The organism is Erythrobacter sp., from assembly GCF_035194505.1.
Classification (GTDB): domain Bacteria; phylum Pseudomonadota; class Alphaproteobacteria; order Sphingomonadales; family Sphingomonadaceae; genus Erythrobacter.
In genome coordinates this window covers 2,428,493-2,483,201 of record NZ_CP136573.1, presented here as the reverse complement: position 1 = coordinate 2,483,201, position 54,709 = coordinate 2,428,493, and the positions used below count along the sequence as shown (strand labels likewise).

The following is a 54,709-nucleotide window of genomic DNA, read 5'->3' as shown; positions in this document are numbered from 1 at the left end:
CCGGTCGCAGATGCGATGGCTCCTGCTGTGGAAGCTGCTGCTCCCGCCGCGACTGAGGCCGCACCGGCAGAATAAGGCGAAACAGGCCCTTCGTGGGCCTGACGCTTGCACAATCCATCCGGCCTGCAAGGGCCGTGGATCAGCCAACAGGGAAGACCCGGCCGCAAGTGCCGGGTCTTTCTTTATGTGCCGCAGACACGGGTTCAGACGGAAGCCGAAGCTGACCAGAAACGCGCAACCGGCGCGCCCGCAGGCGCATTGGCGGAATTGCTCAGACGCGCGGCAGCAGCCCGGCCTGTTCCTGCGGGCGGTGCAGCAGCGGCACCATGATGATCAGCGCCGCAGCCAGCAGGACCAGTTCCAGCACATAGACCAGAACATAGCCGGAGATCGCCGGGGGCCATCCTTCCATGATCACAAGGCCGCGGGCGAGGTCGCGCACCACCCCGCCAATCGCCGCGCCTGCTCCGGCCGCGGTTGCCTGAACCGCGCCCCATGCCCCCAGCGCCATGCCGACCTGCCCCTTTGGCGCATCGCGCATCGTGGCGGTCAGCGTGCCGTGGCCGAACAGGCCGGCGCCGCACCCGATCATCAGGACGCCGACCGAAAACAGCGAGACCGATTGGATCGGCGCTGCGACAATGATCATCGCAAAGCCGGGCAGGCCCAACAGTGCGCCCGCCCCCGCCAGCCTGACCGGATCGCTGCCGCGGCTGAGGATCTGCGATGCGATCGTGAAGCCCACCAGGCTGCCTCCCGCCAGAATCGCGGTCAGCCGCGTTGTCATGCCCACCCCGAGGCCGAGCGCCTGACCGCCATAGGGCTCGAGCAGCACATCCGACATGGTGAAGGCCAGCGTCCCGATTCCGATCACGATCAGGCGGCGCAGCGCCTGACGCTGGACGATGAAGCTGTCCCAACTTTGGCGGAACGTCCCGGCCATGGCCGCCGGATCGGTTGGCGGCGGGCTCGAATTGAGTGCCTCCTGCTTCCATGTGGCGACAATGTTCAGGAACACGGTGACCACGGCGCAACCCTGGATCACCTGGATCAGCCGCCCGGGGGTGAATTCGGTGAGTAAGGCGCCGAACGCCAGCGCGGAGACAATCGATCCCAGCAGCAGGCTGACATACATCAGACCGACAACATTGGCCTGCTGGTCCTCGCGCGCCAGATCGGTGGCAAGGGCAAGGCCGACCGTCTGCGTGATATGCACGCCCGCGCCGACCAGCAGGATTGCCACCGCCGCGCTGATATGGCCGATCCATGGAGTCCAGGCCGCCGATTGCAGCGCACCGCCGAGCACCAGCAGTGCAAAGGGCATCAGCGCCAAGCCGCCGAACTGGATCATGGTGCCGCGATAGATGAAGGGCACCCGGCGCCAGCCCAGCGCCGAACGATGCGTGTCGGAACGAAAGCCGATGAGCGCACGAAACGGGGCGACCAACAGCGGCAGGGCGAGCATTACGCCAACAATCGTCGAGGCCACGTCAAGCTCGACGATCATCACGCGGTTGAGCGTGCCGACCAGAAGGGTCAGCGATATTCCGACCGAAAACTGGATGAGCGAAAGCCTGAGCAGGCGAGACAGCGGCAGATCGTCACTGGCGGCATCGGCAAACGGCAGCAGCCGCTTGCCCCAGCCCATCCAGAGCGACATCAGCTTTTTGTCGAACTGATTCACTACCGGGCTTTCGACCTTGAAAAATTTGCACCTAGCGTCGCCCAACGGCATAAATGCCGCAACTCAGGTCCGCAATGGGCTCGTTTGCGAAAGGTCTGCTTTCGGCACAAGCTGAGGCGTTAGCTGCCCGGCTGGTTTCAGGATCGCGCGCGTTCGCGGCGGATAACCGCCAGTGGGTGGCAAGCAGACGGACTGCACCGAGAAAATGCCATCCGTCCATGTCCTCCAACTGGCTCAGCGCTGTTTGAATGAGCGGAATTGCACTGCCGGGAGGGCTGTCTAGAGTTTGTACCGATCCCTGAAATCTCACCAGGCGCATCGGCGCAGGACGATGAAGAGCCGGGTTGCGGGAGCAAGTTTTCATTGTGGGTGAAACGCTTGCAGGCCTTCCCGAAGCTTTCGGGCGTCTTCTGCTCGCCAAAGCCATAAACATCGAGGCCTTGCTCACGAATGCGGGCTGCCGATGATTTTCCTAGGTAAAGCACCTTAAGGAAGGTGGTGCCGCTTACGTGACTCGAACACGTGACCCCATCATTACGAATGATGTGCTCTACCGACTGAGCTAAAGCGGCATTCCGATCCCCGCGATACCAGCACGGCGGCTGCCATCGCGCAATCGCAAAAGGTGGAGGCCCGAGCCGGAATCGAACCGGCGTGCAAGGATTTGCAGTCCTCTGCGTAACCACTCCGCCATCGGGCCGAGCCTTCCGGGACAATGCCCCGGACGGAAGCGGCGCACTAGCGATTCGGTAGCGGCTTGGCAATCTGTGTTTCGGGAGGCGCCCTTCCGCAACGTCAGTCTGGACGACCTGCGCGCCGCACGGCAAAGCGGGGGGCATGACCATTGCGAGCCTGCTTGAACCCGTCACCGGCCAGTCCGGCCCTGTCCGTCTCACCCACGCGGCCGACTGGCTGCAGGGGCGCACGCTCTATGGCGGGGCCTCGGCGCTGATCGCCTATGTCATGGCGACCCGCGCCTTCCCCGGCCTACCGCCCTTGCGCGCGGGGCAAATCGCCTTTGTCGCCCCGGTGGGGGAGGACATATCGCTCTCGGCCGAAATGATCCGGCAGGGCCGCAACGTCACGCAGGTGCGCAGCGAGATCCGGGTGGACGACAAGCTCGCGCTGAGCGCATTCTGGCTGTTCGCCGAGGGGCGCGAGGCCAATGCCCTCCACCCTGCCGCCATGCCCGAAAACTGGCCCGGCCCGCCCGAGGACAGCCCCGGCGTGACCCACAGCTTCGCGCCGAGCTTCGTCGCCAAGAACTTCGAGCTGCGCCACGGGCAGAACAAGAGTGAGGATCGCGGCGCCACCATCCGCCGCTGGGCGCGGCTGACCGAGGCGCATGATCTCGATCCCGTGGCCAAGCTGGTGCTGATGGGCGACGTCATGCCGCCGGGCGCGATGCGGGCGATGCAGCGGCAGGGGCCGATCAGCTCGATCAACTGGTCGTTCAACGTGCTCGATCCGGACAGCCAGTCGCGCGACGGCTGGTATCTCGCTGAGAACGCCAGCCAGCATGCAGATAGCGGCTATTCCTCCGAGCGCCTCAGGATGTGGGACGCTGACGGCAGGCAGGTGCTCGACGGGATGCAGTCGGTCGCGGTGTTTGGCTAGGCTTTGCGGACGGACTGCGCGGTGCCACGCTGCATGAATTGGGACTTGAAGTCATGAAGCACGCCTTGCTTATCCTCGCCGCGTTGCTGGCTTGGCAACCGGCAATCGCCGAGACCCCGACAGGCTCTTCGCAGACCTGGTCCGCCGACGCCCTGTTTTCGGCCATCACGCCTCAGACACCAGGCTTGGTGATCGTCGTTGCCAAGGGCGACAGGATCATCTTTCAGCGGGCCGCCGGAGCCGCCGATCTGGAACAGGACAGGCCGCTTGATCCGGGCACGAAGTTTCATATCGCTTCGGTCTCCAAACAGTTCACGGCCGCCGCGATCCTGCTGCTCGCCAAGGACGGGAAGCTGCGGCTTGACGACAAGGTCAGGCTGCACCTTCCGGAGCTGCCGGAAGCCTATGGAGACATCACCCTCGCGCAGCTGCTCAACCATACCAGCGGTCTCAGGGACCAGTGGGATCTTGTCACCGCTTCGGGCGCTTCGATGTCCGATCTGCTCGAACAGCAGCGGCTATTTGCACTCGTAAAGGCGCAGTCGGGCCTCAACTTCACGCCGGGCAGCGCATTCCGTTACAGTAACGCAGGCTACCTTCTGGCCGCCATGACGGTCGAGCGGGTGAGCGGCCAGTCCTTCGCCCGCTTCGTCGAACAGCGGCTGTTCAAGCCGCTCGGTATGAACGACAGCCTGATCTATGTCGATGCGGGCGCGATCCTGCCCGGCCGGGCGCAATCTTACACGGCCACCGCGCCATTCCGGAACAGCCGCCTGAACTACAGCAATTATGGCGCGACCAGCATGTTCAGCACCGCCGGGGATCTGCTGATCTGGGCCCGCGAACTGCTGCACCCGAGCCTGCTCGATCCAGCGATGGTGGCCGCGATGGCGCAGCCGACCACATTGAGTGACGGGACGATCTCGAATTACGGGTTCGGGCTCTGGCGTCAGGATGTGCGCGGGCGGGATACGATCCTGCATCGCGGTTCCGATGCCGGCTTCCGCACGTTGCTGGCGGTCCACCCCGCAGACGATGCCCGCATCGTTATCCTGTCAAACGGCTCGGCCGATGTCAGCATGCTGCATGAAGCGCTCGTCGACGCATTCCTTTCGCGCGAGCCCGCGACGGCTGAAACCGCGCCGCCGCCCGAAGCCGCCTTGCGAGCGCTGGCAGGCTATTACGTTTCGGATTGGGGCCCCGGTTTCACCCTGGCCTTCAACGGCCTGACACTGGAGCGGCGAATTGCCGACAGCCCGGCAAAGCCTGCGCGCACCTTCGCCGATGGCAGCATCCGCTTCACTGATCCTGAAATGCGCCTGCAACCCGGCGCGGACGGGACGCTGCGGCTCGAGGCTGCTTACGGCCCGCCCGTTATCTTCCGGCGCACGGAGACCTCGGTCATTCCGGCCAATACCCTCGGCGAATTCGCCGGACGATATCGCAGCGAGGAACTGGACCAGACGTTCGCGATCTCGGCGGAGAGCGGGCAGCTGCAGATAAGCTCGACGCGCCAGCCAGCCCCCGTCGCAGTAACTGGCGCTGACAAGGACAGCTTCGATTTCGCGATTGGGCGAATTCGGTTCGAGCGCGGTCGGGACGGCCGGATCGAGGGCCTGACGATGCAGCTTGGGCGCTCGCGCGGCATCCGTCTGCGCAAGCTCGCGGACGGGAACTAGCTCGGCGCGAACTGTCTGCCCCCGCCTAGAGATCCTCGAAATTGGGCTTGCGGCGCTCCATCTCGGCCATCACCGCTTCCACCTGATTGCGGCTGCGCATGATCGCGTGCTGCTCGATGCTTTCCTCCAGCAGGATGGCATCGGTCTCGTGCTCGAACATCCCGGCCTGAAGGCGCTTGGCGGCGCGGATGGCGTGGGGGTTCTTGTTGGCGATGGTGCGGGCGATTTCGAGCGCCCGGTCACGCGGGTTCTCGTCGACATAGGTCGCAAGGCCGAGCGTCTGGGCTTCGGCGCCGGAGAATTCGCGGTTGGTGTAGATCAGCTCGCGCAGGACATCGTCACGCACTACGCCCCGCCACAGGGCATAGCCGCCCATGTCGGGGACGAGGCCCCACTTCATCTCCATGATCGCCATGCGGGTCTCGGGGTGGACGATGCGGATATCCGCGCCGCTCGCGATCTGAAGGCCCCCGCCGAAGCACACGCCGTGCACCGCCGCGATCACCGGAACCGGAAGCTTGCGCCACTGCATCGCCACCTGCTGCGGGCGGTTGGCATTGCCATAGGTGCGCTCGGTCAGCGGGGGTTCGTCCTCGGCCGGCTTGCGCGCAAAGTTCGACAGATCGAGCCCCGCGCAGAACGCCCGGCCCTCGCCCGAGAGCACCACGACGCGCAGGCCCTTCATCCGCTGGAGCGCGTGCCCGGCCTCGATGATGCTCTCGAACATTGCGTGGTCGAGCGCGTTCATCTTGTCCGCGCGGGTGAAGCGGACTTCGGCAACGCCGTCCTCGCCGAGCGTGATCGCGATCCGATCATTGGTGGTCATGGTGGTGGCGGACATGGGCCAGACGCTCCCTCGTAAAGCTGTGTCGTTGCGTGTCAGCCTTGCCGATTCCGGCACCCAAGTCCAGCCTATACGCCGACGGGCCTGACCAGCCGGAAATGGCCCGGCCCCGGCGGCGTGTCGAGAAAGTAGCCGCCATCGGGATGGGTCGCGAGCATCCGCGCAAGGCCGAAGGGCTCAAGCTTCGCCCGCACCCGCGCCACATGCACCGCGAGGCTGTTGGTTTCCGGCTCGAAGGTGATGCGCCACACATCGGCCAGCAGCTGGCGGCGGGTCAGGCGCTCGCCCGGCTGTTCGGCGAGCCGCCACAGCAGCTCGAATTCGCGCGGGTGCAGGCCCAGCCAGCGGTCCTCCACCCGGCCATCGCGGTGGAACAGATCGAGCGTCACATCGCCCGCCTCGCGAAAACGCGGGATCAGGGTGTCGCTATCGGGAAACAGGCCGTTGAAGGACATGGAGTTCACAGCAATCCCCCAGCACGCATGGAATAGACCGACCGCTCGGTGAAGATCAGGTGATCGATAAGCTCGATGTCGAGCGCCCGCGCCATCTCCGACAGGCGGCGGGTGGCGACAATGTCGCAGCCGCTCGGGCGGCAATGGCCGGACGGGTGGTTATGCGCGAGGATGAGGCCGCGCGCGTCGAGCCGCAGCGCCTCGCCGAAGATCTCGCGCATCCTGAGCGACAGCGTGCTGAAGCTGCCCGTGCCCACACCGCAATCGCCGAGGTAGCAGCGCCGCTCGTCGACGAACAGCGCATGGCAGCGCTCGGCATGGGAGCCGGACGCCAGCACGAAGCCGCGCAGGCCGGAGACCAGCGTGCCGAGGCGCGCCTCGGGCCGTTCGGCCTGGGGTGCGCGCGACTGAAGCGCGGCGATCACCATCGGGCCGCTCCGGCCGCACGGGAGACAGTGGTGTCAGACATAAAGGATCCCCCGCGCTGCGGTCAGGTCTGGAACAGGGCTGCCCGCGGCCGTGCGACGCGCCAGTCACGATAGGTGCCGAAGCGCTTCTCGCGCCGGACGTGGCGGACAAAGCCTGCGATCAGCACCAGCAGCTGGCAATAGGACGGGCCAACGATCAGGATCACCAGCGCGAAGAGCGAAACCCCTTCGACCATGCCCTTGATCATATGCGCGCCGACCGCGACCAGCTGGAACCCGGCTACCCACAGCGGGTAGTTGCGGTTCGCATTGAGCGCCACCAGCCCGAAGCCCGCCATCGCGACAAGATCGATTCCAAAATAGAGCCAGGCATCCGGGCCGGCTGTGGGAAGGCCCAGGCCTGCCCCTCTCAGCAGGTAGACGGGCACCACCATGGTCGCCACGAAAATGCCCGTCAGCCAGCGTTCCGGCCCTCCGCCCCAGCGCCATACCGCCAGTGCCAGAAAGACACTGGTGATATGCTGCGCATCGACCCGGTAGGCGTTGAGGAATTCGATCATTGTCGCTGGCGTGCTCAGGCTTCGACCCGCTCGGCTGCGGCGCGGCTCTGCACCATGGCATCGGGCGGAATGACGGTCGGCGAACCAATGTCGCCGCCGGCGTGGACGCGGGCAACCTTGCTCAATTCGTCATGCACGCGCAGCAGGCTGGTGGACATCGAGAGCGCCTGGCTCTCGGCTTCGGTCAGACGCATCAGCGCGCGCTGGCCAGTAGCGATTTCGACTTCGGGGTTCTGGCGGGCGGCCAGCATCGCCTGCTTCAGGCGGGCCATGGCGATGATCGTTTCGTCAGCCAGCGCCTCGGCTTCGCGGACCAGTTTCTTGAGGTTGCGGGCATCGTTCTGCATGCGGTTGTTCATCGTGGGTCTCCCCAGCGCACCGATGCTCACCCGGTGGCCAAGCTGCGATCCGCGGAGATGACAGCCCTTCCATCCGTCGCCTCGCTCAGGGTCACGGCGGCAGTGATGGTGAGCACCACGGCAGCCAGAATTCCCGATGCGATCCCGACGATCGCCCCGAGGCGGAACAGGACGGCGTGTTCGCCATCGAGCACTCCGGGGACCACCCGCGGTTCGCCCGGCCTCAGCCAGGGTGCCTGGTCAAGCAGTGGTATGACGTCGCTCATCACCAGTTGTCCGGGGTCATCCCGGGTCAACTGGTCAGCAAATTGGTGCGCCGCGACTATCTGCTTTTTCGTGTATGCAGCTTCACTGAAGGGGCTGGAGATATCCGTTCCCCCCGCCTCTTCAGCCGCCCCTGCAAGCGCCTCTCCGGCAAGGGTCGCGGCCGGCGGCAGCGTCGCCCGGTAATTCTCCACCAGTTCGCCCAGGCTCCCGGCATCGTAGAAGGCCTTGAGCGCGCGGATATGCTGGTTGATCCGGGTTTCGGATACGCCGAGTTCGAGCGCGATGACCTTGATCGGCACGCGCCGGTCGATGCGCTCCATCACGGCTCGCTGTCTGTCGGTCAGCCGCTTGGCGGCTCCGGACAACATCGGTTTCTCCATCAGCTTTGGCCCCGGGTTAGCCGGCAGGATAACCCAATCGGGCAAGGAATGCACCGGATTTGAAGCAGTTTGCAGCTCAAGCCGCCGAACTGTTGACTCCGACCGACTGAAGGTAACGCTTGATGTTGCGCGCTGCCTGCCGAAGCCGCTGCTCGTTCTCGACCATGGCGATCCGGACATAGCCCTCGCCGTTTTCGCCATAGCCCACGCCCGGTGCCACTGCGACCTGCGCCTGGGTGAGCAATTGCTTGGAGAATTCAAGGCTTCCCATCGACTTCAATGCCGGGGGCAGCGGGGCCCAGGCGAACATCGAGGCAGGCGGCGGGGGAATGTCCCATCCCGCACGGCCGAAGGCTTCGACCATCACGTCTCGGCGCTTGTGGTAGAGCTGGCGGTTGCTCTCGATAATGTCCTGCGGCCCGTTGAGCGCCGCGCAGGCGGCGGCCTGGATCGGGGTGAAGGCCCCGTAATCGAGATAGGACTTCACCCGGGTCAGCGCCGCGATCAGCTGCTTGTTGCCCACCGCAAAGCCCATGCGCCAACCGGCCATCGAATAGGTCTTGGACATCGAGGTGAACTCGATCGCGACATCCTTCGCGCCCGGCACTTCCATGATCGAGCGCGTCGGACGCCCATCAAAATAGAGCTCGGAATAGGCCAGATCGCTGACGATCCAGACCTGGTTCTCCTTGGCCCATGCCACCAGCCGCTCGTAGAACGGCAGGTCCACAGTTTCGGCGGTGGGGTTCGACGGATAGCTCACCACCAGCACCGAGGGGCGCGGGACGGTGTAGTTCATCGCCCGCTCGAGCGATTCCCAGTAATGCTCGTCCGGCGTGGTCGGCACCGAGCGGATCGTGGCGCCGGCGATGATGAAGCCGAAGGTGTGGATCGGGTAGGACGGGTTGGGCGCGAGCACCACGTCGCCCGGCGCGATGATCGCAGTCGCAAGGCTGGAGAGGCCCTCCTTCGAGCCCATGGTCACCACCACTTCGCTCTCGGGATCAAGATCGACGCCGAAGCGGCGCGCATAATATCCCGCCTGCGCACGCCGCAGGCCCGGGATGCCCTTGGATTGCGAATAGCCATGGGCATCGGGCTTGGCCGCCACTTCGCACAGCTTGTCGATCACGTGCTGCGGCGGGGGCTGATCGGGATTGCCCATGCCCAGATCGATGATGTCCTGCCCCTCCAGACGGGCCGCGTGCCGCATCGCATTGACCTCTGCGATCACATACGGGGGCATCCGCTTCATCCGGTAGAACTGGTCATTCATCGCGTGTCATCATCCTGTTGGGCTTGCACACTATGCAAGCCGGGGCGATATGCTTCCCTAGTCCAAGAGCGGTCGCAGAGGAAAGGCGTTTTCGCTCAATGGCGGATGGCGCGGCGAGCCGCGGGCGGTTCTCATGGCTCGATTGCGCCGGATACGGGATAGTTACGGCAATGGCTGACACAAACGATACGGGTTTTGGTGCGGGCGCAGAGAGCCTCAAGGGCTTCTTCGACATGCAGGGCGAGGCCATGCGCGAGCTCTTCGCCAATGCGCTCGGCGGGCAGTTCGCGCCGGACCAGCTCAAGGGGATGATGCCGCAGGGCCTCGATGTGGGCGAGCTTGGCGAATGGGCCAGCGCGAGCGCACAGCTCCAGCAGCTGTGGCTCGATTTCGCCGCCTATCAGGCAACACAGGCTGCCGAAAAGGCGACCAAGGGTGCAACCGCGCTCGATCCGGCGCAGTGGCTGACGATCTCGCAAGGCATGCTCGGCCAGATGCCCAAGGGCCTGTTCGAGGCGCAGGCGAAGCTGACGCAGGATTCGCTGCAATTGTGGCAGGGCGTGGCCCAGTCCTTTCTCTCCGGCGCGGCCACGGGCGCAGCGAGCGAGGCGCCCGATCCCGCGTCCCTGCCGAAGAACGACCGCCGCTTTGCCGATCCCGTCTGGCGCGAACATCCCGCCTTCCTGCTGCTGCACCAGACCTATCTGATGCTCGCCGAGTACTTCCGATCGAGCGTCAATGGCATGAAGGGGCTTGATCCGGCTGCGCGCCAGAGCCTCGAATTTGCGGTCGGCGCGCTGGCGGAAGCGATGAGCCCGGACAATTTCCTGCTCACCAATCCGGTGGTGATGAAGCGCACGGTGGAAACCCGCGGGGGCAATCTGGTGCGCGGGATGCAGCACCTCATCAACGATCTGAAGCGCGGGCAGCTGACCCATACCGACCCTGACGCCTTCAGGCTGGGCGAAAACCTCGCCGCCACGCCCGGCAAGGTGGTGCACGAGACCCCGCTCTACCAGCTGATCCAGTATGCGCCCGCAACCGAGACGGTACTCGAAGTGCCGCTGGTGATCTTCCCGCCGTGGATCAACCGCTTCTACATCCTCGATCTGACGCCCAAGAAGAGCTTCATCAAATGGGCGGTGGATCAGGGCATTTCGGTGTTCGTGGTGAGCTGGAAGTCGGCAGACGAGAGCATGGCCGATGTGGTTTGGGACGATTACATCCGCGCCCAGGTCGAAGCGATCGATCATGTCCGCGCGCGGCTCGATGTGCCGGCCGTCCACACCATCGGCTATTGCGTGGCCGGCACCACGCTTGCCGCCACCCTCGCGATCCTTGCGCGGCGGGGCGAGGAGGATAAGGTGAAGAGCGCCACCTTCTTCACCGCGCAGGTCGATTTCGAGAAGAGCGGCGACCTCAAGCATTTCATCGACGAAGGCCAGCTGCAGATGATCGGGCAGCTGTCGCCGCAAGGCTATCTCGACGGGCGCTATCTCGCGGCGACCTTCAATGCGCTGCGGGGCAAGGACCTGATCTGGAACTACGTCGTCAACAATTACCTCCTGGGCGAGGACTATCCGGCCTTCGACCTGCTGCACTGGAACGGCGACGTCACCAACCTGCCGTCCAAGTGGCACAATGATTACCTGCGCGATCTCTACCGCGACAACAAGCTGGTGGCGCCCGATGCGCTGGAGGCGGATGGCACGCCGATCGATCTGACGCGGGTTTCGACCCCGACCTTCGTGCAGGCGGGGCGCGAGGATCATATTGCGCCGGCCGAAAGCGTGTGGCGCATCACCCGCCACTTCACAGGGCCGATGGAGTTCCTGCTGGCCGGATCAGGACATATCGCTGGCGTGGTCAATCCGCCGTCCGCGAACAAGTACCAGTACTGGCTGGGCGACAGCAAAGCGCCGTCGCTTGCCGCCTTTGTCGAAGGCGCCGAGGAGCACCCGGGCAGCTGGTGGCCGCACTGGCTCGAATGGCTCCACACCCAGTCCGATGTGCGGGCGCCGGTGACGGGCAAGCGCGCGCCGGGCGGCAAGGGCGACGCGGTGATCGAGGACGCGCCGGGACGCTACGTGAAGACGCGTTAAGAAAGCAAGATACTCTTTTTCAGCGCTTTTCATCATTTTTGTGCAGTGCACAAAAACACTTGACTTCGCAGTTGCAATCACTATTTTGTGCAGTGCAACATGAAGCGAGGTCATCATGTCCGAAGTTGAAACCACTGCCGCTGAACCCAAGGCTGTCGCCAAGATCGATGCCGCTGCCGAGAAGGCCTATGCTGAAGCTTCGGCCAAGGTCGTGGAAGCGCCCAAGGTCGGCAAGGCTCCGGTCGTGAAGAAGCTTGCCGCCGCCAAGAAGCCGGTGGCCAAGAAGCCTGCTGCGAAGAAGGTCGCGGCCAAGAAGCCTGCGGCGAAGAAGGTTGCCGCCAAGATTGTCGCCGCGCCGAAGAAGCCGGCACCGGTGAAGAAGGCCGCCGCCAAGGCGAAGACGCCTGCTGCCGCCGCGAAGACCAACCCCGTCATCAAGCTCAAGGACACCATCATGGCCACCGCCAAGAACACCGACATCACCGCCACCGCCAAGGAAGTCATCGCTGACGTCCAGACCCGCGCCAAGACCGCCTACGCCAAGAGCACCGTGCTGGCCAACGAAGCCACCGAGTTCGGCAAGGCCAACGTCGACGCCGTTGTCGAAAGCGGCAAGATCTTCTTCGCTGGCGCTCAGGACATCGTGAAGAGCGACATCGAAACCGGCAAGACCGTGATCGAAACCGTCACCGCCGACGCCAAGAAGGTCGCCGCGATCAAGTCGCCCACCGAACTGTTCCAGCTTCAGGGCGAACTCGCCCGTCGCAACTTCGACGCGCTGGTCTCGTTCGGCTCGAAGCGCACCGAAGCATGGGTGAAGCTCTACAACGACGCCTTCGCCCCGATTTCGAACCGCGTGAGCGTTGCCGCCGAGAAGATCTCGAAGGCTGCGTAAGCAACACGTTCCTGGACCGGGCCTCTCTCCTCTCTCTCCCAACCCGGTCCACGAGAGCGCGCCGAAAGGCGCCGGCCGGCCAGACCAACGTCTGGCCGGCCTTTTCTTTGCCTGCTGCCACACCGCATCGGCTCAAACAAATCGCACCAATCGCTTGCACCTGCGCAAGCGAATCCCATAATAGAGGCTCATGCCGATCCCGACCCTCCCCACGCTGGCGGAAAACGCCGCGCTGCCTGTGCAGGCCAGCGTGCCGCTGCGCGCGTCTGACGAGGACGGCGGGAAGGACACGGACGGCGCAGGGCAAGTCGGCGTCGCCACCAAGACCCGCGCCAAGCCCAAGAAGCCGAGCCAGTACAAGGTGCTGATGCTCAACGACGACTACACCCCGATGGAATTCGTGGTGCTGGTGCTGAAGCGCTTCTTCTCGATGGATCTGGAGCAGGCCACCCGGGTCATGCTGCACGTCCACCAGCGCGGCGTCGGCGTGTGCGGGATCTTCCCCTATGAAATCGCCGAGACCAAGGTCAATCAGGTGATGGATTTCGCCCGCCAGAACCAGCACCCGCTTCAATGCACGCTGGAAAAGGCGTGAAGGCGCGGCCCCGGCGCATCCCCAATTGAGGGCATGACGCGAGGGATGAGACGCGCTAGGGCCAAGGCGTAATCGACGGAAAGCCCGACTTGTCCAACCTCGTCCCCAGCATCGATCGCTATATCCTGCGGCTGACCGTGGTGCCGATGCTGGGCGTGTTCGCGCTCGCTGCCAGCCTGCTGATGCTCGACAAGATGTTGCGCCTGTTCGATTTCGTCGCGGTCGAAGGCGGGCCGGTGGCGGTGGTGTTCAAGATGCTGGGCGCGCTGATCCCCGAATATGCGAGCCTCGCGATCCCGCTGGGTCTCTTGCTGGGCGTGCTGCTGGCCTTCCGCAAACTTGCCACCACCAGCGAACTCGACACGATGCGCGCGGTCGGCCTGTCCTATAACCGCCTGCTGCGCATGCCCTATCTCATCACCCTGCTGCTGCTGGCGGTGAACGTGGCGCTGGTGTTCTACATCCAGCCGATCAGCCGCTACTACTACGAGCAGATGGAATACGAGCTGCGCTCCGGCGCGCTCGGGGCCTCGATCAAGGTCGGCGAATTCACCACCCTGGCAGACCGCATGGCGCTGCGGATCGAGGCGAGCGAGGACGAGGGCCGCAGGCTGGTCGGCATTTTCGCCCGCGTCGCCAATGCCAAGGGGCAGGTGCTCTCGATCTCCGCGCGCGAGGGAGCCTTCCTTGCCACGCGCGACAATCCCGACACCATCATCCTGCGCCTCACCGAAGGCACGATTGTGCAGGATACGGGCAGCAAGACCCCGCGCGTGCTCAGCTTCAGCCGCCACGATCTGCCGATCGATCTGCCCGCCATCGAGAAGTTCCGCGCCCGCGGCGATGCCACCCGCGAATACATCCTGCCCGAACTTCTGCGCATCGGATGGAGCGAGAAGAGCGCCCCCAAGCAGCGCGATGCCAGCCTTGCGAGCTTCAATTTCCGGCTGGTCGAGATCGTGATGATGATGCTCATGCCGCTGCTGGCGGTGGCGCTGGCGATCCCGCCCAAGCGTTCGACAAGCGCATTGGGCGTGTTCGTCTCGATCGTGATGGTGGTGGCCTATCACAAGGTCAACCAATACGGCGAGGATGTCGCAGCGCTGGGCCGGCTCGATCCGATCCTCGCGCTGTGGGTGCCCTTCGTGCTGTTCGCAGCGCTGATTGTGTGGATGTATTACCGCGTCGCCTATGTGCCGGGCGGTCAGGCCATTGGCGCGCTGGAAACAGCCTTTGCCAAGCTGTCGAAGCAGGTGGTGAAGCTGTTCACCCGCCGCCGGCCGCGCGGCACGCTCGCCCAGCCGGAACTGGTGGCGGCGGAGTAGGCGCAAGGTGCAACTCGATTTCTTCCCCTCGCGCACGCTGACGCTTTATCTTGCGAAGCTGTTCGTGGTGCGCATCCTGGCGGTGCTGATCATGCTGGTGCTGGTGCTGCTGGCGCTCGATCTGCTGGCGGCAACAGGCGACATTCTCGCTGTACCGGGCAACGGGCAGGCGGAAATCCTGCACTATGCGAGCCTGCGCGCGCCGCAGCTGGCGAGCCGCTTCCTGCCCTATTCGGTGCTGCTGGCGACCCTGATCACGCTCGTGACATTGAACCAGAACAGCGAAGTGGTGGCGATGAAGGCCGCGGGTCTCTCGGCGCATCAGGTGCTCGCCCCGCTGCTGCTCACCGCGGCGCTGGTGTCGGGGGTGAGCTTCGGCTTCAACGAGCGGATCGTGACCCGCGCCAATGCCACCCTCAAGGCATGGGAAGCAGCCGAATATGGCGCGATCCCGCCCAAGGGCGCGGGGCCGGATGGGGTGCGCTCCAACGTCTATCTCACCGATGGTCGCAACATCCTCTCGGCCGCGACCCTGACGGGGGCGGGCGAGAACATCATGCTGACCGGGGTGACATGGTACGAACGCGCGGCATCGGGGATCATCCGCGAACAGATAAGAGCCCCGCGTGCGACTTTTGCTGCGCCCGGATGGAAGCTCGAAAATCCGGAGCGGTTCGATGTCGCGGCGGCCACAACGGCGCTGGGCAGCACGCTGGTGGTGGGCAAGACGCTCACGCCCGAACAGATCGATCTGCAGGCAGTCGATCCGGATTCGCAGAGCTTCTGGCAGCTGTCGGAAACGATCAACGCCTTTGAGGCAGCGGGCCGCCGGACCGAGGAAATGCGCGCCAAGTGGTGGCACCGCCTGTCCGGCCCGCTCTCCGCGCTGCTGATGCCGCTGCTGGGTTCGGTCGCAGCCTTCGGCCTTGCGCGTTCGGGCCAGCTGTTCGTGCGTGCAATCATCGGCATGGCGCTGGGCTTTGCCTATTTCGTGGTCGACAATGCCGCGCTCGCGATGGGCAGCTTCGGCGGCTATCCGCCCTTCCTTGCGGCCTGGGCGCCGTTCTTCCTGTTCCTGCTGCTGGGCGAGACGGTGCTGATCCGCACCGAGGAATGAGCGGCTGGTCGCTCCGGCTGGCGCGGCCATCCGATGCCGAGGCGATGCCGGCGATCGAGCGCGCCGCAGCCGAGGTCGCCTTCGCAACCGAAGCCAGCATCGATCCCGCCCGCACCCGCACGAGCGAAGACTATGCCCGCCTGATCCGCCGGGGTCACAGCCTCGTCGCCCATGTCGGCGAGGTGATGGCCGGGTTTCTGGTGGCCCAGCCCTTCAGCCGCGAATTGCACATCTGGGAGATGGACGTCGCGCCCGACTTCCAGCGGCGCGGGATCGGAGCGGGGCTGGTGCGCGCTGCACAAATCGACGCGCGCAACACCGGCTATCGCGCGCTGACGCTCACCACCTTTCGCGATCTGGCGTGGAACGGGCCGTTCTATGCACGCCTCGGCTTCGAGGAAGTCACTGCCCTTGACGCGCATCCACGGCTGGCGGGCGAACTCGCCAACGAAGTCGACGACGGCCTGCCCGCCGAACGCCGCTGCGCGATGATCTGTTTTCTGGATTAAGCCCGCTTGCCCATCGTGCTTTTAGCGATGCGGCCCACCAGCACCAGCATCCCGGGGTGGTTCGCGCCTTCATAGGTCGAACCCGTTCCCAGCTCGCGCGCAAGACGGCGGTGCGCTTCGGGAAGGTCATGATAGGGCATCGAGGGCATCAGGTGGTGCAGCGCGTGATAGCGCAGGCCGACCGGCGCCCAGATCTCGGCAGCGAGGCCCGGCGGCGGCACGTTGACGCTATCGAGGAACTGCGCCGTCACCGTCATCGCCTCGCCCTCGTTCTCCCACAGATGCGCGACCAGCGTGCGCAGCTGGTTCAGGACTGCGGCGAGCGAGAGGATCGCCAGCGCGGTCGCCAGCGGCTGCCAGCCATAGAGCGCCGCCGTCACCATCAGCGTGATCGCCCACAGGCTTGCACCGGCTTCCTGCCAGCGCACGCGGCCCACGAAGTCGCCCTCGGCCGGGCGGCGGCGGAATTCGGGGTTGATCGAGAGCGAGGAAAACCGCTCCCACGTGAACTTGCGCAGCGGCGGCACGATCAGCCCGATCGGGTACAGCAGCCCGAAGCGCACCAGCAGTGCGATCGGCAGCATCATCGCCACCAGCACGAACAGCGGCAGGCTCCACGGCTTCATCAGCGCGAGCGGGAGATATTCGGGATCCTCCACCGTGCCATATTGTGTGCGCTTGTGGTGGATGGTGTGCACGCCTTCATACATGAAGCTGGGCGTCAGCATCGGGATGCCGACCAGAAGATTCCACGCGGTGCGGAAGCCCGGCAGGGCATCGCGGTGGATATGGGTCAGCTCGTGGATGAACATCAGCGCGCGGTAGAGCGCGAGCGCCGCCACCAAGCCCGCGGCCAGCTTCACGCCAAGGCTGGCGGACAGGATCGCGGTCGCAATCCCGGCATAGCCCACGCCGGCCGAGACCAGCATGTCGGGCCAGTAGATGTCACCACGCGCCTCGCCCAGACCCTTGGTCAGATCGCGCGCGGCGCGCAGCATGTCCTTGTCATCCTCGGCCATGAACTGGACGCGGGTCGCCTTCATCGGCGCAGGTTCGCGGGAGAGGGCAGGATCGAGAGGCTGGTGCATGGTCATGTCTGGCAAAATCCGGTTGGCAGCCCTACTCGAAAACGCGGGCCAAGCCAAACTTGTCCTGTCGGTGAGTGTGATCGATTGGCTTGCGTCAATGGCGCGGGCGCGACACACACACCTTGATCTTGAGCAACTACGGGAACCACCGCGTGTCAGATGCAATCACCACCGGATCGCACATCAGCATCGAGCCGGTGTCCGGCAAGGCGGGCCGTGCGGCCTTTGTCGATCTGGGCCGCGCCTTTTCTGACCGTCTGGAGAACTTCGTCCCGCAGATCCGTTCCGAACAGCTGGAACTGGTCGATCCGGACAAGAACCCCTTCTTCGCCCACGCGCGCGTGCAGCTGTTCATCGCCAAGAGCGGCGGGCGCGCCGTCGGGCGGATTTCGGCCCATATCGACGAGCTCGCCCTCACCATGCCACCCGAACAGGGCTTTGGCCCGGGCACCGGCTTCTTCGGCTATTTCGATGCCGAGGACGAGACCGTCGCCCACGCGCTGCTGGCGGCGGCGGAAGGCTGGCTGGCCGGGCAAGGCATGACCCGCGCGCTGGGGCCGATTTCGCTATCGATCTGGGAGGAGCCCGGCCTGCTGATCAGCGGGCAGGATCACCCGCCGATGATGATGATGGGCCATCATCCGGCGCATTATGCAGGCTGGATCGAGGCCGCAGGTTATGCCCGCGCAAAGACGCTCTACACCTATGATCTGGATATCACGAACGGGTTCGGCCCGCTGGTGCAGCGCCTTGTCCAGTCGGGGCAGCGCAATGACCGGATTCATGTGCGCCGGGTGGACAAGAGCCGTTGGGACGAGGAGGTCGCGATCATCCTCGCGATCCTCAATGATGCATGGTCGGACAATTGGGGGTTTGTCCCCTTTACGCCCGCCGAAGTGGCCTATGCCGGCAAGAAGCTGCGGGCGATCATCCATGAAGAATTGAACATGATTGCCGAAGTGGACGGCCGCCCGGTGGCCTTCATGCTGACGTGGCCCGATGCCAACAGCGCCCTCGCCAAAATCAAAGGCAAGCTGTTTCCGTTCGGCTGGATCACCATGCTGCGCTGGTTGCGCCACCCCAAGGGGGCAGGGATGCGGGTGCCGCTGATGGGGGTGCTGAAGGAGCTCCACCAAACCCGGATGGCCGGAACGCTCGCCTTCATGATGATCGAGGCGATCCGGGTGCAGGCGACCACCAAGTTCGAATCGAACCGCGGCGAGCTGGGCTGGGTGCTCGAAGACAACCAGGGCATGGTCGCGATTGCCGACACGATCCAGAGCAAGGTCAACCGCGAATACGCGATCTACGAACGGACACTGGGATAGAGAGCCCAAGAAAAAAGGCCTCTACTCGCGAACGAGCAGAGGCCTTTCGGGATCGTGTCACAGCCGCTTGGACGGGAGGGGGGTCTCGGCGGTGACAAGCTCTTAATGATCAGCCAGCCGCGCGGTTCCCGGCTTTGAAAAAATATTTTCAACACGCGTTGCTTGAGGCGAAACCGACGCTTTTTTGCGGGCTCCGCGAAGGAGGCGGGCGCGGGCCGCAGGAACCGCTAGGGTTGCTGGTCCTTTATAGTGTAGCAGCCCGCCCTGCCAACCTCTCGCCGGAGCCGACCAATGTCCCTCGGAAACCAGATCGCCGCCAACCTGCCGTTCCTGCGGCGCTATGCCCGCGCGCTGACCGGCTCGCAGGCGTCGGGCGATGCGCTGGTTCGCGCGATGCTCGAAGCGGTGCTGTCGGATACGGCGACGGCCGCCACGCTCGAAGGCGGGCGCGTGCCGCTCTACCGCGCCTTCACCCGCATCTGGGAGAGCGCCGGCACCGGCGCGGGCTCGGCCACCACCAGCGAGCACGAAGCCGGAGCGCAGCGGCGACTCGCTGCGGTGCCACCTCCGGCACGCCAAGCGCTGCTGCTCACCACGCTCGAGGATTTCACCACCGGACAGGCCGCAGACATCATGAGCCTGACCGAGGCCGAGATCGCCGCATTGGTCGCCGCCGCCGTGGCCGAGATCGAGGCCGAACAGAAGACCAGCGTCCTCATCATCGAGGATGAACCGCTGATCGCGATGCAGCTTGAAGACCTCGTCGGCGGCCTTGGCCACACCATCTGCGGCACCGCCGCCACCCGCACCCAGGCGCGCGAAGTGGCTGCCGAAGCCATGCCCGGACTGGTGCTGGCCGATATCCAGCTGGCCGATGGCTCGTCCGGCCTCGATGCGGTGGACGATATCCTTGGGCACGGAAGCGTGCCGGTGATCTTCATCACCGCTTATCCCGAACGCCTGCTGACCGGCGACCGGCCCGAGCCGACCTATCTCGTCACCAAGCCGTTTCAGGAAGCCACGGTGCGCGCCGCCATCAGCCAGGCGCTGTTCTTCCAGTCGGGCAAGCCGCTTTACTAAGGGTCAGACCTCCCGCCCCGCCTCGCGAATCCGGAAATCCGCCGGCCGCCGGATCGGCACGCGCATCACGCAGATCACGCCCTCGGGCCGGAAATCGAGCGCGACCGGCTGGCGCAATTCGTGGGCGACGATCTTTTCAATGAGCTCGGTGCCGAAACCGCGGCGGCGCTCTGACGCCACCTGCGGCCCGCCGCTTTCGCGCCACTCCACCTCCGCCAGCTGCTCGCCAACCATTTGCCAGCGGATCGTCACCCGTCCGCTGGCCACGCTCAGCGCGCCATATTTCGCCGCATTGGTTGCCAGTTCATGCACTGCGAGGCCGAAAGACAGCGCATCATTAGGCGCCAGCTCCAGCGGCGGGCCTTCGAGCAGGATCGCATCGTCGAGCGCGAGGCGGAAATGCTGCAACTCCGCCTCGATCACCGCGCGGATCGGGGTGGTGCCCCAGTCGGTCACCGTCAGCAGATCATGCGTTGCCGAAAGCGCGCGGATGCGCCCCTCGAGGCTGTCGGCAAATTCATCGAGATCGCGGGTGCGCCGCCGCGTCAGCGACAGGATCGAGAGCACATTGGCGAGCGTGTTCTTGACCCGGTGATTTAGCTCGCGGGTGAGCGAATTGCGGATCGAGTGCTGTTCCTCGAGAAAGGCGAGCCGCGACTGGTCCTCGTAGGCCTGCTGGGTCAGCAGCCGCGCCAGCAGCATCAGCAGGCTCGCCAGCGCAAGGCCGAACACCAGCGTCACCATCGATAGCGGGCTGAGCACCCGGACATTGGCGGATTCGATCACCAGCAGCAGGCGGCGGTTGGCGATGGTGACCTCTTCCTCGACCCGCTCGCTCGCCGGATCGCCGAGCGTGTGGGTGACCAGCAGGTTCCCCGTCGCCGCCTCGCCATCATAGAGCCGCACGCCGAAATCCTCAGGGCGCTCGCGCGCCAGCGCGGAATCGAGGAATTCGCGCGCACGGAACGGCGCGTAGACGAAGCCGATCAGCCGCCGGTCATCCTCGCCGAAGGTGCGGAACACCGGCATGTAGATCGCAAAGGCGGGAAGATTGCCCGACTGTTCCTGTTCGAGCACGATCCGGCCCGAGGCGGTCGGACGGCGGGCGAGTTCGGCCTCGGCCATGGCGGCGGCGCGAGCGGGATCGGAATACATGTCATAGCCCAGCGCGCGGCGGTTGCGCTCCGAAGCGGGGGCAAACATCGTCACCGGCGCGATCCGGCCGGTGGTGGCGACCGGCTTGGGGTAGATTGCAGGAAAATCCGGCTGCCGCTCGCGCACCTGCGCCATGAAGGCGGGCACATCGGCGGTCTCGATCACCGGCAACCAGCCGATCCCTTCCGCGCCGGGATATTCGGTATCGAGCCGCAGCGCGCGCACGAAATTGTCAAAGGTTTCGGGGCGCACATCCGCGCTGCTCGCAAACAGTGCCGCGCCCGCGCGCAGATAGGAGGAAAAACTGTTGCTGTTGCGATCGAGCGCAGCGGAAACCGTGCGGGCATATTCGCGCATCTGCGCCAGTTCGCGCGCCCGGGCATTGCTCTCGATCGCGAACACGCTGAGCGTGGTGATCGCAGCGATCGCGAGGAAGATCGCCAGCGGAATCGCACGCGGATAGAGCACCAGCCAGCGCCGCGCGCGGCTATCGCTGGCGGAGCCTTGAGCCTCGGGGGCCGGGAAGAACGGGGCGCTCTCGATCGCGGATGGTCCTGGTGCGCTTTTGGGAACAAGGCATATGCCCCAAGGTTCCCGAAACGTCCAAGCGCGTTTGCATGGGGCATTTCCAAAAGCCTGTGCTATGGCACGGGCAACGCCGGAGAAACCGCGCCGTCTTTCCCTTCACGGGGCGGCGGCAAGGCACCTCGGGCGGACCGGGATCAGGGATTAACCGACAGCACCATGTCTTCAGATCGAAAACCACCTCCTGCCAGCGGGGAAAATCCGCAAGCAGCGCCGGAATGGGCCGATGGTCTGAAGCAGCTGTATGATTCGGTGGTCGAGGAAGACCTGCCCGATAGCTTCAAGACCCTGCTGGCCCGGCTCGACGAGATCGATCCGCGCCGCGGCGGTCCTGAATCCGGCAGCCCCTCGCATTCCCCGGATGGCCGGGGAGCGCGAGCGTGAGCGACAGCGACCCGTCCACAACCAGCCCCCGATCGGATAGCGAAAAGGCCGATTTCAAGCGCGAGCTGACTGCGGTTGTCCCGCATCTGCGCGCCTTTGCCCGCGGGCTTTGCGGGCGCCCCGACATGGCCGATGATCTGGTGCAGGAAACGCTGCTCAAGGCCTGGGCCGCGCAGGACCGGTTCGAACCCGGCACCTCGATGCGCGCATGGACCTTCGTGATTTTGCGCAACGCCTATCTCACCGACATGCGCCGCAACCGCTTCCGCGGCGAGTATGACGAGGGCGTGGCCGAACGCATCCTCACCGCGCCTGCCGGGCAGGAAGAACCGATCCACCTCAGCGATCTCCACCGCGCGCTGCTGACACTCCAGCCGGAACGGCGCGAGGCGCTACTGCTGGTGGGTGCAGGCGGATTTTCCTACGAGGAAGCCGCCGAAATCTGCGGCTGCGCGGTCGGGACGATCAAGAGCCGCGTGGGCCGCGCCCGCGCCGCGCTCACCGAAATGCTGGCCAACGGCAACATCCCGCGCCGCTCCACCGACGACGAAGCCGCCCACCGCGCGATCCTTGAGGAACTCGACGAGGTGGCAGCGGGCAACGGGGTCAGCTCGCGGGGGTGACGCGGCGGGCGCGCGGTTCTGCACGTCCGAGCCGCGATTCTGGCGGGAAAAGGCCAGAACAGGTGTGACAATCGGGTTTTTTACCGCCATGAATGCGCCCGCAACCGCTATATGGGGATCACATGGCAAAATTCTTTGGCAACCTGCATCTCGTGCTGGCCGTCGGCCTGATCGCTGCGATTCTGGTCATCATCAGCTTCACCGGCTGGACCGGGTCTGATGCAAAATCGTTGGCGGACGACGTGTTCCGCTGGCTCCACACCTTCTTCGGCATCCTGTGGATCGGCCTCCTGTACTACCTCAACTTCGTGCAGGTTCCGACCATGCCCAAGATTCCGGCCGAGCAGACCGGGGCGATCAACAACCACATCGCGCCCAAGGTGTTCTTCTTCTTCCGCTATGCGGCGCTGCTGACGGTCGTGATGGGCCTCATCATCGCCTTCCACAACGGCTACGGCGCACAGGCGCTGACCTTCGGCGGCTTTGGCTTCGACGGAATCAACCTGATCGGGCTTGGCATGTGGCTGGGGCTGATCATGGCGTTCAACGTCTGGTTCATCATCTGGCCGGCGCAGCGCAAGATCCTCAACATCGTGCCCGGCGCGAGTGACGAGGAAAAGGCCAAGCTGCGCCCGCGTGCTCTGGCCGCGAGCCGCACCAATCTGCTGCTTTCGCTGCCGATGCTCTACTGCATGGTCAGCGCAAACCTCGGTAGCTGAAGACTGCATTGCTCTCCCCCTCGGGGGAGAGCAATTCGTTTCCCGCCGGTTTCCGAGGTCAAACCGGCGCTTCTGCCCCTTCCGCCGAGCGGTCAACCGCGCTTGTGACAGCGACATTGGCCGTGACATTGCCCAGCGTGCGCATGAGATCGGGCAGCATCTCCACCGCCACCAGCAGCGCCAGCGGCTCGATCGGCACGCCCATGGCGAGCGCAATCGGCCCGATGGACACCACAAAGCTGATCGATCCCGGCAGGCTCACCGCGGAAAGGCTGATGACGCTGGCGATGATGATGCCGGCGACTGCGATGGCGGGCGGCACCTCCACCCCGGCCAGCGCCGCGATGTAATAGACCACCGCAAGGTTCATGCAGGAACTGGTCGCACGGAAGATCACCACCGCGAGCGGCAATACGAACTCGGCAGTCGATGCGCGCAAGGAGAGGCGTCCGGCGGAATCGAGCATCGCGGGCAGGCTCGCCAGCGAGCTCTGGGTCGAAAGCGCCACCGCCTGCGCGGGCAGCACTGCCTTGGCGAAGGCAAGCAGCCCGGTCCGCCCCTGCACCGCCGCGATGACATAGGCGAGCAGGAACACGAAGGTGCCCATCAGCGTCACGGTGAGCACATAGTGGCCGAGCGCCGCGAAGGCCCCGCCCCCGCTCTGCACGCCCACGCCGTAGGCAAGACCGAACACGCCCACCGGCGCTGCGGCCAGCACCCAGCCGATAATCAGCAGCATGACATTGCCCAGCGCGTGGAAGAAGCCGAGCAGCCGCTCACCCTGATCCTCCGGCAAGCGGGTGATCGCGACCGCGAACATCACGAAGAAGATCGTCAGCGGCAGCATCGCGGTCTCGGCGGCGGCGGCGATGATGTTGGGCGAGACCAGCGAGGTGAAGAAATCGAGCACGCCCGGCACTTCGCCGACATCGCCGCTCCCTTGCGCCAGAAAGGCACTCGCGCCCTCGGGCACCGGAAAGGCCTTGAGCAGCGACGGCATGGCGATCGAGGTGAAAGCCCCACCGGCCAGCTGCACCGCGACCATGATCGCAATCATCCGCCGCGCCACCGTGCCCACCCGCGCGGCGAGGATCATCTGCACCAGCCCCAGCACCAGCAGCGCTGCCACCAGCGGGATGATCGTCATCTGCAAGGCGCGCAGCCACAGGCCGCCGACCAGCCCGGCAATGTCACTGACCAGGGCCGGCGCGCCTAGCGCGGCTCCGGCAATCCCCGCCACCAGCCCGCCGACCAGTGCGGCAAAGGTCAGCGCCACAGGCAGGCGGATCGATACCAGCGCGAACTTGCCCTGTCCGCCAGCGGCGGTCTGATCTTTATCGTGCAATTTCGTGTCCCTTTGCGGGCCCCTTCGCCCTTCCCTTTGGGCGATAACCGCGCCAGAAGCGCGAGACAATCATGCGCGGCAATTTGTCGGGCCGCGGCGAGGGAAACGGGGAATTCATGGCACGCAAGCTGTTCGGAACCGATGGCATCCGGGGCCGCACCAATTCGGGCGCGATGACTGCGGCCATGGCAATGAAGGTCGGACAGGCGGCGGGCCGCCATTTCGTGCGCGGCGGCCACCGCCACCGCGTGGTGATCGGCAAGGACACGCGCCTGTCGGGCTACATGATGGAAAGCGCGCTGGTGGCAGGCTTCACCTCTGTCGGCATCGACGTGATCATGACCGGCCCCCTGCCCACCCCCGCGATTGCCCTGCTCACCCGCGAAATGCGCGCGGACCTCGGCGTGATGATCTCGGCCAGCCACAACCTGTTTGCCGATAACGGGATCAAGCTGTTCGGCCCTGACGGCTTCAAGCTGTCCGACGCGGCCGAGGCCGAGATCGAGCGCCTGATGGAAACCGACATCCCGCTGGCGCCGGCCGAAAAGATCGGCCGCGCGCGCCGGATCGAGGATGCGCGCGGGCGCTATATCCACGCGGTCAAGCAGTCGGTCGCCGCCGAGCTGCGCTTTGACGGCCTCAAGGTGGTGGTCGATTGCGCGAATGGTGCGGCCTATCAGGTCGCCCCCTCGGCGATCTGGGAACTGGGGGCAGAGGTGGTCGCATTGGGCGTCACCCCCAATGGCACCAACATCAATGACGGGGTCGGCTCCACCGCGATTGCCGCGCTTCAGGCCAAGGTGGTCGAGGAAGGCGCGGATATCGGCATTGCGCTTGATGGCGATGCCGACCGGTTGATCGTGGTCGATGAAAAGGGCCGCGCGGTGGATGGCGACCAGATCATGGCGCTGATCGCCACACGGATGCAGGAGAAAGGCGCGCTGAAGGGCGGCGGGATCGTGGCGACCGTGATGAGCAACCTCGGGCTCGAACGCTATCTCGCCTCGATCGGCCTTGATCTGGTGCGCGCCAAGGTGGGCGATCGCTACGTGCTCGAAGCGATGAAGGCGGGCGGTCACAATGTCGGCGGCGAACAATCGGGCCACATGATCCTGCTCGATCACGCCACCACCGGCGATGGCACCGTGGCGGCGCTGCGGGTGCTGGCGAGCCTCGTGCGCTCGGGCAAGCCGGCGAGCGAGCTGCTCCACGTGTTCGAGCCGGTGCCGCAGTTGCTCAAGAACGTGCGCTACGAAGGCGGCCAGCCCTTGGAGAACGAGAGCGTGAAGGCGGCCATCGCCGCGGCCGAGGCGGAGCTGGCGGGCAAGGGCCGCTTGGTGATCCGTGCCTCGGGCACCGAACCGCTGATCCGTGTCATGGCCGAGGGCGACGATCAGAGTCAGGTGGAGCGGGTGGTCGACACCATCTGCGAAGCCGTGCGCGCGGCGGTCTAGGAGAAGTCTGCGATGCTCGAAATGCGCCCCGATTGCGAAACCTGCGGCGTCCTGCTGCCCGCCGAGGCGCCGGGCGCCTTCATCTGCTCGTTCGAATGCACTTACTGCGCCGAATGTGCCGAGGACCTCGATGACCGCTGCCCCAATTGCGGGGGCGAGCTGATGGACCGGCCGACGCGGGCGAAGGCGCTGCACGCGAAATTCCCGCCGAGCACGGAGCGCAAGTTCAAGGGATGAGCAACCGCACCCCGCCCCGTATCCTCTCCATCGCCGGCTCGGATTCTTCGGGCGGCGCAGGGATTCAGGCCGATCTCAAGACCATCACCATGCTCGGCGGATATGGCATGAGCGCGATCACCGCCGTCACCGCGCAGAACACGGTGGGCGTGCAGGCGATTGCGCCGATGGCGGGCGACATGGTGGCAGAGCAGATCGCCTCCTGCGTCTCGGATATCGGGGTGGATGCGGTAAAGATCGGGATGCTGCATGATGCCGATATCATCGCCCATGTCGCCCGCGCACTCGAAGGCGTGGTGGCGCCCATCGTGGTCGATCCGGTGATGATCGCCACATCCGGCGCGGCGCTGATCGACCCTGAAGCCATCGCCGCCTTGCGCGAATTGCTGTTCCCGCGCGCCGCGCTGATCACACCCAACCTGCCCGAACTCGGCCACCTGCTGGGCCGCACGCTTGAAGACAGCGGGGCAATGGTTGGCGCGGCCGAGGAATTGTCGCACATGACCGGCGCGGCGGTGCTGGCCAAAGGCGGACACACCACCGACGCGCGGATCATCGACGTGCTCTATCTGCCGGGCTCCGCCACCAGCGAGGGCCGCGCGCTCCATTTCGAGCACCAGCGGATCGACACGCCCCACACCCACGGGACCGGCTGCACGCTGTCAGCGGCGATCGCGACGCTGATGGGCCATGGCCAGCCGCTCGAACACGCGGTCAGACTCGCGCGGCATTTCGTGATTCGCGCGATCGAGGAAGCCCCCGGCTTCGGCGCAGGCAATGGCCCGCTCGGCCATCACGCGGTGCGCGCCAGCCAATCCTCGCGCGACAGGGCGAAATAGACCGAATCGCACCACGCCCCGGCGATCAGCCAGGTGCGCTCGGCGCGGTGGGTCTCGGCAAAGCCCAGCTTTTCCAGCAGGCGGATCGAAGCGTGGTTGCGCGGATCGACATCGGCGGTGATGCGCTCCAGGCCCCCGGTCGTGAAGGCGCGGGCGATGATCGGCGCGAGTGCCTCGGCCACCAGCCCCTGCCCCCACAGGTCGGGCGCAAGGATGTAGCCGATGTCGGGGAAGCGGTAGAACCCCGCCTTGCCCACCGCGCACCCCTGATATTCGATGATGAAATCATCGCCTTCGTGCACCGGCGTCTCGGCCATCGCGGCGAGCCATTCGCGGGTCTGATCCTCGCTATCATGCGGCGGCGTGGCCCAATAGGCCATTGCGTCGGGATCGGACAACACCGCGTGCATCCCGGCAAAGTCCTCTTCCGGGCGCACCCGGCGCAGCACCAGCCGAGGGGTGCGGATCATCGTGTCAATCGCGCGGAAGCTCATAGAAATCGCAGATGCAGGCCCAGGCTTCTTCTGCGGTTTCGACCCAGGTGAACAGGTCGAGATCCGATTTCGAGATCACGCCTTCCTCGGCAATCGCCTCGAAATTGATCACGCGGTTCCAGAACTCCTTGCCGAACAGGATGATCGGGATCGGCTTCATCTTGCCGGTCTGGATCAGCGTGACGAGCTCGAAGAATTCGTCGAAGGTGCCAAAGCCCCCCGGGAACACCGCCACCGCCCGCGCGCGCAGCAGGAAGTGCATCTTGCGCAGCGCGAAGTAGTGGAACTGGAAGCTGAGGTAGGGCGTCACGTAAGGGTTGGGCGCCTGTTCGTGAGGCAGCACGATGTTGAGCCCGATCGATTCGCTGCCCGCATCCGAAGCGCCGCGATTGCCGGCCTCCATGATCGACGGGCCGCCGCCGGTGGTGACGACGAACTGGCGCTCGCCGTTCTCGATCAGGCCCTTTTCCGAAACCAGCCGCGCGAGCTTGTAGGCCTCGTCATAATACTTGGCCTTCTCGGCCAGCCGCGCCGCGACCTTCTGATCATATTCGTCGCCGTTCTTGGCCGCCTCGATCCGCGCTTCGGCCTGCGCCGGCGAGGGGATGCGGGCCGAGCCGTACATCACCAGCGTCGAGCCGACGCGCGCTTCATCGAGCAGCATCTCGGGCTTGAGCAATTCGAGCTGGAAGCGCACCGGGCGCAGCTCGTCGCGCAGCAGGAAATCGGTGTCGCGGAAGGCCAGCTTGTAGGCGGGATGGGCGGTCTGCGGCGTGCGCTCGGGGCCGCCTTCGGCAAAGCGGGTTTCTTCGCCTGCGCGGTAAAACCGGCGCTTGGTAAGGTCTTTATCGTTCATGCTTGACCACTAGATGGGGCGCAGTTGAGCCGCAATAGGTACGGCTCTTTCAATGTTTCACGTGAAACATTCGGGCGTGTTTGAGCGGGGGAGCGCGGGGGCGACGGCGATTATGGCTGGATGCCCCGCAAGGATTCGAACCTTGATTGACGGAGTCAGAGTCCGCTCTCTTACCATTAGAGGACGGGGCATTGGCCATGCGCCGGACATCATCCGGCGGCGTCAGCGAGGGCGCTCACTAGTTTTGTCCGCGCGCAAGGTCAAGGCCATGTTCGCGCCGCCGTCATCGGCACCAAAGGTCGCCCGCTTGTGCTTCACCGCGCCTTGGGTTAGCTTGAGCCCAAGTGCCGTGCGCGAATTCGTGCTGCGGTGATATGAAAGATCGATGCAAATGGCGGAATCCATGCCGCCGGACAGAAATGCCAGGGCTGGCAAGAAACGGGGCTCAAAGTCCGGCAAGGTAGCCGATTTTCGCTACAAACGCGCCCCCCAGTCCGAACTGCCCCGCAAGACCGGCCGCGATGGCCGCGGCAGGGGCAACCCATCTCCCGCGACCCCGGCGGCGCCTGCGCGCGGGAAGCCGGAGCAGGATCTCGCCGCGATCGGCACGATGCGCGCGCCCCATCAGGGCGAGGCCTATGCCGCGCTTGATCTGGGCACCAACAATTGCCGCCTGCTGATCGCGCGGCCTTCGGGGCGCGATTTCACTGTGATCGATGCCTTCAGCCGCGTGGTGAAGCTGGGCGAGGGTCTCGCCACATCCGGCAAGCTCTCGGACAAGGCGATGGACCGCACGCTGGGCGCGCTCACGATCTGCGCCGACAAGCTCCAGCGCCGCTCAGTGCGTCTCGCCCGTTCGGTCGCGACCGAGGCCTGCCGCCGCGCCAGCAACGGCCCCGATTTCATCGAGCGGGTGCGGCGTGAGACGGGCATCGCGCTCGACATCATCAGCGCCGAGGAAGAGGCGCGGCTGGCAGTGCTGGGCTGCCACATCCTGCTCGAAGCCGGCGATGGCCCGGCGGTGATCTTCGATATCGGCGGCGGATCGACCGAACTGGTGCTGGTCGAAGCAGGCAGCGGAGCAGAAGCGAGCCACGTGCCGCGCATCCTCGATTGGCAGAGCGTGCCGTGGGGCGTCGTCTCACTGACGGATACAGTCGGTCGCAGCGAGGAAGGCGAGGCGGCGCGGATCGCCCGCTATGCCAAGATGCGCCAGCTGGTGGGGGACAGTTTCGCACCCTTCGCCGGCCGGGTTTCCGAGGCAGCGGCACACCCCGACATCCGCCTGCTCGGCACCAGCGGCACGGTGACAACGCTCGCCAGCCTCTATCTCGAACTGCCGTCCTATGATCGCCGCGCCGTCGATGGCCTCATCGTTCCTGCTGGCGAGATGCGCGAAATCAGCGCAAGGCTGTCGGTGATGACGCCCTATGAACGCTCCACCCTGCCCTGCATCGGGCAAGACCGTGCCGATCTGGTGGTGGCGGGCTGCGCGATTCTCGAAGCGATTCTCGATCTGTGGCCGGCGCGCCGGCTGGGCGTGGCGGATCGCGGCATCCGCGAGGGCATCCTCCGGAGCCTGATCGCCGCCGAACGGCGCAGCGATGCCTCGCTGCGCGCGCTTCACCAGCAGCGCTCCCACAAGGTCGGGCGATGACCCGCGGCAGCAAGGATACGGGCAAGCGGGTCAAGACCGCCAAGGGCCGCACCGCGAGCCAGGTGCGCTGGCTCGAACGCCAGCTCAACGATCCTTACGTCCGGCAAGCCAAGGCCGACGGCTATCGCAGCCGCGCGGCCTACAAGCTGATCGAGCTCGACGAGAAATTCGGCCTGCTGAAGGGCGCTACCCGCGTGGTCGATCTCGGCATTGCGCCCGGCGGCTGGAGCCAGGTGGCGCGCGCCAAATCGCCCAAATCGCAGGTGGTGGGGATCGACCTGCTGCCGGTCGAACCGCTTGAGGGCGTGACGATCTTCCAGATGGATTTCATGGCCGATGCCGCGCCGCAGATGCTCGCCGATGCCTTGGGCGGTCCGCCCGATCTGGTGATGTCCGACATGGCCGCCAATACCGTCGGCCACAAGCAGACCGATCACCTGCGCACCATGGGTCTGGTCGAAGCGGCAGCGTGGTTCGCAGTCGAGAACCTCGCGCCGGGCGGAGCCTTTGTCGCCAAGGTGCTGGCGGGCGGGACGGATACCGAGCTGCTGAAGCTGCTCAAGCAGCACTTCGCCACGGTCAAGCACGCCAAGCCGCCCGCAAGCCGCAAGGATTCGTCCGAATGGTATGTGGTGGCGCAGAAATTCAAAGGGCGGGAATAGAGCACTTTCCGGCCACTCCGACGCGATCAGGGTGGATCGGAGTGGCCGGAAAGTGCTCTGACCCGCCCTTTTCGTATCCGGATTATTCGGCGGCGGCGGCCGCGGGGTCCGTCCCGGCCTCGGCCGTGGCGACAGCCTCTGCTTCACCTTCCGCAGCAGCAGCGGCAGGCGCCGCAGCAGCCGGGAACGGCAGGTTCGCGCCCTTGGAGTTGAGGTAGGCCGCGATTGCCGCGCGATCCTCGACCTTGGAAAGGCCTGCGAAGCTCATCTTGGTGCCTGCGACATAGGCCTTGGGGCTCTTGAGCCACTGGTTCATCTTGTCCCAGTCCCAGGTGCCGCCGAGCGCCTTCAGTTCGGGGCTATAGGCAAAGCCGGCCTTGGCAGCGACCGGGCCACCCATCACGCCCGCGAGATTCGGACCGACGCCATTGGCGCCGCTCGCATCGGCAGTGTGGCAGCTCTGGCACTTGGAATAGGCCTTCTCGCCCGCAGCGATCAGATCGGCAGCCGGCATGGCATTGAGGGCATCGGCAATCGACATTTCTGCCGGGCCAGCGCCTTCTTCAACCGCGCCTTCAATCACATAGCCGAGCTTTTCGGGGCGTTCCGGCTTGTCGCCATGGAAGAACTTGCCCGAGAGGATCGAAAGACCCAAGCCGAGACCGGCCGCAAACAGCACCCAGCCGGCGGCAGTGTTGAACAGATCGCCGCCACCATTCTGGCCTGCAGCGTTTTCCTGCGAAGAGTTGTCCTGTGTCATCCCGCGCGCCTCTTAATGTCGGGCGAGGGCGCGCGCAAGACTGCTTGTGGCACGAATTCTTGCACCTTTTGCAAGCAGGCTTGCCGCTGGGGCGCGAGGCCTCTAGTCTCGCAGCCCATGCGATCCTTTCCCGGCCCCGCCATTGCCATCGTCGACCAGATGCGCGCCGCTGCCGCCGCCGATCCGGCGCGCGCGATTGCCTTTCAGGGCTCGCCCGGTGCCAATTCGCACCGTGCCGCGACAGAAGCCTGCCCTGATCTCGCGCCGCTGCCCTGCTTCAGCTTCGAGGACGCGCTCGAAGCGGTGAAGGACGCTCGCGCGGGCGCGGCGATCATCCCGATCGAGAATTCGCAGCACGGGCGGGTTGCCGATATCCACTTCCTGCTGCCCGAAAGCGGCCTCCACATCATCGGCGAATATTTCATGCCGATCCACCATGCGCTGATGGCGCCGGGCGAGAACACCCCGGGCCGCACCTTCGAGGCGGCCTATTCGCACCCGCAGGCATTGGGCCAGTCGCGCCATTATCTGCGCGCCCGCGGGATCGTGCCGCTCAGCCACGCCGATACCGCGGGCGCGGCCGCCTATGTCGCAGAGCGCGGAGATCCCACCGTGGCAGCCATCGCTCCGGCGCTGGCGGCCGAGCTCTACGGGCTCACCATCATCGAGCACAATGTCGAGGACAGCCCCGACAACATGACCCGCTTCGTCATCCTCGCGGCCGAGCCGCTGGAAGCCGGCGCGCTGGCGGGCAAGCCGGTGATGACGACCTTCATCTTCGAGGTGAAGAACATCCCCGCCGCGCTCTACAAGGCGCTCGGCGGCTTCGCCACCAACGGCGTCAACATGACCAAGCTGGAATCCTACCAGCAGGGCACCAGCTTTGCCGCGACCACCTTTTACGCCGACATCATCGGCGCGCCGGGCGATCCGGCGGTGGACCGGGCACTGGAGGAATGTGCCTTCCATTCCAAGGAATTGCGCATTCTGGGCACCTATGAACTGGGACGCCCGCGCGGATAGGCCGCGCACCCGCGTTTCCCGGTTGCGCCCGCGCACCAGCCATGCCACCACCCGTAAGGCATGACCGCAGCGGCGCAGAACCTCCCGGCCAACCCACCAGCAGATGAGGGAACAGCGCTCGCCTTCGATGGCGCTGCCTGGGAACGGCTCCGCGAGACGGAGGACATCCAGTTCGCGCCGGTCGACATTCCCATGATCAAACCGCCCGAGCCGAGCTGGTTCGAGAAGATGCTGGCCGATGTCTTTGCATGGCTCGCCGATCTGTTCGCGCCTCTCGGCCGTTTGCTCGGGGCCTCGTGGTGGTGGCTGCAATGGCTGCTGCTGGCCCTCGTCGCGGCGTTCGTGCTCGTGCTCCTGTGGCGCACCTTCGCTCCGGCAAGCTGGGCAAGGCGCAAGCCTGCTGTCGCCGCTGCGGGCGAGGAATGGCAGCCCGAAGCCGCCGCCACTCTCGCGCTGCTGGAGGATGCCGACCGGCTGGCCGCAGAGGGCCGGTTCGACGAGGCGACCCGCCTGCTGCTCCAGCGCTCTGTCGGCCAGATCGCGGCCGCGCGGCCCACGCTGGTCGAACCCTCCACCACCGCGCGCGAGCTTTCCGCGCTGCCGGCCTTGCCCGAAGCCGCGCGCACCGCCTTTCGCGTGATTGCCGAACGGGTGGAGCGCAGCCTCTTCGCCCTGCGCAGCCTTGAGCGCGCCGATTGGGAAGCGGCCCGCGCCGCCTATGCCGAATTCGCGCTGGCCCGGCTGACCGCGCAAGGAGCGGCGGCATGAGCGGCCCGGGCGCAGGCGCCTTCTCGCGCGGGGGCGCGCTGGCGCTGGTGGCGGGCGGCTTTGTGCTGTTCCTCGCGCTGATCTGGCTGCTGGGTTCGGGCGCGCAATTCCTCGGCAATGCCAATAACGGCGATGCCCATGCCTCGGCCAAGGGCCTCAATGGCTATGCCGCGCTCGTGCGGCTGACCGAGGAGGCGGGCTTTGCGGTCGAGCGTTCGCGCAGTCCAGCGGGGCTCGAGACCGAGGGCCTGCTGGTGCTTACCCCGCCGCCCGAGACCGATCCGCTCGAACTCGCCAAGCTGCTCAAGAAGCGCGAGGCGATTGGACCGACGCTGGTGATCCTGCCCAAATGGGTCGCGCTTCGTCCTCCGCCCGATCTGCCCAAGGAAGCGAGCGACAAGTTCGAGCCCGGTTGGGTGATGCTCGAAGGCGCTGCCCCATTGCTGTGGAGCGAAAGCCTGCCTGCACCCTATGGCTTCAAGCGCGAGAGCGAGGAGCTGCAACCCGACGAAGAGCCGGGCTGGGAAGGCTTTGACCTCTCGGGCCAGCTCCCCACCCGCTCGATTGCCTATACCGAGGGCGAGACGGCGCAGGAGCCGCTCGTCACCGACAGCGCGGGGCATTGGTTGGCCTTGCGGGTAATCGGCACCGAAGGCTCGGACTTCTACGAGAATGCGCATTGGACGGTGTTCGTTGCCGAGCCTGACCTGCTCAACAATTACGGCCTTGCCGACAAGACCCGCGCTGAAGCGGCGATCGCGCTGCTCTCCGCAGCGGCCTATGATGGCGATGTCGGCAGCGTCACTTTCGATCTGACGATGAACGGCTTTGGCGCATCGGAAAACCTGCTGACGCTGGCCTTCCGCCCGCCTTTCCTTGCCGCGACCCTGTGCCTGCTGCTGGCGCTGCTGATCATCGGCTGGCGCGCCTTCCAGCGCTTTGGTCCGGCGGCGAGCGATGCGGGGCCGCAAATCGCTTTCGGCAAGCAACGGCTGATCGCCAACGGCGCGAGCCTGATCCTGCGCGCACGCCGGCTGCACCTTCTGGGCGCGCCCTATGCCGCGCTGACCGCCCGCCGGTTGGCCGAGCGGCTCGGGCTGCAACGGGCGGATGCCGCCGCGATCGACGCCGCGCTGGCTCGCCGCCTGCCGAACGAAGAGCCCTTCTCGCGCCGCGCCGCAAGGCTCGAAGGGGCCACCAAGCCTTCCGACATTCTGGGCGCCGCACAGGCGCTCGACGATCTAACCGCCAAGCTGTGACAGGGACCGCAAACCGATGACCATGAGCCTTACCGATGTGCGCGCACTCGCCGATGCCATCCGCGCCGAAATCGCCAAGGCGATCATCGGGCAGGATGGCATGGTCGATATGCTGCTGGTGGCGCTCCTCTCGGAAGGCCATGTGCTGCTGGAAGGACCGCCGGGCACCGCCAAGACCTTCCTTGCGCAGAGCTTTGCGACCGCGCTGGGCCTCGACTTCGGGCGCATCCAGTTCACGCCCGATCTGCTGCCGGGCGATATCCTCGGCTCCAACCTGTTCAACTTCCAGACCAGCCAGTTCACCCTCACCCGCGGGCCGATCTTCTGCGATCTGCTGCTGGCCGACGAGATCAACCGCACCCCGCCCAAGACCCAGGCCGCGCTGCTCGAAGCGATGCAGGAACGGCGCGTGACGCTGGACGGGGAAACCTACCCGCTGGGCGACAGCTTCATGGTCGTCGCAACCCAGAACCCGATCGAGAACCAGGGCGTCTACCCCCTGCCCGAAGCCCAGCTCGACCGCTTCCTGTTCAAGCTGCTGGTGCCCTATCCGGCGGAAGAGGAAGAGGCACGGATCGTTGCCACCTATGGCAAGCGCTCCGGCCCGCAGCGCCCCGCCGATCTGGGCGTTGTGGCGGTCACCAATGCCGCCGGGATCGCCGCCGCCAGCGCCGCGCTGTCGCAGGTGACAGTGGCGGACGAGATCACCGCCTATGTCGTGCGGCTGGTGCGCGCCACCCGCGAACATGCCGAGCTGACCGTCGGCGCATCGCCCCGCGCCGCCGTGCTGCTGGCCGGAGCCGCCCGCGCCCGCGCCGCGCTGGAGGGCCGCGATTACGTGATCCCCGATGATGTGAAAGCGCTCGCCGTGCCGGTGCTGCGCCACCGCCTCACGCTCTCGCCCGCAGCCGAGATCGAGGGCCGCGACATGGAGGCGCTGGTCGCCGAACTGGTCGATGCGACCGAGGCGCCGCGGTGACGGGGCACTGATCCGATGGCCGCGCCCTACCGCCTGTTGGTCACGATCCTGACGCCGGTGATGCGGCTGCTCGTCCTCGTGCCGACCGAGCGGGCGGCATGGGCGATGGCTGCGCTCGCGCCGGTTGCGCTGGTGATCGCGGCCACTGCGCTCGGCGCGTGGGTGGTGGCACCGGTGATCGGCGGGGTGCTGCTCGGCCTTGTGGTGCTCGATGCGCTGCTGGCGGGGCGCAGCGCCGGATGGGCAATCCACCCGCCCGCCGATGTGGAAGTCGGCCAGCCGGCCAGCCTTGCGATCAGCGCCCGCTTTACCGGCGGGCGGCAACGCAATGTGAAGGCCGCGCTCGCCTGTGACCCGCGCCTTGCCGAGGGCGGGAGGATCAACATCGCGCTCGCGCCCGAGGTAGCCGAGCCCGGCTGGCGCGGCGAAACTCTGATCACCGCCAACCGCCGCGGCACGGCGCCTGTAACGCAAGCCTGGCTCTGCTGGGAAGGGCCGCTCGGCCTCGGCGCGCGCCAGATCAGCTACCCGCTCGAACAGGCGATCCGCATCTGGCCCGATCTCTCTCCCGTCCGATCAAAGGACATGCAAACCTTCCTGCGCAACAATCAGACAGGCCTCATCGCCCGGCGCATCCGCGGCGAGGGGACGCAGTTCGAGGCTTTGTCGGAATACGAGCCCGGGATGGACCGCCGCCGCATCGACTGGAAGGCAAGCGCGCGCCACACACGCCTCTACGCCCGCGAGAACGAGAGCGAGCGCAACAACCAGATCGTCTTCGCCTTCGATTGCGGGCAGGCGATGTGCGAGGCGGTGGACGGCCTGCCGCGCATCGACCGCGCAGTCTCGGCCGCGCTCACCTGCGCCTATGTCGCGCTCAAGGGCGGGGACAAATGCGCGCTCTTCGGCTTTGCCCGAAGGCCGCAGCTGTTCACCCCCTTCATCACCGAAACGCGTGCCTTCCACCGCTTGCAGAGCGCCGCAGCGGGCCTCGACTACGAGGCGGCCGAGCCCAATTTCACCCTCGCGCTTGCCACCCTCACCGCCAAGCTCAAGCGCCGCTCGCTGGTGGTGGTGTTCTCAGATTTCACCGATCCGACCAGCGCCGAACTGATGGTGGAAAGCCTCGGGCGGCTGGCGAACAAGCACCTGGTGCTGTTCGTCACCATCGCCGATGCCGAGGTCGAAGCGCTGATCACCGCTCCGCCGGGCGATATCGCAACCCTAGCCCGCGCGGTCACCGCCGATACGCTCGCCCAGCAGCGCAAGCTGGTGCTGAACCGCTTGCGCCGCATGGGGATCGACGTGATCGAAGCCCCCTGGGCGAAAATCGGCCCGCAGCTGATCGACCGCTATTTCCTCATCAAGAACAGCGAGGCGATAGGATGAAGGCGCCGGTGCTGTCCTCATGGTTCGGCCGCGGCGAAATTGCCGCGCCGCCCGATATTGCCAGCGCGACGCTGCGCTCGGACCGCTTCCGGCTGGAGCGCGAGGGCGAATGGCGGCGGCTCGAAGGGATCGTGGCGGCGATGGAGCGCGGCGGGCTGAAGCGCATTGCCGACGAGGATCTGCTGGCGCTCCCGGCGCTCTATCGCACCGCCGCATCGAGCCTTGCGGTGGCGCGCGAGACATCGCTGGATGCAGCCACGCTCGCCTATCTCGAGGCGCTGGTGCAGCGCGCGTGGTTTCAGGTCTATGGTCCGCGCCGGGGCTTTGCCAGCTGGCTGCGCGAATTCCTGCTGGGCGGATGGAGCCGCGCGGTGCGCGCAATGTGGCTCGACATCTGCATCGCGCTGTTCGTGATGGTGGCGGGCGCGATTGTCGGCTGGCTGCTCGTGGCGCAGGACGAGGCCTGGTATTACCGGCTGGTGCCCGGCGGCCTTGCCGACACCCGCGTGCCGGGGGCAAGCCGCGAGGAACTGGCGCGCAGTCTCGCCACCGAGGAAAGCGCCGTCGGCCTGTCCACCTTCGCCGCGCAGCTGTTCAGCAACAATTCGGCGGTGTGCATCCTTGCCTTCGCGCTCGGCTTTGCCTTCGGCATCCCCTCGCTGCTGCTGATGGTGCACAATATGGCGGTGCTCGGCGCGATGCTGTGGCTGTTTTCCGGACAGGGGCTGACGGTGGAGCTTGCCGCATGGCTGAGCGTCCACGGCACGACCGAGATTTTCGGCATCCTGCTATCAGGCGCGGCTGGGCTGCATATCGGGCGCTCGATGGCCTTCCCGGGCAGCCGCTCCGTGCTGGCAGCAGCATCCGAAGCGGGCCAGCGCGGCGCGGTGGTGATGGTGGGCGTGGTGATCATGATGATCGTCGCCGCCTTCCTCGAAGCCTTCCCGCGCCAGCTGGTCGACGGCACCGCCAGCCGCTTCCTGATCGGCGGCACCATGCTGGCCTTCTGGCTCGCCTATTTCTTCCTCTACCGCACCCCGCCCACCCGCGATGAGGACACGGCATGATCGCGGCCGACAAGCTTTCGCGCACGATGTTGACGCCCGAGGGGCTGGCCCTGCCGATCCGTGTCGGCGCGCGCGGATCGCGAGCAGGCGCGCTGATGCTCGATGTCACCTTCATCGTCGGCAGCATCATCGCGTTCAACTATGCGCTCTACTGGATTGCGGGCGGGTTGCTGAAGGGCAGCGTGCTCGATCCCGCCGCCACCTCGCGCGGGGCGCAGGAGTTTCTCCAGATCCTCGTGGTGATGGCCGATTTCCTCGTGTGGTACGGCTATTTCCTCGTGCAGGAGCTGGGGCCGCGCGGCGCGACCCTGGGCAAGCGCATGCTCGGCCTGCGCATCGCATCGCGCAGCGGCGGGCGGCTCACCCCCGAAGCGGTGATCGCCCGCAATCTGCTGCGCGATATCGAACTGTTCTACCCGCTGATCTTCGTGCTGGTGCTGCTGGTGCAAAGCATCGAGGGCGAGGGAGACCCGCTGCTCGGCTGGATCGCGACCGGCTGGTTCGCGCTGTTCCTGCTGCTGCCCTTTTTCAACCGCGACGGGCTGCGCGCGGGCGATATCGTGGCGGGGACATGGGTGGTCGAGGCACCGCGCACGCGGCTGGCGGAAACGCTCTCGACGCAGGGCGCGGCCGCGACCCGCGGGGCCAGCGCGGTCACCGGCGCGCGCTATGAATTCGGCGAGGCCGAGCTGTCGGTGTATGGCGAAAAGGAATTGCAGACGCTCGAAAAGATGCTGCGCGAAGCCCGGCCCGAAGCGCTTGAGGCGGTCCACGCCACGATCTGTCGCAAAATCGGGTGGAACCCGGGTGCGGGCGACGAGCGGGCTTTTCTCGAAGCCTTCTATGCGCAATTGCGGGCCAAGCTCGAAGGCGACATGCGGTTCGGCAAGCGCAAGGCGGACAAGTTCTCATGATGATCGACAGGCGATTGTTTCTTGGTGGCACGCTGGCTCTGGGGGCAGGCGCCTGCATCCCGCCCGACCAGAGCCCCGTCGGGCGGCTGGCGGCAGAATTGCGGCTGATCGAGGCCGCCGGGAACGGCACGCTCGGCGTCGAGATTTACGACACGGCCAGCGGGCTATCGGTCGGGCTCAACCAGACCGCGCGCTTCGGCCATGCCTCATCGTTCAAGTTCAGCCTCGCCGCCCTGCTGCTGCAACGCCATGCGGCTGGCCTGATCGATGCCGACAAGCACGTGACGTGGACGCAAGACGACATGATGCACCACGCGCCCTTCACCGGCGAGCGGCTCGCGACTGGCGCGACCTTGCGCGAGCTGGCGAGGGCGACGCAGACCACCTCGGACAATCCGGCGGCCAATATCCTGCTCAGGCATCTGGGCGGCCCGGCGGGACTGACGGCCTTCTGGCGCTCGATCGGCGACGAGGCGAGCCGGGTCGATCGCTACGAGCCGGAGATGAATCTCGTGCCGACGGGCGAATTCCGCGACACTGCCACCCCTGCCGCGATGGCGCGCAATGTCGCCAGAATCATCTACGGCGACGTGCTGCCCGAGGCGGAACGGGCCGAACTCAAAGGCTGGATGATCGAAACGCAAACCGGCGTGCGCCGTGTGCGTGCCGGGCTGCCCGAAGGCTGGGTAGCGGGCGACAAAACCGGCACCAGCGGGCTCGTTGGCGGCACCGAGTACAACTATATCGACATCGGTTTTGCCGAAGCGCCCAAGGGCCGCCCCCCGATCACCTTCGCCTGCTATTTCCGCGCCCGCCAGACCGAGGACGACATGCAACCAATCGGCGAGCTGACGCTGGCGCGGGTGGGCAAGGTGATCAAGGAATTCGCCGAACCCGACAAGGGCCTGCCGCTGGTGGGCAAGCTTTACTGACCCTCATGCCCCTGACCCGGGGCAGGGAGATCAATGATCGGGCGTGCTCGTCACCTTCGTCTCACCGCCGAAGATGCCCACTTCGCGTAGCCCCGCGCTGGTCGCGCGGCCGCGATACATGCCGGTGGTGTTGAAGCTGAACAATGCGTGGCCTTCGGGCGTGACGAGGATCACCCCGCCATCGCCGCCGAGCCCTGCGACATCGGCCATCACCTCGTCGATGATGTACTGCGCCTCCTTCGCCTCGACCGCGTTGCCCGCGTCGGGGGTGGAGGCCATGGCAGCCTTGACCTCGTGCACCGCCCTGAGCCGCGCGCAAATCTCGTGCGCCACGCCGACGCGCAGGAAATATTCGCCCCATCCGGTCGCCGAGACGGCGCAGGCGCGGTTATCGGCATAGGTGCCCGCACCGATCACCGGCGCATCGCCGACGCGGCCCCAGCGCTTGCCGGTCATCCCGCCGGTGGAGGTGCCGGCCGCCACGTTGCCGTTCTGGTCCAAAGCCACCGCGCCCACCGTGCCGAACTTGTGATCGACATCCAGTGCCAAGAGCTTTTCCGCCTTCAGCCGCTCCAGCGCCTCGCGCCGTGCAGGCGTGGCGAAATATTCGGGCGGGGTGACGGGAAAGCCCTTCTCGAGGGCAAAGGCTTCCGCGCCCGCACCCATCAGGAACACGTGCTCGCTATCGGTGCGCACCTTGTCTGCGAGGAGGATCGGGTTCCTGACCGTCTTCACCCCCGCGACTGCGCCCGCCGAGCGATCGCGCCCGTCCATGATCGAGGCGTCGAGTTCGTTGGTGCCGTCCCAGGTGAACACCGCGCCCTTGCCCGCGTTGAACAGCGGCGAATCCTCCATCGGGATGATCGCCGCCTTGATCGCGTCCATCGCGCTGCCGCCTTCGCGTAGCACCTTCGATCCCGCTTCCAGCGCGGCTTGCAGCGCCGCTTCGTAGGCCGCGCGTTTTTCCGGCGTCATCTGCTTGGGATCGAGCGTGCCCGCCCCGCCATGGATGGCGAGCGACCACTTGGGCGCATCTTCGGCAAGGGCCGGCTGGGTGATCAGGGCGAGTGCTAAGGCTGCGATGAGTTTCTTCATGGACAAAGGTGTAACGCGCCCTTCGCCCTTTCGCCAGCTTAACAGCACAGGCCCAAGCGGCTAGGACGTGGAGGATGATCTATCGTCCTGCCATCCTTGCCGATGCCCCTGCCCTTGCCGTGCTGGGCGCCGAGACCTTCGTCGCCGCCTTCGGCCATCTCTACACACCGGAAGACCTCTCCGCCTTCCTCGCGCAGGTGCACAACCCCGAGGCCGTGGCCGGAGAGATCGCGGGCAATGAATGCACCCACTGCCTTGTCGAACATGAGGGTCAGCTCATCGCCTTCTGCAAGCTGCGCTATCCCAGCCATTATGCGTCCTACTCCGATGCGGCCAATCCGTTGGAGCTGGGCCAGCTCTATGCCCTGCCCGGCCACACCGGCCACGGGATCGGCGCGCAGCTGATGGACTGGGCTCTGGGCGTGGCCCGCGAGCGGGGGCATGATGCGGTGCTGCTCAGCGTCTATTCCGAGAATTTCGGCGCACAGCGGTTCTACCAGCGCTACGGCTTCGGCAAGATCGCGGACATCACCTTTCAGGTCGGGGACCACTTCGATCCGGAATTCCTGTATGAACTGAAGCTATAACAACGGGAGAGGGAACATGAGCGGATTTGGCTGGAGCAGCACCACCGACGAGGTGCTGGCGGGCAAGGACCTTTCGGGACGCACGGTGTTCATCACCGGTGCCAATTCGGGGCTGGGGCAGGAAACCGCCCGCGCCATGGCGAGCCGGGGCGCGCATGTGATCCTTGCGGGACGCGATCAGGCCAAGCTGGACGAGAGTGTCGCCGCGATCCAAGAGACCGTGCCCAAGGCGCAGCTCGATACGATCACCATCGATCTCACCTCGCTCGAAAACATCCGCGCCGCCACCTCGCGCGCGCGCCAGCGGTTCCAGAAGATCGATCTGCTGATCAACAATGCCGGGGTTATGGCGACGCCGTTCCTGCACACCCATGACGGGTTCGAGATGCAATTCGGCACCAACCACCTCGGCCATTTCGCCATGACCGCCGAGCTTATGCCGCTGATCGAGCGCGGGGCGCTGAAGCGCATCGTCAACCTGTCGAGCCGCGGGCACCACTTCGCGCCCGTCAATTTCGACGACCCCCATTTCGAGCGCCGCGCCTATGATCCGTGGGAAAGCTACGGCCACTCGAAGACCGCCAATGTGCTGTTCTCGGTCGGGCTGGAACAGCGCTTTGCGGTGATGGGCATCCACGCCTATGCCGTGCACCCGGGCGGCATCCAGACCAATCTCGGCCGCCACATGACGCCCGAGATGATGGAGGCGCTGATGGCGCGCGTCACCTCGAAAGACGCGGGCTTTGCCTGGAAGACCATCCCGCAGGGCGCGGCAACCAGCTGCTGGGCGGCGACCGCCGAGGAACTGGAAGGCAAGGGCGGGGTCTATTGCGAGGATTGCCACGTTGCCGAAGTGGACGACGAATCTTCCACCGGAGGCGTGCGATCCTACGCCCTCAACCCGAGCTTTGCCGACCGGCTGTGGAAGCTCTCGGAAGAACTGACCGGGGCGAAGTTCCCGAGCTAGGCGGCGATAAAGGCCCGCAGCAGACCGAACACATCCTTCGCCTCGCGCGTCGGGGTGATCGCCATGAAGACGTGCGGGGCGGCCTCGTATTCGTAGAGCTTCGCGTCCGCTCCGGCGGCGCGCAGCTTTGCGGCGAAGGTGCGCGAATCGACGATGAACAGGTCATGCCGCCCGGTCCAGATGCGGGTCGGGGGAAGCTGCGCGAGGTCCTGCGCCGCAGCGTAGAGCGGGCTCACCGCGGGCGCATCCATCGCCCGGCCTGCCGCCACCAGAGCGCCGCAAGCGCGCAGGGTGCCGATCTTGAGCATCACGTCATGCGGCTCGACGGCGGCAATCGCCGGGTCCGCCAGCCCGAGATCGAGCCACGGCGCAAACAGCGCAAGCTTGCCGGGTAGCGGGCCGCCTGCCTCCACCTGGCGCAGCGCCAGTGCCAGCGCCATATGCCCGCCCGCGCTGTCGCCATTGAGGATGATCTGTGCCGGATCGTGGCTCGCGGCCAGTTCGGCATAGACCGCATCGGCGAGATCGTCCTGCGCATGATAGGGCGCCTCGGGCACCATCGGATAGAGCGGCACGGTGACGCTGATTCCGCAGGCATCCACCATCGCGGCCACCAGCGGCCAGTGCTCCTTGAACATCGGGCGCACGAACCCGCCGCCATGGAAATAGAGCATGTGCCAGGCCGCAGGGCCGCTCCTGGGGTGGATCGTCACCACGAGGCTGCCGAGAACCTCGCGTTCCTCCACTTGATAACGGTTGCGGAAGCTCTCGGGCATGGCGGCATCGCCCGGGAGCGTGCGGCCGGCCATCACGGCATGAAAGCCTGCCTCGTCATGCGGGAACACCGGCGGACGCTTGGCCAGCAGCCACTTCACCCCGCGCATCAGCAGGCTTGGCGCAGGGCTGCGCAGTTCGGTCGGATTATCGGTCAGCATGGTGTCTCCCTCGAGCGGCGCAGAGTGCCGCGCCGGGGAGGCAAGTCAAGCCTGCAGGAACTGCACCCGGTGACTGTGCCCGGCCATCGCCTTGGCTCGGCCGGTCTCGACATCATAGATGGCCACGCACAGGGCAAACACCAGCACGATCATGGCAAACTCGCCCTCGTCCTCGATGAAGGCGAAGAGGTTGATCGCCATCGGCCCGTGATCGCCCCAGGAGGTCGCCAGATCCACCGCCACGCCGAACACGGCCGCGCCGGCAATGAAGACCGAGATGAGCATGCCGTAGATCGCGGCGCGCTTGTCGGCCTTGAGGATCGCGGCAACAATTCCCAGCGCCCAGGCACCGCCGACGACGAGGAACACCAGCGTTTCGGCAAGGTGGTTCGGCTGCACCGGCAACCAGCTTGCCGCCGGCATCGCCGCTCCGAGGAGGAAGCCGAGCTGCTCGTGGATCTCGACCCAGTTATCGAGCGTCATCCACGCGAACAGGATCGCGCTGGTGAGGTAGACCAGCGCGCGATCGCGTAGCCACAGCAGGAACAGCATCACGCCTGCCGCCGTGGTCAGCGAATATTCGAGGAATTCGGCAAAGGAGCCGTCCTGCGACATGAAGAACTGCACCGGCAGCGCCGCCCCGGTCGCATCGCCGTAATGCGCCGCGACATCGAGGCCGACGAGCACGCAGGCGTAGGGAATGATGCAGAAGAGCGCGAGCCGCATGGCACGCGATCTCAGGAGCGGGCCGCCGATATCGGCAATGTCGTTGCGTGTAATCATCTGGCCTTCCCGTCCCCGGCCGTCATGTGAGTGACAGCCCTGAGTCACAAATACGCCTGCGCGCAGGCGGCGCGAACCCGCAAAAGCCGGACTGCACCAATCTGCGACACCATGAAGATTTGCAGTTACCGGCCGCATCTGACTTGCGCGCGCCAAGTCATTGCCCCGCCTCGTCCGCGCGGCTATAGGCGGGGCATGTCTTCCATCCGTCCGTGGCGCACGATCGAACGGCGCAAATGTCGCCAGATCATGGTGGGGAATGTCCCCGTTGGCGGTGATGCTCCCATCACCGTGCAGACCATGACCAACACCCCGACCGAGGATATCAAGGCGACGATCGACCAGATTCGGCGCTGCGAAGAGGTGGGCGCGGATATCATCCGCGTGTCCTGCCCGACCGAGGAATCGACGAAGAACTTCAAGCAGATCACCCGCGCCTCGCGGATCCCGATCGTGGCTGACATCCACTTCCACTACCAGCGCGCGCTCGAAGCGGCGGACGCGGGCGCGGCCTGTCTGCGCATCAACCCGGGCAATATCGGCTCGGCCCAGCGCGTCGCCGAAGTGGTGCGCGCCGCCAAGGCCAATGGCTGCGCGATCCGCATCGGGGTGAACGCCGGCAGCCTTGAAAAAGACCTGCTCGAAAAATACGGCGAGCCCTGCCCCGAAGCGCTGATCGAAAGCGCATTGGATCACATCAAGCTGCTGCAAGACCACGATTTCCACGAATACAAGGTGGCGGTGAAGGCCTCCGACGTGTTCCTTGCGGTCGCGGCCTATCATGGCCTTGCCGAAACGGTCGATTGCCCGCTGCACCTCGGCATCACCGAGGCGGGCGGCCTGATCGGCGGGACCGTGAAGTCCTCGATCGGCATCGGATCGCTGCTGTGGGCCGGGATCGGCGACACGATCCGCGTCTCGCTCTCCGCCGAGCCCGAGCAGGAAATCAAGGTGGGCTTCGAGATGCTCAAGGCCTTGGGCCTGCGCACCCGCGGCGTGCGGGTGGTGTCGTGCCCGTCATGCTCCCGGCAGGGTTTCGACGTGATCCGCACGGTCGAAACGCTGGAAAAGCGGCTCGAACACATCAAGACGCCGATGAGCCTTTCGGTGCTCGGCTGCGTCGTCAACGGCCCCGGCGAAGCGCGCGAGACCGATATCGGCCTCACCGGCGGCGGCAATGGCAAGCACATGGTCTACCTTTCGGGGGTGAAGGCCCACGCCATCGATGACGAGGCGATGCTCGAACACATCGTCAAGCTGGTCGAAGAAAAGGCCGCTGCCATCGAGGCGGGCGAAGCCACTGCCTTCGATCCCCACGCCGCGCCTGCCGAAGCCGCCGAGTGATCCGCGCCGCCATTGCCGCAAGTCTGGCGCTGGCGCTCGCCGCTTGCGCAACCACGCCCGAGAGCGCCGCGCCTGCGCGTCCGGATGCGCGCTCCTATGCCGTCACCGCCGATGCGATGGGCGATGCCGCTCTCGCCCGCGCTGCCGCGAACGGCAAGCGGGTGCTGGTGGTGCTGGGCGCGAACTGGTGCCACGACAGCACGGCGCTCGCCGGATGGCTCGAAACCCCGCGCTTTACCGGACTGGTGGCCGAGCGCTACGAGCTCGTCTTCGTCAATGTCGGGATGCCCCAGACCGGCGACGGGCATAACCTTGCCGTGCCCCAGCGCTTCGGCCTTGCCGAGATGAAGGGCACGCCTGGCCTCCTCGTGCTGACCGCCGAGGGCAAAGCCGTGAACCTCGATACCGCCGCCAGCTGGCGCAACGCCGCGAGCCGCAGCGAAGAGGCGATCTACGCCGAGCTTACCGCGCTGGCGGGCCGGCCCGCGCCATGACCGAAGCCCTGCTGCTGGCGCTTGCGCTGGCGATGGACGCCTTCGCTGTCGCTCTCACCCAAGGCGCGAAGTTCCGCCCCGATGCGCGCGGGGGGCTGGCCATCGCGCTCACTTTCGGGGTGTTTCAGGCAGCCATGCCGCTCGCCGGATGGGTGATCGGCGCAGTGGCGCTGATCTATGTCGAAGCGGTCGATCACTGGATCGCCTTCGGGCTGCTGGCATTTCTCGGCGTGCGGATGCTGGGCGGCCATGTCGGCGAGGAAGAGGCGAGCCACGCGCTCACCGGACGCGCGCTACTGCTCGCCGGTGTGGCGACCAGCATCGACGCGCTGGCGGCAGGGATTACGCTGCCGACACTCGGTGTAGCGCCGCTGCTGGCGGTAGCGCTGATCGGCATCGTCACCTTCGCCATGAGCGCGGGCGGCGTCGCGCTGGGCCGCGTCGCGGGCGATACGTGGGGCGAATGGGCCGAGCGTGCCGGCGGCGTGATCCTGATCGCCCTCGGCTGCAAGATCCTTGCCGAGCACACCGGTTACCTCTGAGCGGGCGGGATGCTCCACGTCGTCCACCACGCCGACTACATGGCCCCGCGCCCGGACCGCGGGTCTTTCCGTTTCGACAAATACTATCTCGTGATGGAGGAGCTACGCGCCAGCGGAGCCCCCGTGACCGAACACGCGCCAGATCCGATGCCCCGCGAATGGCTCGAAGCGGTGCACTGCCCCGATTACGTCGACGAGGTGTTCCGCGCCGAGGTGCCGCGCGCCAAGGAACGCCGCATAGGCTTCCCCGTCACCCCCGCGATCACCAGCCGCGTGCGCCACACCAATGGCGGCACATGGCTCGCCGCGCAGTTGGCGCGCCAGCATGGCTACGCCGCCAACTCGGCCGCCGGCAGCCACCATGCGCTGCACGATACCGGCGCGGGCTATTGCGTGTTCAACGATCTCGCCGTCACCGCCAACCGCCTGATCGCGGAGCGGCACGCGCAGCGCGTGCTGATCGTCGATCTTGATGTCCATCAGGGCGATGGCACCGCCAGCCTCACCGCCGGGCGCGAGGATATCTTCACCCTCTCGCTCCATGCCGAGAAGAACTTTCCGGTCAGGAAAGCCCGCTCCAGCCGCGATGTCGGCCTTGCCGACGGGACCGATGACAATGGCTACATGGCCACTCTCTCCCGCCACCTGCCAGAGGTTCTCGCCGAATTCGCGCCCGATTTCGTGCTCTATCAGGCGGGTGTCGATCCGCATGTCGATGACAAGCTCGGCCGTCTGGCGCTCACCGATGAAGGGCTGGCGCTGCGCGACCGCTTCGTGATGGGTGAAGTTCGCAGTCGCGGTCTGTGCATCGCCTCGGCACTGGGCGGGGGCTATGGCGATGATCCGCGCGTGGTGGCCGCGCGCCATGCGGCCTCGATGCTGGCGCTGGCCGATGAAAATGCCCGTTGGCCTGCGCCGCAATCATGATAAGGCACGCTACAAACAGACGAAAGCGACTCCTCTCATGGCAATCCAAGAAACCGATTACCTGATCATCGGTGCAGGTGCTGTCGGCCTCGCCTTTGCCGATGCGCTGCTCGATGAAGACCCGGATTGCCACATCACTTTCGTCGACAAGCACGCCAAGCCGGGCGGGCACTGGAACGATGCCTATTCCTTCGTCGCGCTGCACCAGCCCTCGGCCTTCTACGGGGTCAATTCGCTGGCCTTCCCGGGCGAGCAGATTGACGAGCATGGCCCCAACAAGGGGCTCTATGCGCTGGCCAGCGGCACCGAGGTTTCGGCCTATTTCGAAAAGGTGATGAACCTGCGCCTGCTGCCCTCGGGCCGGGTCGCCTATCACCGCCTCGCCGAATTCAAGGGCCGCGATGCAGACGGCACGGCGCGCATCACCGGCGTCTTGTCGGGCGCCGAGACGACGATCCGCGTACGCCGCAAGCTGGTCGATGCGACCTTCTACCAGACCTCGGTCCCCAGCACCCACAAGCGCGCCTTTGCGGTGGACGAGGGCGTGCGTGTTGTCGCCCCGGGCGAGCTGCCAGAACTGTGGAAGGCCCCTGCCACCATCCCGCAAAGCTTCGTCATCCTCGGCGGCGGCAAGACCGCGATGGATGTCGGCGTGTGGCTGATCGAAGCCGGGGTTGACCCTTCCCGCATCCACTGGGTGCGCCCGCGCGACAGCTGGCTCAACAACCGCAAATATGTCCAGCCGGGCGAGGATTTCATCGAACCGGTGATCGAGAACCAGATCGCCCACCTCGAAGCCATCCGCACATCACAGACCGGCGAGGAGGTGTTCGAACATCTTGGCGCGGGCGGATATATGCTGCGGATCGACCCGCAAGTGACGCCCGAGATGTTCCACTATGCGGTGATCTCGGAAGGCGAGATCGCGCTGCTGCGGCGCATCGAGCAGGTGATCCGCAAGGGCCGCGTCACCCGCATTGCGCAGGGCAACCTGCATTTCGGCGAGGTGCTCCATCCGGTGCCCACCGATGCCCTGTTCATCGATTGCACGGCGCGCGCGGTGCCCTTCAGCACACAGGACAATGCCGGGCCGCAGTTCCGCGGGGACACCATCGTGCTCCAGCCCGTCACCGTCCCGCTGGTCACACTGAGCGCTGCGCTCACCGCCTTTCTCGAAGCCCATTGGGATGATGATGCGACCAAGAACCAGCTCGCCCGCAGCGCCCCGCTGACCGATACGCCGGGCACCTATCCTTACGCCTTCATGATGAACCTGATGAACCGCGGGACATGGTCGCAGACCCCGGAAATCGCCGCCTGGCTGGCGAAATCGCGGCTCGATCCGACCGGGCCGACGATCACGCGGATGATTGCGGCAGGCGATCCCCGGCTCGCGGTTCTGGGAGGTTTCCGCGAGGCGGTGAAAGCGGCCATGCCGGACGTCATCCGGCTCGGCATGGCGGCCAAGGCGCTCCACGAAACGCCTCCTTCCCCCACGAATTGACGCAGAACTGCGACGAGCCGTGCGACTGGGGCATTTGCGTTATTGGGAACGCAAGGCTTGCGCGTTACGTTAGGGCATAATGAAACGTCGCGACCTATTGAAAGGCAGTCTGGCACTCGGGGCGGCATTGGCCATGCCCGGCCGCGCCTTTGCGAGCGTTCCCGCTGCGCCCTTCTCCGGCACCCCGCGCGACGGCATCCTTGCCGACATCGCCAAGCGCGAACTGGCGCGGGCCGGCAGCGCGATCTGGCGTCACGATATCGTCGGCATCGCCGATTTCGGCCTCCATTCGGCCAAGCCCCGCTTCCACTTCGTCAATCTCGAACGCGGCGAAGTGCAGTCCTATCACGTCAGCCACGGGCAGGGCTCCGATCCGCAGCATGACGGCTGGCTCAAGCAGTTCAGCAACACCGAAGGCTCCAACGCCACCAGCCGCGGGGCCTATGTGACGTGGGAATGGTATCAGGGCCGCTACGGTACCTCGGTGCGCCTTGGCGGGCTGGACCACACCAACGAGGCGGCGCTTCGCCGCTACATCGTGATGCACCACGCCAATTATGCCGAGCCTGATCACCTTGACCGCTTTGGCCGCCTCGGGCGGTCGAACGGCTGCTTTGCGATGGGCCGCGAACAGTTTCAGATCGCGCTGATGAACCTGTCGGGCGGGCGCCTGCTGTTTGCCGACAGCCTCGGGCTGGAAGCGGACGGCTCGATCCAGCCGGTGCCCGAACTCGCGATGATCGAGCGCCAGCCGCTCGATCTGGTCGGACGACCGCTGTCCTCGGCTTTCTGAGAAACAAAGCCTTGCGGCGATTTGGCTCCTCGCCCGAAACCAGAGCCATCGCCCCGGCAACGCTGCAAGCGGCAGGGCTGGGTGCGATCCTGCTGGCAGCAACGATCCTGCTTTTTGGCCCGACAACGTGGGCCGACTTTGGCTCTCCTGTCTACTTCGCGTGGCTGGCACTGCTGATGCTGATTGCAGGCTTCATCTTTGGCGGCCTCGGCACGGGACTGCTGCTGATGCTGGCGGGTGTGCCGCTCGCGCGCATCATCGGACAGCGGCTGGAAAACACGGACGGCGCGGTGCTGGCTCTCGCCAGCGCGGCGATCGGCGTTTGGGTATTCCATGCTTTCGCCGGCCCGGACGAGTTTTTTGCTCTGGCATCGGCCTGCTTCGCTCTGCCTGCCGCGTGGCTTTACCGCCGACAGGTCCTGCTCGAGCGCGCCTTCGAGCGACCCTAGCTGTCCTGCAGATCGTCCTCGATGACGATCACTTCATCATCGATCACATTGCTACGGTTTCGCACGCGCGGCTTGTCGAGGCTGGCGAGCACCGGCGCGTCGCGGCCGTAGATGTCGTTGAAGGTCGCCATCTGGCCGTTGATGTCGGACGCCATGGTGAAATAGGTGATGTAGGCCGGAAACTGCTTTTGCAGCATCACCTTGGTGTATTTGCCCGAGGTCGAGATCGCCAGCGCCTCTTCCTTGGACGCCCCCTTGCCGAGGATCGCCATGGTGATCGCCAGTTCCAGCGCGCGTTCGGTGCGCACGCAGCCGTGCGACAGCGCGCGCGCATCATTGCCGAACAGGTGGCGCGAGGGCGTGTCGTGGAAGAAGATCGCGTGCTCGTTGGGCATTTCGAGCTTCATCTGGCCCAGCGAATTGCCCGGCCCCGGCTGCTGCACGACAGTGATCGTGCCGTTCGCCGCGCGGGTGGCGACATAGCCGTTGCGCTTGCCCCAGGCGGGGTTGCCGAGCACCTTCGCGCCGAGGCCTTCGCCCTTCACGATCGACTGCGGTACTGTCCAGGTGGGATTGAACACAACGCCTTCGACCATCTCTGCAAGCTGCGGCGTGGCGGTGCGCCCGGGCTTGCCGACAATCGTGCGATAGGTGCTGATGATGCGGTCCTTGACCGTCAGGCGCAGCTGGAATTCGGGCACGTTGGTGATGAGATATTGCGTCCCCAGATCGCGCGCCAGCCAGCGCCAGCGGTCCATATTGGCGCGAATCAGCTTGCGCTTGGCGGCAGCGCCTGCCGGCGTGCGTGCCAGTTCGGCCTTGAGCCGCGCGTAATCGGGGTGGGTCGGATTGAGCGTGGCGAGCGTGCCGGCGATATCGCCGGAGGCAAGCGCGGCGGTGAGCAGATCGCCGGTGCGCAGCGTGTCGCGATCGGGATCGACCACGAACCACTGCTGGCGCGCATCCATCGGCGTGCGCCCGTCGCGCAGATCCTCGACCAGCCACACGAAACTCTGCGAGGCGAGCTGATCGAGCTCCGCGGAGGGCCCGGCGGCGAGCGCAACCTTGAGCGGGGCGAGATCATAGTCCTTGGGATCGAGCCCCTCTGCGCCGATCCCCTCGATCACGGCAACCAGCTTGGCCGCCTTGGCCACAGTCCACGGCTGCACCAACGGGGCGGGCTTTTCCATGCCCGCCTGCACCACCGGTTCGGACACGGTCTGCGGGAAGGCGGACTTGAAGGCGTCGCTCGAAGGCTTGGGCGCGGGCGTCGGAGCCGGAGCGGGCATCTGCACCGTTGCCGGGCCGCCCTGCTGCTGGCCGCCGGGGATCATGCCGGCACGCGAGGCTTGCGACTGGGTGCCCGTAGAATGGGCGCTGGTCGTATGGGCAAAAGCCGAGCCTGCCAGCAGCGCGGCCGCCGCAATGCCGCAAGCGAATTTGCCGGTAAAGCGCGTCATAGAAATCCGTTCCAACCCCGTTGACCGGCCGTGCCGCATGGCACCGCCGTGCGCGCATCATACCCGCGCCGCGCCCTCTCTATCAACCGCCTTGGCTTGCGCACAGGTGAATAAGCACTCCCCGCGTGACCTTGCCCGGCCAAACGCCTATGCGCGCACGCCATGCGAGCCGCTCATCACCCTCTTCTGCCCTTTGGTGCGGCGCTTCTGGGTGTGGGGTTTCTGTCGCTGATGGATGCCTTCATGAAGGAGGCCGCGCTGATGATCGGAGCCTATTCCGCCACGGTGCTGCGCGCAGGGATCGGCACCGCGCTGATCGCGCCCGTATGGCTGTCGCGCGGGCCTGCCATGCCGACCCTTGCGGTGTGGAAGCTCCACCTCGTGCGCGGGGTCGTATCGGCCTTCATGGCGCTTACCTTCTTCTATTCGATCACCCTCTTGCCGCTGGCCGAGGCGATTGCGCTCAGCTTCATCGCGCCGCTGGTGGCGCTGTATCTTGCCCGCGTGCTGCTGGGCGAGACGATCAGCCGCCACGCCATCGGGGCAAGCCTCCTGGGCTTTGCCGGCACGCTGGTGATCGTCGGCGGGCGGATCGGGCAGGGGCAGTTCGACGAGAAGGCCGCGCTCGGCGTCGCCTCGCTGTTCGTCTCGGCGCTGCTCTATGCCTATAATTTCATCGTCATCCGGCGGCAGGCGCAGGTCGCCGGGCCGCTCGAGATCGCGACCTTTCACAGCGCGATCGGCGGGCTGGTGCTGCTCACCCTCGCCCCGCTCTTGTGGCAGGCGCCTGTCCGCGAGGCTTTCGTCCCGCTGACCATCGCCGCCGTGCTGACCGTTTGCGGATCGCTCTCCATCGCCTGGGCCTATGCCCGCGCCGAGGCCAATGTGCTGGTGCCGACCGAATATTCGGGCTTCGTCTGGGCGGCGATCTTCGGCTGGCTGTTCTTCCGCGAAGGGGTGAGCCTGCCGACACTGGCAGGCACGGCGCTGATCGTCACCGGCTGCTGGCTGGCCGCAAGGGCCGCGCCCGAGCGCTCGCCCGCGCAAGCATAGGGCCGGAACAAGGGGGCAACCCCTCTTGACCTCGCGCGCGTGATACAGCAAGCGCAGCGCCAATGCCGCGCCTTTCAGGATCGGGGTGCGGGACAACCTAACAAGGACGGAAACACCCACCCATGACCGATATCGGCAAGGACACGCTCGCCACCCGTCAGACCCTTTCGGTGAACGGGAAGGACTACGCCTATTACTCGCTGGCCAAGGCGGCCGAGCAGCTGGGCGATGTCTCGCGCCTGCCGATTTCGATGAAGGTGCTGCTGGAAAACCTGCTGCGCTTCGAAGACGGCGGCTTCACGGTTGACCGTTCGCACATCCAGGCGCTGGTCGACTGGCAGAACAACCCCACCACCGGCGAGGAAATCCAGTACCGCCCGGCGCGCGTGCTGCTGCAGGACTTCACCGGCGTGCCCTGCGTGGTTGATCTTGCTGCGATGCGCGACGCGATCAAGAAGCTCGGCGGCGATACTGCCAAGATCAACCCGCTGGTGCCGGTCAACCTCGTGATCGACCACTCGGTAATGGTCGACGAATTCGGCCACCCCAAGGCGATGGAAGCCAACATGGCGCTCGAATACGAGCGCAATGCCGAGCGTTACGACTTCCTCAAGTGGGGCTCGAAGAGCTTCAAGAACTTCACCGCCGTGCCGCCGGGCACCGGCATCTGCCACCAGGTGAACCTTGAACATCTGGCGCAGACCGTGTGGTCGAGCGAAGGCCCCGACGGCATGATGGTCGCCTATCCCGACACCTGCGTCGGCACCGACAGCCACACCACCATGATCAACGGTCTGGGCGTGCTGGGCTGGGGTGTCGGCGGGATCGAGGCGGAAGCCGCGATGCTCGGCCAGCCGGTCTCGATGCTGATCCCCGAAGTGGTCGGCTTCTACCTCGAAGGCGCGATGGCCGAAGGCGTGACCGCGACCGATCTCGTGCTGACCTGCGTGCAGATGCTCCGCAACGTCGGCGTGGTCGGCCGCTTCGTCGAGTTCTACGGGCCGGGTGTGGCCAACCTCACCCTCGCCGACCGCGCCACCATCGCCAACATGGCGCCGGAATACGGCGCGACCTGCGGCTTCTTCGGCATCGACGACAAGACCATCGATTACCTGCGCCTCACCGGCCGCAGCGAAGACACCATCGCCCTCGTGGAAGCCTATGCCAAGGCGCAGGGCATGTGGTTTGACCCGGCTAACGTGCCGGTCTTCACCAAGACCCTGTCGCTGGACATGGGCACTGTCGTCCCCAGCCTCGCCGGCCCCAAGCGCCCGCAGGACAAGGTCATCCTCCCCGAGGTCGACGATCTGTTCAACGCCGATCTGTCGAAGGTCTATGGCAAGAGCGCCCCGGCGCGCGTCGCGGTGGAAGGCAAGACCCACGACATTGGTGACGGCGACGTGGTGATCGCCGCGATCACTTCCTGCACCAACACCTCGAACCCCGATGTGCTGATCGCCGCCGGCCTCGTCGCCAAGAAGGCGAACGAGCGCGGGCTGAAGCCCAAGCCGTGGGTCAAGACCTCGCTTGCCCCGGGCTCGCAGGTGGTCACCGATTACCTGGTGAAGTCGGGCCTGCAAGAGCACCTCGACGCGGTCGGCTTCGATCTCGTGGGCTATGGCTGCACCACCTGCATCGGCAACTCCGGCCCGCTCGCCGCGCCGATTTCGGCCGCGATCAACGGCAATGATATCGTCGCCGCCTCGGTGCTGTCGGGCAACCGGAACTTCGAAGGCCGCGTCAGCCCCGATGTGCGCGCCAACTTCCTCGCCTCGCCGCCGCTGGTGGTGGCCTATGCGCTGAAGGGCACCGTCACCGAAGACATCACCACCACCCCGATCGGGCAGGACCAGAACGGCAACGACGTGATGCTCGCCGATCTGTGGCCCTCCAACGCCGAGATCGCCGCCAACCGCGCCGCCAATATCGACCGCGATATGTTCTTGAAGCGCTACGCCAACGTCTATGATGGTGACGAGCACTGGCAGGCGATCACCGTGGAGCCGTCCGACACCTACCAGTGGCGCGCCGGTTCGACCTATGTCGCCAACCCGCCCTATTTCGAGGGCATGACCATGACCCCGGCG

At 65.9% G+C, this 54,709-nt stretch carries 56 protein-coding genes and 3 tRNA genes (2 of these 59 cut by a window edge); 38 read left to right on the top strand and 21 right to left on the bottom strand.

Going from position 1 to position 54,709, the window contains the following annotated elements; all coding sequences use genetic code 11:
* Window positions 1–75, top strand: partial view of a light-harvesting protein gene (locus tag RSE14_RS12230; RefSeq protein ID WP_324074056.1) — the 3' end only. It extends 189 nt beyond the left edge of the window; 75 of the gene's 264 nt are visible here — the last part of the coding sequence; its start codon lies off the left edge, out of view; it ends in the stop codon at window positions 73–75.
* A gap of 196 nt (window positions 76–271) precedes the next feature.
* Here the strand turns inward: RSE14_RS12230 and RSE14_RS12225 are convergent, their stop codons facing one another.
* The 3 genes from RSE14_RS12225 to RSE14_RS12215 form a co-directional block, all read right to left on the bottom strand.
* Window positions 272–1,684, bottom strand: a complete 1,413-nt coding sequence (locus tag RSE14_RS12225; RefSeq protein WP_324074054.1) for an MFS transporter — start codon at window positions 1,682–1,684, stop codon at window positions 272–274.
* 496 nt (window positions 1,685–2,180) lie between these two features.
* Window positions 2,181–2,256: transfer RNA gene (locus RSE14_RS12220), tRNA-Thr, on the bottom strand.
* Between the two features lie 54 nt (window positions 2,257–2,310).
* Window positions 2,311–2,384: transfer RNA gene (locus RSE14_RS12215), tRNA-Cys, on the bottom strand.
* Between the two features lie 137 nt (window positions 2,385–2,521).
* Between RSE14_RS12215 and RSE14_RS12210 the strand changes: the two genes are divergently transcribed.
* Together RSE14_RS12210 and RSE14_RS12205 are read left to right on the top strand one after the other, a co-directional pair.
* A complete protein-coding gene (locus RSE14_RS12210; protein ID WP_324074052.1) occupies window positions 2,522–3,301 on the top strand; it encodes an acyl-CoA thioesterase in 780 nt (259 codons plus the stop codon).
* Window positions 3,302–3,354: 53 nt separating this feature from the next.
* Window positions 3,355–4,980: a serine hydrolase domain-containing protein gene (locus RSE14_RS12205; RefSeq protein ID WP_324074050.1), complete on the top strand. Its 1,626-nt coding sequence runs from the start codon at window positions 3,355–3,357 to the stop codon at window positions 4,978–4,980.
* Window positions 4,981–5,005: 25 nt separating this feature from the next.
* On the opposite strand, the gene RSE14_RS12200 is transcribed toward RSE14_RS12205, so the two are convergent.
* The 7 genes from RSE14_RS12200 to RSE14_RS12170 all read right to left on the bottom strand — a co-directional run bounded on the left by RSE14_RS12200 (window position 5,006) and on the right by RSE14_RS12170 (window position 9,549).
* Entirely contained in the window at window positions 5,006–5,821 is an 816-nt protein-coding gene (locus RSE14_RS12200; protein WP_324074048.1) for a crotonase/enoyl-CoA hydratase family protein, read from the bottom strand.
* A 71-nt stretch (window positions 5,822–5,892) separates the two neighbouring features.
* Entirely contained in the window at window positions 5,893–6,279 is a 387-nt protein-coding gene (locus tag RSE14_RS12195; RefSeq protein WP_324076916.1) for a winged helix-turn-helix domain-containing protein, read from the bottom strand.
* Window positions 6,280–6,284: 5 nt separating this feature from the next.
* Window positions 6,285–6,707, bottom strand: a complete 423-nt coding sequence (locus tag RSE14_RS12190; RefSeq protein ID WP_324074047.1) for a JAB domain-containing protein — start codon at window positions 6,705–6,707, stop codon at window positions 6,285–6,287.
* 62 nt (window positions 6,708–6,769) lie between these two features.
* Window positions 6,770–7,267, bottom strand: a complete 498-nt coding sequence (locus RSE14_RS12185) for a hypothetical protein (protein WP_324074046.1) — start codon at window positions 7,265–7,267, stop codon at window positions 6,770–6,772.
* 14 nt (window positions 7,268–7,281) lie between these two features.
* Window positions 7,282–7,626 (bottom strand): hypothetical protein, encoded by a 345-nt coding sequence (locus RSE14_RS12180; protein WP_324074045.1) that lies wholly within the window; start codon window positions 7,624–7,626, stop codon window positions 7,282–7,284.
* 26 nt (window positions 7,627–7,652) lie between these two features.
* On the bottom strand, window positions 7,653–8,273 hold the full coding sequence (locus tag RSE14_RS12175; protein ID WP_324074043.1) for a hypothetical protein: 621 nt from the start codon (window positions 8,271–8,273) through the stop codon (window positions 7,653–7,655).
* A gap of 76 nt (window positions 8,274–8,349) precedes the next feature.
* A complete protein-coding gene (locus RSE14_RS12170) occupies window positions 8,350–9,549 on the bottom strand; it encodes an LL-diaminopimelate aminotransferase (RefSeq protein ID WP_324074041.1) in 1,200 nt (399 codons plus the stop codon).
* A gap of 170 nt (window positions 9,550–9,719) precedes the next feature.
* Between RSE14_RS12170 and RSE14_RS12165 the strand changes: the two genes are divergently transcribed.
* The 6 genes from RSE14_RS12165 (at window position 9,720) to RSE14_RS12140 (ending at window position 16,092) form a co-directional block, all read left to right on the top strand.
* Entirely contained in the window at window positions 9,720–11,651 is a 1,932-nt protein-coding gene (locus RSE14_RS12165) for a PHA/PHB synthase family protein (protein WP_324074039.1), read from the top strand.
* 115 nt (window positions 11,652–11,766) lie between these two features.
* Window positions 11,767–12,546 carry a phasin family protein gene (locus tag RSE14_RS12160; protein WP_324074037.1) on the top strand — a complete coding sequence of 260 codons (780 nt, stop codon included), beginning with the start codon at window positions 11,767–11,769 and terminating at the stop codon, window positions 12,544–12,546.
* A gap of 190 nt (window positions 12,547–12,736) precedes the next feature.
* Window positions 12,737–13,141: an ATP-dependent Clp protease adapter ClpS gene (clpS, locus tag RSE14_RS12155; protein ID WP_324074035.1), complete on the top strand. Its 405-nt coding sequence runs from the start codon at window positions 12,737–12,739 to the stop codon at window positions 13,139–13,141.
* A gap of 89 nt (window positions 13,142–13,230) precedes the next feature.
* Window positions 13,231–14,466, top strand: a complete 1,236-nt coding sequence (locus RSE14_RS12150) for an LptF/LptG family permease (RefSeq protein WP_324074033.1) — start codon at window positions 13,231–13,233, stop codon at window positions 14,464–14,466.
* 7 nt (window positions 14,467–14,473) lie between these two features.
* Window positions 14,474–15,583, top strand: a complete 1,110-nt coding sequence (lptG, locus tag RSE14_RS12145; protein ID WP_324074031.1) for an LPS export ABC transporter permease LptG — start codon at window positions 14,474–14,476, stop codon at window positions 15,581–15,583.
* On the top strand, window positions 15,580–16,092 hold the full coding sequence (locus RSE14_RS12140) for a GNAT family N-acetyltransferase (protein WP_324074028.1): 513 nt from the start codon (window positions 15,580–15,582) through the stop codon (window positions 16,090–16,092). Before lptG ends, RSE14_RS12140 begins: the two co-directional genes overlap by 4 nt.
* Here RSE14_RS12140 and RSE14_RS12135 read toward each other — a convergent pair.
* Window positions 16,089–17,186, bottom strand: a complete 1,098-nt coding sequence (locus RSE14_RS12135; RefSeq protein ID WP_416379349.1) for a fatty acid desaturase family protein — start codon at window positions 17,184–17,186, stop codon at window positions 16,089–16,091. The genes RSE14_RS12140 and RSE14_RS12135 overlap by 4 nt on opposite strands.
* Window positions 17,187–17,332: 146 nt before the next feature.
* Between RSE14_RS12135 and RSE14_RS12130 the strand changes: the two genes are divergently transcribed.
* Entirely contained in the window at window positions 17,333–18,508 is a 1,176-nt protein-coding gene (locus tag RSE14_RS12130; protein WP_324074027.1) for an N-acetyltransferase, read from the top strand.
* 291 nt (window positions 18,509–18,799) lie between these two features.
* Window positions 18,800–19,588 (top strand): response regulator, encoded by a 789-nt coding sequence (locus RSE14_RS12125; RefSeq protein WP_324074025.1) that lies wholly within the window; start codon window positions 18,800–18,802, stop codon window positions 19,586–19,588.
* 3 nt (window positions 19,589–19,591) lie between these two features.
* On the opposite strand, the gene RSE14_RS12120 is transcribed toward RSE14_RS12125, so the two are convergent.
* Window positions 19,592–21,211 (bottom strand): CHASE domain-containing protein, encoded by a 1,620-nt coding sequence (locus RSE14_RS12120; protein ID WP_324074023.1) that lies wholly within the window; start codon window positions 21,209–21,211, stop codon window positions 19,592–19,594.
* A 276-nt stretch (window positions 21,212–21,487) separates the two neighbouring features.
* Between RSE14_RS12120 and RSE14_RS12115 the strand changes: the two genes are divergently transcribed.
* The 3 genes from RSE14_RS12115 (at window position 21,488) to RSE14_RS12105 (ending at window position 23,054) form a co-directional block, all read left to right on the top strand.
* Complete coding sequence (locus RSE14_RS12115; RefSeq protein WP_324074021.1) at window positions 21,488–21,712, top strand: NepR family anti-sigma factor; 225 nt, start codon at window positions 21,488–21,490, stop codon at window positions 21,710–21,712.
* Window positions 21,709–22,335 (top strand): sigma-70 family RNA polymerase sigma factor, encoded by a 627-nt coding sequence (locus RSE14_RS12110; protein WP_324074020.1) that lies wholly within the window; start codon window positions 21,709–21,711, stop codon window positions 22,333–22,335. The genes RSE14_RS12115 and RSE14_RS12110 overlap by 4 nt, the downstream gene beginning before the upstream one ends.
* A 122-nt stretch (window positions 22,336–22,457) precedes the next feature.
* On the top strand, window positions 22,458–23,054 hold the full coding sequence (locus RSE14_RS12105; RefSeq protein ID WP_324074018.1) for a urate hydroxylase PuuD: 597 nt from the start codon (window positions 22,458–22,460) through the stop codon (window positions 23,052–23,054).
* 58 nt (window positions 23,055–23,112) lie between these two features.
* Here the strand turns inward: RSE14_RS12105 and RSE14_RS12100 are convergent, their stop codons facing one another.
* On the bottom strand, window positions 23,113–24,399 hold the full coding sequence (locus tag RSE14_RS12100; RefSeq protein ID WP_324074014.1) for a dicarboxylate/amino acid:cation symporter: 1,287 nt from the start codon (window positions 24,397–24,399) through the stop codon (window positions 23,113–23,115).
* A gap of 116 nt (window positions 24,400–24,515) precedes the next feature.
* Here RSE14_RS12100 and glmM point away from each other — a divergent pair, with 116 nt between their 5' ends.
* The 3 genes from glmM to thiD are packed head-to-tail and all read left to right on the top strand — an operon-like array spanning window position 24,516 to window position 26,929.
* A complete protein-coding gene (gene glmM, locus RSE14_RS12095) occupies window positions 24,516–25,853 on the top strand; it encodes a phosphoglucosamine mutase (RefSeq protein WP_324074011.1) in 1,338 nt (445 codons plus the stop codon).
* A gap of 12 nt (window positions 25,854–25,865) precedes the next feature.
* Complete coding sequence (locus RSE14_RS12090; RefSeq protein WP_324074009.1) at window positions 25,866–26,090, top strand: DUF1272 domain-containing protein; 225 nt, start codon at window positions 25,866–25,868, stop codon at window positions 26,088–26,090.
* Window positions 26,087–26,929 (top strand): bifunctional hydroxymethylpyrimidine kinase/phosphomethylpyrimidine kinase, encoded by an 843-nt coding sequence (gene thiD, locus RSE14_RS12085; RefSeq protein WP_324074007.1) that lies wholly within the window; start codon window positions 26,087–26,089, stop codon window positions 26,927–26,929. Before RSE14_RS12090 ends, thiD begins: the two co-directional genes overlap by 4 nt.
* Here the strand turns inward: thiD and RSE14_RS12080 are convergent.
* From RSE14_RS12080 to RSE14_RS12070, 3 genes are all read right to left on the bottom strand, one after another.
* The gene (locus RSE14_RS12080; RefSeq protein WP_324074005.1) at window positions 26,884–27,399 is read right to left on the bottom strand and encodes a GNAT family N-acetyltransferase; all 516 of its coding nucleotides are present in this window, start codon (window positions 27,397–27,399) and stop codon (window positions 26,884–26,886) included. The two genes, thiD and RSE14_RS12080, sit on opposite strands and share 46 nt — an antisense overlap.
* Before the next feature lie 4 nt (window positions 27,400–27,403).
* Window positions 27,404–28,279: an LOG family protein gene (locus RSE14_RS12075; protein ID WP_324074003.1), complete on the bottom strand. Its 876-nt coding sequence runs from the start codon at window positions 28,277–28,279 to the stop codon at window positions 27,404–27,406.
* A 117-nt stretch (window positions 28,280–28,396) separates the two neighbouring features.
* Window positions 28,397–28,470: transfer RNA gene (locus RSE14_RS12070), tRNA-Gln, on the bottom strand.
* 200 nt (window positions 28,471–28,670) lie between these two features.
* Here RSE14_RS12070 and RSE14_RS12065 point away from each other — a divergent pair.
* Both RSE14_RS12065 and RSE14_RS12060 read left to right on the top strand, forming a co-directional pair.
* Entirely contained in the window at window positions 28,671–29,936 is a 1,266-nt protein-coding gene (locus RSE14_RS12065) for a Ppx/GppA phosphatase family protein (RefSeq protein WP_324074001.1), read from the top strand.
* Window positions 29,933–30,598 (top strand): RlmE family RNA methyltransferase, encoded by a 666-nt coding sequence (locus tag RSE14_RS12060; RefSeq protein WP_324073998.1) that lies wholly within the window; start codon window positions 29,933–29,935, stop codon window positions 30,596–30,598. Before RSE14_RS12065 ends, RSE14_RS12060 begins: the two co-directional genes overlap by 4 nt.
* A gap of 82 nt (window positions 30,599–30,680) precedes the next feature.
* Here RSE14_RS12060 and RSE14_RS12055 read toward each other — a convergent pair whose 3' ends face one another.
* Complete coding sequence (locus RSE14_RS12055) at window positions 30,681–31,358, bottom strand: c-type cytochrome (protein WP_324073997.1); 678 nt, start codon at window positions 31,356–31,358, stop codon at window positions 30,681–30,683.
* A 117-nt stretch (window positions 31,359–31,475) separates the two neighbouring features.
* On the opposite strand from RSE14_RS12055, the gene RSE14_RS12050 reads away from it, so the two are divergent.
* Genes RSE14_RS12050 through bla form a run of 8 tightly spaced genes read left to right on the top strand, consistent with a single transcriptional unit; the run spans window position 31,476 to window position 39,689 of the window.
* Window positions 31,476–32,381 (top strand): prephenate dehydratase, encoded by a 906-nt coding sequence (locus RSE14_RS12050; RefSeq protein ID WP_324073995.1) that lies wholly within the window; start codon window positions 31,476–31,478, stop codon window positions 32,379–32,381.
* A 60-nt stretch (window positions 32,382–32,441) separates the two neighbouring features.
* Window positions 32,442–33,149 carry a hypothetical protein gene (locus RSE14_RS12045; RefSeq protein ID WP_324073993.1) on the top strand — a complete coding sequence of 236 codons (708 nt, stop codon included), beginning with the start codon at window positions 32,442–32,444 and terminating at the stop codon, window positions 33,147–33,149.
* On the top strand, window positions 33,146–34,408 hold the full coding sequence (locus RSE14_RS12040; protein ID WP_324073991.1) for a DUF4350 domain-containing protein: 1,263 nt from the start codon (window positions 33,146–33,148) through the stop codon (window positions 34,406–34,408). The genes RSE14_RS12045 and RSE14_RS12040 overlap by 4 nt, the downstream gene beginning before the upstream one ends.
* Before the next feature lie 22 nt (window positions 34,409–34,430).
* A complete protein-coding gene (locus RSE14_RS12035) occupies window positions 34,431–35,387 on the top strand; it encodes an AAA family ATPase (RefSeq protein WP_416379382.1) in 957 nt (318 codons plus the stop codon).
* A 15-nt stretch (window positions 35,388–35,402) separates the two neighbouring features.
* The gene (locus tag RSE14_RS12030) at window positions 35,403–36,776 is read left to right on the top strand and encodes a DUF58 domain-containing protein (RefSeq protein WP_324073986.1); all 1,374 of its coding nucleotides are present in this window, start codon (window positions 35,403–35,405) and stop codon (window positions 36,774–36,776) included.
* Complete coding sequence (locus RSE14_RS12025; protein WP_324073984.1) at window positions 36,773–37,843, top strand: stage II sporulation protein M; 1,071 nt, start codon at window positions 36,773–36,775, stop codon at window positions 37,841–37,843. Before RSE14_RS12030 ends, RSE14_RS12025 begins: the two co-directional genes overlap by 4 nt.
* Window positions 37,840–38,757, top strand: a complete 918-nt coding sequence (locus RSE14_RS12020; protein ID WP_324073982.1) for an RDD family protein — start codon at window positions 37,840–37,842, stop codon at window positions 38,755–38,757. The genes RSE14_RS12025 and RSE14_RS12020 overlap by 4 nt, the downstream gene beginning before the upstream one ends.
* The gene (bla, locus tag RSE14_RS12015) at window positions 38,754–39,689 is read left to right on the top strand and encodes a class A beta-lactamase (protein WP_324073981.1); all 936 of its coding nucleotides are present in this window, start codon (window positions 38,754–38,756) and stop codon (window positions 39,687–39,689) included. Before RSE14_RS12020 ends, bla begins: the two co-directional genes overlap by 4 nt.
* Window positions 39,690–39,719: 30 nt before the next feature.
* Here the strand turns inward: bla and RSE14_RS12010 are convergent, their stop codons facing one another.
* Window positions 39,720–40,784 carry an isoaspartyl peptidase/L-asparaginase family protein gene (locus tag RSE14_RS12010; protein WP_324073979.1) on the bottom strand — a complete coding sequence of 355 codons (1,065 nt, stop codon included), beginning with the start codon at window positions 40,782–40,784 and terminating at the stop codon, window positions 39,720–39,722.
* Window positions 40,785–40,858: 74 nt separating this feature from the next.
* On the opposite strand from RSE14_RS12010, the gene RSE14_RS12005 reads away from it, so the two are divergent.
* A complete protein-coding gene (locus RSE14_RS12005; protein WP_324073977.1) occupies window positions 40,859–41,371 on the top strand; it encodes a GNAT family N-acetyltransferase in 513 nt (170 codons plus the stop codon).
* A gap of 16 nt (window positions 41,372–41,387) precedes the next feature.
* Window positions 41,388–42,338, top strand: a complete 951-nt coding sequence (locus RSE14_RS12000) for an SDR family NAD(P)-dependent oxidoreductase (RefSeq protein ID WP_324073975.1) — start codon at window positions 41,388–41,390, stop codon at window positions 42,336–42,338.
* Here the strand turns inward: RSE14_RS12000 and RSE14_RS11995 are convergent.
* On the bottom strand, window positions 42,335–43,273 hold the full coding sequence (locus tag RSE14_RS11995) for an alpha/beta hydrolase fold domain-containing protein (RefSeq protein WP_324073974.1): 939 nt from the start codon (window positions 43,271–43,273) through the stop codon (window positions 42,335–42,337). The genes RSE14_RS12000 and RSE14_RS11995 overlap by 4 nt on opposite strands.
* A gap of 45 nt (window positions 43,274–43,318) precedes the next feature.
* On the bottom strand, window positions 43,319–44,056 hold the full coding sequence (locus RSE14_RS11990) for a DUF8692 domain-containing protein (RefSeq protein ID WP_324073971.1): 738 nt from the start codon (window positions 44,054–44,056) through the stop codon (window positions 43,319–43,321).
* 195 nt (window positions 44,057–44,251) lie between these two features.
* On the opposite strand from RSE14_RS11990, the gene ispG reads away from it, so the two are divergent.
* The 7 genes from ispG (at window position 44,252) to RSE14_RS11955 (ending at window position 50,109) form a co-directional block, all read left to right on the top strand.
* Window positions 44,252–45,400 carry a flavodoxin-dependent (E)-4-hydroxy-3-methylbut-2-enyl-diphosphate synthase gene (gene ispG, locus RSE14_RS11985; RefSeq protein WP_324073969.1) on the top strand — a complete coding sequence of 383 codons (1,149 nt, stop codon included), beginning with the start codon at window positions 44,252–44,254 and terminating at the stop codon, window positions 45,398–45,400.
* The gene (locus tag RSE14_RS11980) at window positions 45,397–45,894 is read left to right on the top strand and encodes a thioredoxin family protein (protein WP_324073968.1); all 498 of its coding nucleotides are present in this window, start codon (window positions 45,397–45,399) and stop codon (window positions 45,892–45,894) included. Before ispG ends, RSE14_RS11980 begins: the two co-directional genes overlap by 4 nt.
* The gene (locus RSE14_RS11975; protein WP_324073967.1) at window positions 45,891–46,436 is read left to right on the top strand and encodes a manganese efflux pump MntP; all 546 of its coding nucleotides are present in this window, start codon (window positions 45,891–45,893) and stop codon (window positions 46,434–46,436) included. The genes RSE14_RS11980 and RSE14_RS11975 overlap by 4 nt, the downstream gene beginning before the upstream one ends.
* Before the next feature lie 9 nt (window positions 46,437–46,445).
* Window positions 46,446–47,363: a histone deacetylase family protein gene (locus RSE14_RS11970; protein ID WP_324073966.1), complete on the top strand. Its 918-nt coding sequence runs from the start codon at window positions 46,446–46,448 to the stop codon at window positions 47,361–47,363.
* Window positions 47,364–47,400: 37 nt separating this feature from the next.
* Complete coding sequence (locus tag RSE14_RS11965) at window positions 47,401–48,867, top strand: NAD(P)-binding protein (RefSeq protein WP_324073964.1); 1,467 nt, start codon at window positions 47,401–47,403, stop codon at window positions 48,865–48,867.
* Window positions 48,868–48,946: 79 nt separating this feature from the next.
* Entirely contained in the window at window positions 48,947–49,660 is a 714-nt protein-coding gene (locus RSE14_RS11960) for a murein L,D-transpeptidase catalytic domain-containing protein (protein WP_324073963.1), read from the top strand.
* Window positions 49,661–49,671: 11 nt separating this feature from the next.
* A complete protein-coding gene (locus tag RSE14_RS11955; protein ID WP_324073961.1) occupies window positions 49,672–50,109 on the top strand; it encodes a hypothetical protein in 438 nt (145 codons plus the stop codon).
* On the opposite strand, the gene RSE14_RS11950 is transcribed toward RSE14_RS11955, so the two are convergent.
* Window positions 50,106–51,569: a L,D-transpeptidase family protein gene (locus RSE14_RS11950; protein ID WP_324073959.1), complete on the bottom strand. Its 1,464-nt coding sequence runs from the start codon at window positions 51,567–51,569 to the stop codon at window positions 50,106–50,108. The two genes, RSE14_RS11955 and RSE14_RS11950, sit on opposite strands and share 4 nt — an antisense overlap.
* A 162-nt stretch (window positions 51,570–51,731) precedes the next feature.
* On the opposite strand from RSE14_RS11950, the gene RSE14_RS11945 reads away from it, so the two are divergent.
* Complete coding sequence (locus RSE14_RS11945) at window positions 51,732–52,622, top strand: DMT family transporter (RefSeq protein WP_324073957.1); 891 nt, start codon at window positions 51,732–51,734, stop codon at window positions 52,620–52,622.
* Window positions 52,623–52,744: 122 nt separating this feature from the next.
* A protein-coding gene (acnA, locus tag RSE14_RS11940) for an aconitate hydratase AcnA (RefSeq protein ID WP_324073955.1) crosses the window boundary here: on the top strand, window positions 52,745–54,709 show its 5' portion. The gene runs 708 nt beyond the window's last position; only the first 1,965 of its 2,673 coding nucleotides appear in the window; its start codon is at window positions 52,745–52,747; its stop codon lies beyond the right edge, outside the window.

What these genes read in the sequence shown, in the direction of transcription:
- RSE14_RS12210 (WP_324074052.1), top strand. Translation starts at nt 2,522, where the DNA reads ATGACCATTGCGAGCCTGCTTGAACCCGTCACCGGCCAGTCCGGCCCT.
- RSE14_RS12205 (WP_324074050.1), top strand. Translation starts at nt 3,355, where the DNA reads ATGAAGCACGCCTTGCTTATCCTCGCCGCGTTGCTGGCTTGGCAACCG.
- RSE14_RS12200 (WP_324074048.1), bottom strand. Translation starts at nt 5,821, where the DNA reads ATGTCCGCCACCACCATGACCACCAATGATCGGATCGCGATCACGCTC.
- RSE14_RS12195 (WP_324076916.1), bottom strand. Translation starts at nt 6,279, where the DNA reads ATGTCCTTCAACGGCCTGTTTCCCGATAGCGACACCCTGATCCCGCGT.
- RSE14_RS12190 (WP_324074047.1), bottom strand. Translation starts at nt 6,707, where the DNA reads ATGGTGATCGCCGCGCTTCAGTCGCGCGCACCCCAGGCCGAACGGCCC.
- RSE14_RS12185 (WP_324074046.1), bottom strand. Translation starts at nt 7,267, where the DNA reads ATGATCGAATTCCTCAACGCCTACCGGGTCGATGCGCAGCATATCACC.
- RSE14_RS12180 (WP_324074045.1), bottom strand. Translation starts at nt 7,626, where the DNA reads ATGAACAACCGCATGCAGAACGATGCCCGCAACCTCAAGAAACTGGTC.
- RSE14_RS12175 (WP_324074043.1), bottom strand. Translation starts at nt 8,273, where the DNA reads ATGGAGAAACCGATGTTGTCCGGAGCCGCCAAGCGGCTGACCGACAGA.
- RSE14_RS12170 (WP_324074041.1), bottom strand. Translation starts at nt 9,549, where the DNA reads ATGAATGACCAGTTCTACCGGATGAAGCGGATGCCCCCGTATGTGATC.
- RSE14_RS12165 (WP_324074039.1), top strand. Translation starts at nt 9,720, where the DNA reads ATGGCTGACACAAACGATACGGGTTTTGGTGCGGGCGCAGAGAGCCTC.
- RSE14_RS12160 (WP_324074037.1), top strand. Translation starts at nt 11,767, where the DNA reads ATGTCCGAAGTTGAAACCACTGCCGCTGAACCCAAGGCTGTCGCCAAG.
- clpS (WP_324074035.1), top strand. Translation starts at nt 12,737, where the DNA reads ATGCCGATCCCGACCCTCCCCACGCTGGCGGAAAACGCCGCGCTGCCT.
- RSE14_RS12140 (WP_324074028.1), top strand. Translation starts at nt 15,580, where the DNA reads ATGAGCGGCTGGTCGCTCCGGCTGGCGCGGCCATCCGATGCCGAGGCG.
- RSE14_RS12135 (WP_416379349.1), bottom strand. Translation starts at nt 17,186, where the DNA reads ATGACCATGCACCAGCCTCTCGATCCTGCCCTCTCCCGCGAACCTGCG.
- RSE14_RS12125 (WP_324074025.1), top strand. Translation starts at nt 18,800, where the DNA reads ATGTCCCTCGGAAACCAGATCGCCGCCAACCTGCCGTTCCTGCGGCGC.
- RSE14_RS12115 (WP_324074021.1), top strand. Translation starts at nt 21,488, where the DNA reads ATGTCTTCAGATCGAAAACCACCTCCTGCCAGCGGGGAAAATCCGCAA.
- RSE14_RS12105 (WP_324074018.1), top strand. Translation starts at nt 22,458, where the DNA reads ATGGCAAAATTCTTTGGCAACCTGCATCTCGTGCTGGCCGTCGGCCTG.
- glmM (WP_324074011.1), top strand. Translation starts at nt 24,516, where the DNA reads ATGGCACGCAAGCTGTTCGGAACCGATGGCATCCGGGGCCGCACCAAT.
- RSE14_RS12090 (WP_324074009.1), top strand. Translation starts at nt 25,866, where the DNA reads ATGCTCGAAATGCGCCCCGATTGCGAAACCTGCGGCGTCCTGCTGCCC.
- thiD (WP_324074007.1), top strand. Translation starts at nt 26,087, where the DNA reads ATGAGCAACCGCACCCCGCCCCGTATCCTCTCCATCGCCGGCTCGGAT.
- RSE14_RS12080 (WP_324074005.1), bottom strand. Translation starts at nt 27,399, where the DNA reads ATGATCCGCACCCCTCGGCTGGTGCTGCGCCGGGTGCGCCCGGAAGAG.
- RSE14_RS12075 (WP_324074003.1), bottom strand. Translation starts at nt 28,279, where the DNA reads ATGAACGATAAAGACCTTACCAAGCGCCGGTTTTACCGCGCAGGCGAA.
- RSE14_RS12065 (WP_324074001.1), top strand. Translation starts at nt 28,671, where the DNA reads ATGGCGGAATCCATGCCGCCGGACAGAAATGCCAGGGCTGGCAAGAAA.
- RSE14_RS12060 (WP_324073998.1), top strand. Translation starts at nt 29,933, where the DNA reads ATGACCCGCGGCAGCAAGGATACGGGCAAGCGGGTCAAGACCGCCAAG.
- RSE14_RS12055 (WP_324073997.1), bottom strand. Translation starts at nt 31,358, where the DNA reads ATGACACAGGACAACTCTTCGCAGGAAAACGCTGCAGGCCAGAATGGT.
- RSE14_RS12050 (WP_324073995.1), top strand. Translation starts at nt 31,476, where the DNA reads ATGCGATCCTTTCCCGGCCCCGCCATTGCCATCGTCGACCAGATGCGC.
- RSE14_RS12045 (WP_324073993.1), top strand. Translation starts at nt 32,442, where the DNA reads ATGACCGCAGCGGCGCAGAACCTCCCGGCCAACCCACCAGCAGATGAG.
- RSE14_RS12040 (WP_324073991.1), top strand. Translation starts at nt 33,146, where the DNA reads ATGAGCGGCCCGGGCGCAGGCGCCTTCTCGCGCGGGGGCGCGCTGGCG.
- RSE14_RS12035 (WP_416379382.1), top strand. Translation starts at nt 34,431, where the DNA reads ATGAGCCTTACCGATGTGCGCGCACTCGCCGATGCCATCCGCGCCGAA.
- RSE14_RS12030 (WP_324073986.1), top strand. Translation starts at nt 35,403, where the DNA reads ATGGCCGCGCCCTACCGCCTGTTGGTCACGATCCTGACGCCGGTGATG.
- RSE14_RS12025 (WP_324073984.1), top strand. Translation starts at nt 36,773, where the DNA reads ATGAAGGCGCCGGTGCTGTCCTCATGGTTCGGCCGCGGCGAAATTGCC.
- RSE14_RS12020 (WP_324073982.1), top strand. Translation starts at nt 37,840, where the DNA reads ATGATCGCGGCCGACAAGCTTTCGCGCACGATGTTGACGCCCGAGGGG.
- bla (WP_324073981.1), top strand. Translation starts at nt 38,754, where the DNA reads ATGATGATCGACAGGCGATTGTTTCTTGGTGGCACGCTGGCTCTGGGG.
- RSE14_RS12010 (WP_324073979.1), bottom strand. Translation starts at nt 40,784, where the DNA reads ATGAAGAAACTCATCGCAGCCTTAGCACTCGCCCTGATCACCCAGCCG.
- RSE14_RS12005 (WP_324073977.1), top strand. Translation starts at nt 40,859, where the DNA reads ATGATCTATCGTCCTGCCATCCTTGCCGATGCCCCTGCCCTTGCCGTG.
- RSE14_RS12000 (WP_324073975.1), top strand. Translation starts at nt 41,388, where the DNA reads ATGAGCGGATTTGGCTGGAGCAGCACCACCGACGAGGTGCTGGCGGGC.
- RSE14_RS11995 (WP_324073974.1), bottom strand. Translation starts at nt 43,273, where the DNA reads ATGCTGACCGATAATCCGACCGAACTGCGCAGCCCTGCGCCAAGCCTG.
- RSE14_RS11990 (WP_324073971.1), bottom strand. Translation starts at nt 44,056, where the DNA reads ATGATTACACGCAACGACATTGCCGATATCGGCGGCCCGCTCCTGAGA.
- ispG (WP_324073969.1), top strand. Translation starts at nt 44,252, where the DNA reads ATGTCTTCCATCCGTCCGTGGCGCACGATCGAACGGCGCAAATGTCGC.
- RSE14_RS11975 (WP_324073967.1), top strand. Translation starts at nt 45,891, where the DNA reads ATGACCGAAGCCCTGCTGCTGGCGCTTGCGCTGGCGATGGACGCCTTC.
- RSE14_RS11970 (WP_324073966.1), top strand. Translation starts at nt 46,446, where the DNA reads ATGCTCCACGTCGTCCACCACGCCGACTACATGGCCCCGCGCCCGGAC.
- RSE14_RS11965 (WP_324073964.1), top strand. Translation starts at nt 47,401, where the DNA reads ATGGCAATCCAAGAAACCGATTACCTGATCATCGGTGCAGGTGCTGTC.
- RSE14_RS11960 (WP_324073963.1), top strand. Translation starts at nt 48,947, where the DNA reads ATGAAACGTCGCGACCTATTGAAAGGCAGTCTGGCACTCGGGGCGGCA.
- RSE14_RS11950 (WP_324073959.1), bottom strand. Translation starts at nt 51,569, where the DNA reads ATGACGCGCTTTACCGGCAAATTCGCTTGCGGCATTGCGGCGGCCGCG.
- RSE14_RS11945 (WP_324073957.1), top strand. Translation starts at nt 51,732, where the DNA reads ATGCGAGCCGCTCATCACCCTCTTCTGCCCTTTGGTGCGGCGCTTCTG.